The 57119-nt window shown below is 73.7% G+C and carries 50 protein-coding genes and 1 pseudogene (2 of these 51 only partly in view); 30 read left to right on the forward strand and 21 right to left on the reverse strand.

Going from position 1 to position 57119, the window contains the following annotated elements; translation table 11 throughout:
- Positions 1 to 886, forward strand: partial view of an aldo/keto reductase gene (locus OHB09_RS32045; protein WP_328922941.1) — the 3' portion only. It extends 164 nt beyond the left edge of the window; 886 of the gene's 1050 nt are visible here — the last part of the coding sequence; its start codon lies beyond the left edge, outside the window; the stop codon is at positions 884 to 886.
- Between the two features lie 39 nt (positions 887 to 925).
- Here OHB09_RS32045 and OHB09_RS32050 read toward each other — a convergent pair whose 3' ends face one another.
- Complete coding sequence (locus OHB09_RS32050) at positions 926 to 1972, reverse strand: Lrp/AsnC family transcriptional regulator (RefSeq protein WP_234525866.1); 1047 nt, start codon at positions 1970 to 1972, stop codon at positions 926 to 928.
- 100 nt (positions 1973 to 2072) lie between these two features.
- On the opposite strand from OHB09_RS32050, the gene OHB09_RS32055 reads away from it, so the two are divergent.
- Positions 2073 to 2798, forward strand: coding sequence for an SDR family NAD(P)-dependent oxidoreductase (locus OHB09_RS32055; RefSeq protein WP_093594998.1), 726 nt, complete (start codon positions 2073 to 2075; stop codon positions 2796 to 2798).
- 76 nt (positions 2799 to 2874) lie between these two features.
- On the opposite strand, the gene OHB09_RS32060 is transcribed toward OHB09_RS32055, so the two are convergent.
- Both OHB09_RS32060 and OHB09_RS32065 read right to left on the reverse strand, forming a co-directional pair.
- Entirely contained in the window at positions 2875 to 4851 is a 1977-nt protein-coding gene (locus OHB09_RS32060) for an SMI1/KNR4 family protein (RefSeq protein ID WP_328922942.1), read from the reverse strand.
- Between the two features lie 77 nt (positions 4852 to 4928).
- Positions 4929 to 5318, reverse strand: coding sequence for a VOC family protein (locus tag OHB09_RS32065; RefSeq protein WP_234525871.1), 390 nt, complete (start codon positions 5316 to 5318; stop codon positions 4929 to 4931).
- Between the two features lie 160 nt (positions 5319 to 5478).
- Here OHB09_RS32065 and OHB09_RS32070 point away from each other — a divergent pair.
- Both OHB09_RS32070 and OHB09_RS32075 read left to right on the forward strand, forming a co-directional pair.
- Positions 5479 to 6360 (forward strand): annotated as a pseudogene (locus tag OHB09_RS32070) (LysR family transcriptional regulator); the annotation flags it as partial.
- Positions 6361 to 6420: 60 nt separating this feature from the next.
- Positions 6421 to 7083 carry a maltokinase N-terminal cap-like domain-containing protein gene (locus tag OHB09_RS32075; RefSeq protein ID WP_328923079.1) on the forward strand — a complete coding sequence of 221 codons (663 nt, stop codon included), beginning with the start codon at positions 6421 to 6423 and terminating at the stop codon, positions 7081 to 7083.
- A gap of 9 nt (positions 7084 to 7092) precedes the next feature.
- Here the strand turns inward: OHB09_RS32075 and OHB09_RS32080 are convergent, their stop codons facing one another.
- Genes OHB09_RS32080 through OHB09_RS32090 form a run of 3 tightly spaced genes read right to left on the reverse strand, consistent with a single transcriptional unit; the run spans position 7093 to position 10714 of the window.
- Positions 7093 to 7893, reverse strand: a complete 801-nt coding sequence (locus tag OHB09_RS32080) for a copper homeostasis protein CutC (RefSeq protein WP_191853747.1) — start codon at positions 7891 to 7893, stop codon at positions 7093 to 7095.
- Positions 7890 to 9482 carry a M81 family metallopeptidase gene (locus OHB09_RS32085; protein ID WP_328922943.1) on the reverse strand — a complete coding sequence of 531 codons (1593 nt, stop codon included), beginning with the start codon at positions 9480 to 9482 and terminating at the stop codon, positions 7890 to 7892. Before OHB09_RS32085 ends, OHB09_RS32080 begins: the two co-directional genes overlap by 4 nt.
- Before the next feature lie 32 nt (positions 9483 to 9514).
- Positions 9515 to 10714 carry an ROK family protein gene (locus OHB09_RS32090; protein ID WP_006140228.1) on the reverse strand — a complete coding sequence of 400 codons (1200 nt, stop codon included), beginning with the start codon at positions 10712 to 10714 and terminating at the stop codon, positions 9515 to 9517.
- Positions 10715 to 11118: 404 nt separating this feature from the next.
- Here OHB09_RS32090 and OHB09_RS32095 point away from each other — a divergent pair, with 404 nt between their 5' ends.
- The 5 genes from OHB09_RS32095 (at position 11119) to OHB09_RS32115 (ending at position 17594) form a co-directional block, all read left to right on the forward strand.
- Positions 11119 to 12936, forward strand: a complete 1818-nt coding sequence (locus tag OHB09_RS32095; RefSeq protein WP_006140229.1) for a peptide ABC transporter substrate-binding protein — start codon at positions 11119 to 11121, stop codon at positions 12934 to 12936.
- Between the two features lie 71 nt (positions 12937 to 13007).
- Positions 13008 to 13967 (forward strand): ABC transporter permease, encoded by a 960-nt coding sequence (locus OHB09_RS32100; RefSeq protein ID WP_328922944.1) that lies wholly within the window; start codon positions 13008 to 13010, stop codon positions 13965 to 13967.
- A complete protein-coding gene (locus tag OHB09_RS32105) occupies positions 13964 to 14866 on the forward strand; it encodes an ABC transporter permease (RefSeq protein WP_191891295.1) in 903 nt (300 codons plus the stop codon). The genes OHB09_RS32100 and OHB09_RS32105 overlap by 4 nt, the downstream gene beginning before the upstream one ends.
- Positions 14863 to 16632 carry a dipeptide ABC transporter ATP-binding protein gene (locus OHB09_RS32110; RefSeq protein ID WP_191853751.1) on the forward strand — a complete coding sequence of 590 codons (1770 nt, stop codon included), beginning with the start codon at positions 14863 to 14865 and terminating at the stop codon, positions 16630 to 16632. Before OHB09_RS32105 ends, OHB09_RS32110 begins: the two co-directional genes overlap by 4 nt.
- The gene (locus OHB09_RS32115; RefSeq protein WP_309486419.1) at positions 16629 to 17594 is read left to right on the forward strand and encodes an ROK family protein; all 966 of its coding nucleotides are present in this window, start codon (positions 16629 to 16631) and stop codon (positions 17592 to 17594) included. The genes OHB09_RS32110 and OHB09_RS32115 overlap by 4 nt, the downstream gene beginning before the upstream one ends.
- Positions 17595 to 17654: 60 nt before the next feature.
- Here OHB09_RS32115 and OHB09_RS32120 read toward each other — a convergent pair whose 3' ends face one another.
- Genes OHB09_RS32120 through OHB09_RS32140 form a run of 5 tightly spaced genes read right to left on the reverse strand, consistent with a single transcriptional unit; the run spans position 17655 to position 23795 of the window.
- A complete protein-coding gene (locus tag OHB09_RS32120; RefSeq protein ID WP_328922945.1) occupies positions 17655 to 19088 on the reverse strand; it encodes a cellulose binding domain-containing protein in 1434 nt (477 codons plus the stop codon).
- A complete protein-coding gene (locus OHB09_RS32125) occupies positions 19085 to 20650 on the reverse strand; it encodes a beta-N-acetylhexosaminidase (RefSeq protein WP_328922946.1) in 1566 nt (521 codons plus the stop codon). Before OHB09_RS32125 ends, OHB09_RS32120 begins: the two co-directional genes overlap by 4 nt.
- 30 nt (positions 20651 to 20680) lie before the next feature.
- The gene (locus OHB09_RS32130; RefSeq protein ID WP_006140236.1) at positions 20681 to 21529 is read right to left on the reverse strand and encodes a carbohydrate ABC transporter permease; all 849 of its coding nucleotides are present in this window, start codon (positions 21527 to 21529) and stop codon (positions 20681 to 20683) included.
- Positions 21526 to 22494 carry a carbohydrate ABC transporter permease gene (locus OHB09_RS32135; RefSeq protein ID WP_328922947.1) on the reverse strand — a complete coding sequence of 323 codons (969 nt, stop codon included), beginning with the start codon at positions 22492 to 22494 and terminating at the stop codon, positions 21526 to 21528. The genes OHB09_RS32130 and OHB09_RS32135 overlap by 4 nt, the downstream gene beginning before the upstream one ends.
- 35 nt (positions 22495 to 22529) lie before the next feature.
- Positions 22530 to 23795, reverse strand: coding sequence for an extracellular solute-binding protein (locus OHB09_RS32140; RefSeq protein WP_328922948.1), 1266 nt, complete (start codon positions 23793 to 23795; stop codon positions 22530 to 22532).
- Positions 23796 to 23990: 195 nt separating this feature from the next.
- Between OHB09_RS32140 and OHB09_RS32145 the strand changes: the two genes are divergently transcribed.
- Positions 23991 to 24845, forward strand: a complete 855-nt coding sequence (locus tag OHB09_RS32145; protein WP_328922949.1) for a GntR family transcriptional regulator — start codon at positions 23991 to 23993, stop codon at positions 24843 to 24845.
- A gap of 130 nt (positions 24846 to 24975) precedes the next feature.
- Entirely contained in the window at positions 24976 to 26127 is a 1152-nt protein-coding gene (locus tag OHB09_RS32150) for a hypothetical protein (RefSeq protein ID WP_006140240.1), read from the forward strand.
- Positions 26128 to 26168: 41 nt separating this feature from the next.
- Here the strand turns inward: OHB09_RS32150 and OHB09_RS32155 are convergent, their stop codons facing one another.
- The 4 genes from OHB09_RS32155 to OHB09_RS32170 are packed head-to-tail and all read right to left on the reverse strand — an operon-like array spanning position 26169 to position 30025.
- Positions 26169 to 26627 carry a MaoC family dehydratase gene (locus tag OHB09_RS32155; protein WP_191853758.1) on the reverse strand — a complete coding sequence of 153 codons (459 nt, stop codon included), beginning with the start codon at positions 26625 to 26627 and terminating at the stop codon, positions 26169 to 26171.
- Positions 26628 to 26675: 48 nt separating this feature from the next.
- Positions 26676 to 28214 (reverse strand): acyl-CoA synthetase, encoded by a 1539-nt coding sequence (locus tag OHB09_RS32160; RefSeq protein WP_328922950.1) that lies wholly within the window; start codon positions 28212 to 28214, stop codon positions 26676 to 26678.
- A gap of 10 nt (positions 28215 to 28224) precedes the next feature.
- A complete protein-coding gene (locus OHB09_RS32165) occupies positions 28225 to 29097 on the reverse strand; it encodes a 4-hydroxyphenyl-beta-ketoacyl-CoA hydrolase (protein WP_006140243.1) in 873 nt (290 codons plus the stop codon).
- Positions 29098 to 29113: 16 nt separating this feature from the next.
- Positions 29114 to 30025, reverse strand: coding sequence for an SDR family oxidoreductase (locus OHB09_RS32170; protein WP_328922951.1), 912 nt, complete (start codon positions 30023 to 30025; stop codon positions 29114 to 29116).
- Between the two features lie 354 nt (positions 30026 to 30379).
- Between OHB09_RS32170 and OHB09_RS32175 the strand changes: the two genes are divergently transcribed.
- Positions 30380 to 30835 (forward strand): MarR family winged helix-turn-helix transcriptional regulator, encoded by a 456-nt coding sequence (locus OHB09_RS32175; RefSeq protein ID WP_093595037.1) that lies wholly within the window; start codon positions 30380 to 30382, stop codon positions 30833 to 30835.
- A gap of 24 nt (positions 30836 to 30859) precedes the next feature.
- Here OHB09_RS32175 and OHB09_RS32180 read toward each other — a convergent pair whose 3' ends face one another.
- The gene (locus tag OHB09_RS32180; protein ID WP_349411061.1) at positions 30860 to 31852 is read right to left on the reverse strand and encodes a LysR substrate-binding domain-containing protein; all 993 of its coding nucleotides are present in this window, start codon (positions 31850 to 31852) and stop codon (positions 30860 to 30862) included.
- A 71-nt stretch (positions 31853 to 31923) separates the two neighbouring features.
- On the opposite strand from OHB09_RS32180, the gene OHB09_RS32185 reads away from it, so the two are divergent.
- Positions 31924 to 33090 carry a YeiH family protein gene (locus OHB09_RS32185; protein WP_328922952.1) on the forward strand — a complete coding sequence of 389 codons (1167 nt, stop codon included), beginning with the start codon at positions 31924 to 31926 and terminating at the stop codon, positions 33088 to 33090.
- A 22-nt stretch (positions 33091 to 33112) separates the two neighbouring features.
- Here the strand turns inward: OHB09_RS32185 and OHB09_RS32190 are convergent, their stop codons facing one another.
- The gene (locus OHB09_RS32190) at positions 33113 to 34195 is read right to left on the reverse strand and encodes an alcohol dehydrogenase catalytic domain-containing protein (protein WP_176945070.1); all 1083 of its coding nucleotides are present in this window, start codon (positions 34193 to 34195) and stop codon (positions 33113 to 33115) included.
- Positions 34196 to 34287: 92 nt separating this feature from the next.
- Between OHB09_RS32190 and OHB09_RS32195 the strand changes: the two genes are divergently transcribed.
- Complete coding sequence (locus OHB09_RS32195) at positions 34288 to 35178, forward strand: LysR family transcriptional regulator (protein ID WP_191891622.1); 891 nt, start codon at positions 34288 to 34290, stop codon at positions 35176 to 35178.
- A 671-nt stretch (positions 35179 to 35849) separates the two neighbouring features.
- Positions 35850 to 37364, forward strand: a complete 1515-nt coding sequence (locus OHB09_RS32200) for a SulP family inorganic anion transporter (RefSeq protein WP_328922953.1) — start codon at positions 35850 to 35852, stop codon at positions 37362 to 37364.
- 60 nt (positions 37365 to 37424) lie between these two features.
- On the opposite strand, the gene OHB09_RS32205 is transcribed toward OHB09_RS32200, so the two are convergent.
- Positions 37425 to 38045, reverse strand: coding sequence for a TetR/AcrR family transcriptional regulator (locus tag OHB09_RS32205; protein WP_191891620.1), 621 nt, complete (start codon positions 38043 to 38045; stop codon positions 37425 to 37427).
- 99 nt (positions 38046 to 38144) lie between these two features.
- Between OHB09_RS32205 and OHB09_RS32210 the strand changes: the two genes are divergently transcribed.
- From OHB09_RS32210 to OHB09_RS32260, 11 genes are all read left to right on the forward strand, one after another.
- Positions 38145 to 39092, forward strand: a complete 948-nt coding sequence (locus OHB09_RS32210) for a DMT family transporter (RefSeq protein WP_191853765.1) — start codon at positions 38145 to 38147, stop codon at positions 39090 to 39092.
- A 107-nt stretch (positions 39093 to 39199) separates the two neighbouring features.
- Complete coding sequence (locus OHB09_RS32215; RefSeq protein WP_319351424.1) at positions 39200 to 40003, forward strand: alpha/beta fold hydrolase; 804 nt, start codon at positions 39200 to 39202, stop codon at positions 40001 to 40003.
- The gene (locus OHB09_RS32220; protein ID WP_191891618.1) at positions 40003 to 41328 is read left to right on the forward strand and encodes a SpoIIE family protein phosphatase; all 1326 of its coding nucleotides are present in this window, start codon (positions 40003 to 40005) and stop codon (positions 41326 to 41328) included. Before OHB09_RS32215 ends, OHB09_RS32220 begins: the two co-directional genes overlap by 1 nt.
- Complete coding sequence (locus tag OHB09_RS32225) at positions 41325 to 41654, forward strand: STAS domain-containing protein (RefSeq protein ID WP_319351425.1); 330 nt, start codon at positions 41325 to 41327, stop codon at positions 41652 to 41654. The genes OHB09_RS32220 and OHB09_RS32225 overlap by 4 nt, the downstream gene beginning before the upstream one ends.
- Positions 41655 to 41830: 176 nt before the next feature.
- Positions 41831 to 42298 (forward strand): ATP-binding protein, encoded by a 468-nt coding sequence (locus tag OHB09_RS32230; protein WP_191853768.1) that lies wholly within the window; start codon positions 41831 to 41833, stop codon positions 42296 to 42298.
- A gap of 300 nt (positions 42299 to 42598) precedes the next feature.
- On the forward strand, positions 42599 to 44206 hold the full coding sequence (locus tag OHB09_RS32235) for a PP2C family protein-serine/threonine phosphatase (RefSeq protein ID WP_328922954.1): 1608 nt from the start codon (positions 42599 to 42601) through the stop codon (positions 44204 to 44206).
- Entirely contained in the window at positions 44203 to 45273 is a 1071-nt protein-coding gene (locus tag OHB09_RS32240; protein WP_319351427.1) for a cobalamin B12-binding domain-containing protein, read from the forward strand. Before OHB09_RS32235 ends, OHB09_RS32240 begins: the two co-directional genes overlap by 4 nt.
- Before the next feature lie 65 nt (positions 45274 to 45338).
- Positions 45339 to 46553: a sensor histidine kinase gene (locus OHB09_RS32245; RefSeq protein WP_319351428.1), complete on the forward strand. Its 1215-nt coding sequence runs from the start codon at positions 45339 to 45341 to the stop codon at positions 46551 to 46553.
- Positions 46550 to 47209, forward strand: a complete 660-nt coding sequence (locus OHB09_RS32250) for a response regulator (RefSeq protein WP_191891613.1) — start codon at positions 46550 to 46552, stop codon at positions 47207 to 47209. The genes OHB09_RS32245 and OHB09_RS32250 overlap by 4 nt, the downstream gene beginning before the upstream one ends.
- A 143-nt stretch (positions 47210 to 47352) precedes the next feature.
- Complete coding sequence (locus OHB09_RS32255; RefSeq protein ID WP_319351429.1) at positions 47353 to 47988, forward strand: GOLPH3/VPS74 family protein; 636 nt, start codon at positions 47353 to 47355, stop codon at positions 47986 to 47988.
- A gap of 102 nt (positions 47989 to 48090) precedes the next feature.
- On the forward strand, positions 48091 to 48783 hold the full coding sequence (locus OHB09_RS32260) for a hypothetical protein (RefSeq protein ID WP_191853773.1): 693 nt from the start codon (positions 48091 to 48093) through the stop codon (positions 48781 to 48783).
- Between the two features lie 141 nt (positions 48784 to 48924).
- Here OHB09_RS32260 and OHB09_RS32265 read toward each other — a convergent pair whose 3' ends face one another.
- Complete coding sequence (locus OHB09_RS32265; protein WP_006140262.1) at positions 48925 to 49527, reverse strand: TetR/AcrR family transcriptional regulator; 603 nt, start codon at positions 49525 to 49527, stop codon at positions 48925 to 48927.
- Positions 49528 to 49596: 69 nt separating this feature from the next.
- Between OHB09_RS32265 and OHB09_RS32270 the strand changes: the two genes are divergently transcribed.
- On the forward strand, positions 49597 to 50442 hold the full coding sequence (locus OHB09_RS32270; RefSeq protein WP_006140263.1) for a class I SAM-dependent methyltransferase: 846 nt from the start codon (positions 49597 to 49599) through the stop codon (positions 50440 to 50442).
- A 131-nt stretch (positions 50443 to 50573) separates the two neighbouring features.
- The gene (locus OHB09_RS32275; RefSeq protein WP_319351430.1) at positions 50574 to 52481 is read left to right on the forward strand and encodes a glycoside hydrolase family 5 protein; all 1908 of its coding nucleotides are present in this window, start codon (positions 50574 to 50576) and stop codon (positions 52479 to 52481) included.
- Positions 52482 to 52494: 13 nt separating this feature from the next.
- Here the strand turns inward: OHB09_RS32275 and OHB09_RS32280 are convergent, their stop codons facing one another.
- Positions 52495 to 53535 carry an NAD(P)-dependent alcohol dehydrogenase gene (locus OHB09_RS32280; protein ID WP_319351431.1) on the reverse strand — a complete coding sequence of 347 codons (1041 nt, stop codon included), beginning with the start codon at positions 53533 to 53535 and terminating at the stop codon, positions 52495 to 52497.
- Between the two features lie 104 nt (positions 53536 to 53639).
- Here OHB09_RS32280 and OHB09_RS32285 point away from each other — a divergent pair, with 104 nt between their 5' ends.
- Both OHB09_RS32285 and OHB09_RS32290 read left to right on the forward strand, forming a co-directional pair.
- Positions 53640 to 54227 (forward strand): TetR family transcriptional regulator, encoded by a 588-nt coding sequence (locus tag OHB09_RS32285; protein ID WP_093595082.1) that lies wholly within the window; start codon positions 53640 to 53642, stop codon positions 54225 to 54227.
- Positions 54228 to 54452: 225 nt separating this feature from the next.
- Positions 54453 to 56627 carry an SGNH/GDSL hydrolase family protein gene (locus tag OHB09_RS32290; protein WP_328922955.1) on the forward strand — a complete coding sequence of 725 codons (2175 nt, stop codon included), beginning with the start codon at positions 54453 to 54455 and terminating at the stop codon, positions 56625 to 56627.
- A gap of 105 nt (positions 56628 to 56732) precedes the next feature.
- Here the strand turns inward: OHB09_RS32290 and OHB09_RS32295 are convergent, their stop codons facing one another.
- Positions 56733 to 57119 carry the 3' portion of a TetR/AcrR family transcriptional regulator gene (locus tag OHB09_RS32295; protein WP_093595085.1) on the reverse strand. It continues 237 nt past the right edge of the window, so 387 of the gene's 624 nt are visible here — the last part of the coding sequence; its start codon lies beyond the right edge, outside the window; it ends in the stop codon at positions 56733 to 56735.

Below are 57119 nucleotides of genomic sequence, written 5' to 3' on the forward strand. Positions count from 1 at the left end.
CTCGGGCGGCGAGTCGGAGGTCCTCGTCGGCAGGGCGATCGCCGGACGCCGCGACGAGGTCGTCCTCGCCACCAAGGTGTCCAGCCCCATGGGCCCCGGCCGCAACGAGCGCGGAGCCTCCCGGCGCTGGATCGTCCGGGCCTGCGAGGCGAGCCTGCGCCGCCTGGGCACCGACCACATCGACCTCTACCAGGTGCACCGGCCCGACCCCACGACCGACCTCGACGAGACCCTGGGCGCCCTGACCGACCTCGTCCGCGCCGGCAAGATCCGCTACGCCGGCTCCTCGACCTTCACGCCCTCGGCGATCGTCCGGGCGCAGTGGACCGCCGAACGCAGGCAGCGCGAGCGCTTCGTCTGCGAGCAGCCGCCGTACTCCCTCCTGGCCCGTGGCATCGAGGCCGACGTCCTACCCGCCTGCGAGGCCCACCGGATGGGCGTGCTCGCGTGGAGCCCGCTCGCCGGGGGCTGGCTGTCCGGCCGCTGGCACCGCGACGCGGCCGAGCTCTCCAGCCACCGCACCCGCACCATGCCCTTCCGCACCACGCTCTCCCACTACGACCTCGGCATACCGGCCAACCGGGCCAAGCTCGACGCGGCCACCGAACTCGCCGGCATCGCCGCCGAGGCCGGCCTGACACTGATCCAGCTCGCCCTCGGCTTCGTCACCACCCACCCCGCGGTGACCGCCGCGATCATCGGCCCGCGCACCGCCGCTCATCTGCGGGACCAGCTCGCCGCCGCCGACGTCGTCCTCGACGCCGAGGTGCTCGACCGGATCGACCGCGTCGTCGCCCCGGGCACCGACCTCAACCCCGAGGACACCGGGTACGGCGCCGAGATCCTGGCCGACCCGCGACGCCGCCGCCGCGCCGCCACGCGGTGACCGGGGCCGGCCGCACCGCCCGGCCCGCCGCGCCCCAGGTCACCCGCCGGGGCGCGCGGGTCCGGCCAGGCGGTCGCCGGACAGCAGCGTGCCGGCCTGCTTGAGGTGCCGCAGCACGGGAGAGACCTCCATGCTCTGCAGACCGGCGAGGGAGCCGACGCGGTCCGAGGTGAACTCGAAGAGGTCGTCGAGATCCCGGCAGTGCGCCACGGCGTGGACGTTGTACGGACCGGAGACGGCCGCCGCGAAGGCGATCTCCGGTTCCCGGGCCAGGGTGCGCCCGACCTCCTTGACCGCCGAGGGATGCACCCGCAGCCACAGGTTCGCCCGTGCGCGGTACCCGAGGGCGGCCGCCGCGATCTCGACGTCGATGTGGACGGCCCGGCGCTCCAGCAGGGTGCGCAGGCGGCGCGAGACCCGGCCCGGGGAGGAGTCCGCGGCCGCCGCGAGGTCCACCAGACTGGCCCGGCCGTCCATCGCGAGCGTCTCGCAGATCCGCTCGTCCTCGGCGGTCAGCACCACCGGCTCGCGGGAGACGACGGGGACCTCGGCGAACGGGGGCCCTTCACTCCCGAGCGCGGCCTCCTGCTCGGGGGAGAGCACCCCGTGCAGGGCCGCCCAGTAGTGACCGCGACCCCCGAGGAACTGCCGCAGCATCGCGTAGGCGTTGATGTCGAGCACCGCGGCCGTACGCGGCAGCCGCCGCCCGAGCAGTTCCTCGCGCTGCTCCCGGCTCCGTGACTGGATCGCGCAGGTGATCTCGTAACCGGCCGCGCTCAGTGCCACCCAGTTGACGTCCTCGCGCCGGGCCAGGGCCTCCGCGATCGCCCCGACGCCACCGGGGCGGCACCGCAGCCGCACCAGCCACCTGCTCTGCCCCAGCGCCCCCGGGTTGACGACCCCCGCGACCCGCAGGACCCCCTCGGCACACAGCCGACGGTACCGGCGGTTGACCGCGCTCTCGGTCAGCCCGAGCACACCGGCGATCGAGGCGAAGGAAGCACGCGGGGCGATCTGCAAGGCCCGGATGATCCGCACGTCCTCGGGCCGCACGATGAAGGATTCCGATGCAGAGGTACGCGACACGGCGGGAATCCTACAGAGCGGCCCTCCTGACTCGTGCCGTCCGCGTGGCCGCGCACAAACTGGCCGCACACCACCGGCCGCCGAACGAACAGGACACCCGATGCCGTCCACCACCGAGCACCCGCAGAGCCCGCGCACTCGCACCGCACTCGTCGTCGGCGCCTCGCGCGGCCTCGGCCACGCGATCGCCGCCGAACTCCTCGACCGGGGATGGAACGTCGTCGGCACGGTCCGTGACACCACCGCCCGCACCCCCCTGCACGACCTCGCCGACCGGTCCGGCGGGCGCGTCACCGTCGAACACCTCGACATCAACGAACCCGCCCACCTGCCACCCCTGCACGCACGCCTCGCCCCGCGCCGCCTCGACCTGCTCCTCGTCAACGCGGGCACCACCAACAACGTGGACACACCGATCGGCGCGGTACCGACGGCCGACTTCGTCGACATCATGGTCACCAACGCCCTCAGTCCGATGCGCGTGATCGAGGCGCTGGAGGACCTCGTGTCCGACACCGGTCTCATCGGGGCGATGTCCTCCGGGCAGGGCAGCATCACGAACAACACCAAGGGCGGCCGCGAGGTCTACCGGGGCAGCAAGGCCGCCCTCAACATGTTCATGCGCGGCTTCGCCGCCCGGCAGTCCGGGACCGGCCGCGCCCTCGTCCTGATGGCGCCGGGCTGGATCCGCACCGCGCTCGGCGGGCCCGACGCGCCGTACACCGTCCAGGAGAGCACCCCCCTGATCGTCGACGTCCTGCTCTCCCGGCTGGGCACGCCCGGCCTGGCATACCTGGACCGGACGGGCGGGACCGTGCCCTGGTGAACGCCGAGGTGTTCGCCCGCGTCCGGCGCCGTCAGCCGCCCTCGGGGCGGGCGCCCTCGGGTCAGCCGCCCTCGGGTCAGCCGCCCACGGGGCGGGCGTCCTCGGGTCCGGCGCTTCCGGCCACCGTGCTGCCGTCCGCCACGAACGCCGAGCCCCATTTGAGGGTCACCACGGAGTACATCTCTCCGTCCCCCGGCGGACGCGTCCACGAGCGGGTGGTGAAGGTGTGCATCCGGCCGTGGGTGAGGGCGTGACGCGGAAGACGGACGCCGAACTCCGCACCTACGGCCTCCAGCAGCGCCCGCTCCGCGCCGGGGTCCTTCTCCGGATCACCGAAGAACCGGCCCGGCCGCAGGGATTCCGGTATCGCTCCGCTCGCACGGATCTGACCGTCCTCGTAGGTGAACGTGTAGTCCTCGATGCCGTCCTGTGCCACCGACAGGTGGAAGAACGGCTTTTCGCGCCACGTTCTCAGCCCGCCCCACACCACCACCGCACGGGTGCCCCCGCTCGCGGCGCCCGCCGGGGAGACCAAGCGCTGCCCGGGGAACGGGGCGGGCTCCCCGTCGAAGGCGAAGCTCCAGCCGGGGCCCGCCCGGCCGACGGCCATGAAGGCCTTGTCCTCGTAGGAGGAGAACTCCCCCTTGTCGTCCCGCGCCCGGTAGGCGTCCCACAGGGTCATGGGCTCCTTCAGTGCGGCGCCCTCCTCGCCGAGGCGCCCTGGCAGATCCTCCGGCCGGACGCCCTCCACCAGGACGAACCGGTAGGACGTGCGCTGGTTGCCCGGGTCCGGCTCCGCGAGCCACGCCAGGCCGCCAGGGTCCGTCCCGTCCGCCGGCGACGGCACCGCACCCCGCTGTCCACCCCTCGGCGTGGACAGCAGTTCCCGCCCGCGCTCCGGGGTGAGCAGGGGGCCGAGCAGCGGGTCGGCCACCCACGCCAGCGGCGCCAGGTGGTCCGGTCCCAGCGGCTCCCACAGCGGCAGGGCACCGATCAGCGTCCGCCACGCCTCGTCGGTGTCGCCCCAGCGCGCCGACTCCCGCGCCCGCTCGACCGCCTCGCCGAACGGCCCGTCCGGCGCGTACCGGTACGTGCCGTTCCGTACCTGCTCCAGGGTCGCGTAGGCACGTGAGAGCAACTCCTCGTCGCCGCCGCGCAGGTCGTACTCGAGCGTGGAGTCGTCGCGGTACGACTGCGCCGCCAGTTCGCCCACCAGCGGCGGCAGCAGCTCGGGCGCGTACCGCGGGTCCGTCGCCAGGCCGCGGAAGTACACCATGTGCGTGCGCCCCAGCAGGCGGCGGATCTGGTCGCCCAGACCTTCGGCCCGTGGTCTGCCGTACGCCTTCGCCTCGTCGAGGGCCCGCACCGCCTTCTCCCAGTCGCCGCGCAGCGCGTCGAGCCGGGCCTCCTCCACCAGGGCGTCCGTCTCGCGCGTCGTGTCGTTGACGAATTCCGGCTGCCCCTCGTCCGTGGCGGGCACCCGCAACCGGTGGAACTCCCGGTGCATCTCGCGCATGAACTCCCGGAAGTTCGCGTGCCGCGTGGGGGGAGCCGCGTGCCAGCCCGCCCACGTGTACACCGCCCACTCGCCGTCCTCGTCCACGTCCTCGGGGTCCATGAGCACGTAGAGCGCGTCCGACTCGACGTCCAGCTGCAGCCCGCTCCGCCAGATCTCCGCCTCCCGCCGCTCCTCGGGAGTGGCGTCCTTTGGCAGGTACTCCTCGAAGTCCTCGGCGAGTCCGGAGTCGTTGTCGTGCCAGCACGCCTGCTCCGTGCCCGCCAGCAGTGACACGAAGCCGCCCGCATGCCGCCAGCCGTCGCTGACCGCGAGGAACTCCCGGTACGACGGAGGCATCCGGCGGCCGAGACGCCTCTCCATGGCGGCGATCCGCTCCTCGGACGCGGCCGGGAAACCGAGCCACCGCGCCCGTCGGGCGGCGGACTCCTCGTCGGTCTCCCCGGCCTCCCCGGTCTCCCCGTGCGGGGAGTCCGCCCACTCCCCGCTCCACCTGAGCAGGAAGCGCCGCCAGTCGAATGCCGTGTTCTGCGTCATGCCCGGATACTGACACCGGCCACTGACAAGACCCGGGCGCGAGCCGGGAACCGGGCCCACCGCGAGCGGCGCCCCGCTCAGGCGTCCTGCGGATACCAGCGCAGCTCCACCGTGTTGCCGTCCGGGTCCCGGACGTAGAGGGACTGGGCGGTGCCCCGGGCGCCGAAGCGTTCGCCGGGGCCGTCCAGGACGGTGAAGACCCCGGAGTCGACGACCTCCTGCCAGTCCAGGGGCTCGACGACCAGGCAGAGGTGGTCGACATTGGACCCCTCGGGCCGGCCGGCGGGGGCCTCGACGAGATCGATGATCGTGTCCGGGGCGACCCGCACGGAGGGGAACGGCGCCCGGCCGGCCCGCCACTCCTCCACCCGGACGGGGGCGAGCCCCAGCGAACCCGTGTAGAAGGCGAGCGCGCGCTCGATGTCGGCGACGTTCAGGACGAGGTGGTCGAAGGCGATCACACGCATGGAAGGCTCCCAGGTGAGAGGCGGGGTGCCCGAGGGATGACGGCGGGCCCGCGGTGCGGGAACGACGCGGGCGCGCCGCCCTGTTCAGCATGGCCGCGCGGCCGTCCATCGGTCCAATACATGCTTGTCATCCCTTCCATCGTGATCCACGATCGCTCGCATGGACCTCCAGCAGATGCGCTACGTCCTCGCGGTCGCGGAGACCGGGGGCTTCACCCGGGCCGCCGAGCGGTGCCACGTCGTGCAGTCCGCGCTCAGCCACCAAGTGGCCCGGCTGGAGCGGGAACTGGGCGCCCGGCTGTTCGACCGGACCAGCCGCCGGGTGCGGCTGACCGCCGCGGGCGAGGCGTTCCTGCCCGCCGCCCGGCAGGCCCTGGAGGCGGCCGGGCGGGCCCGCGCGGAGGTGGCGGCGGTCACCGGAGAGATACGCGGCACGCTGACCCTCGGCTCGATCCCGACCGTCGCGGCCGTCGACCTCCCGGCGGTGCTGCGGGAGTACCGCCTGCGCCATCCGCACGTGCGGATCCGCCTGCGGACGGGTTCCAGCGAGCGGATGGTCGAGCAGGTGCGCGAGGGCACCCTCGACGCGGCCTTCCTCGGCGTCCCGCCCGGCTTCCCCGCGCACGGTGTCCACAGCCGCGAACTGTGCCGGGGCCGGCACGTCGCCGTGGTCGCCCCGGAGCATCCGCTGGCCGGGGAGGACGAGGTGGACCTGCGGCGCCTGGCCGAGGAGGTCTTCGTCGACTTCGCCGAGGGCAGCGCCGCCCGTGCCCAGTCCGACCGGGCCTTCGCGGCGGCCGGCCTGCGGCGCGAGGTCGCCTTCGAGGTGTCCGGCGTCGAGCTGATGGTCCGCATGGTCCGGTACGGCCTCGGCGTCGCTCTGCTGCCCGAGGCGTTCACCGCCGAACTGCACGGGGTGCGCCGGGTGGCGCTCATCGACGGCCCGGTCCGCGTCGAACGCCTCGTCCACAGCCGCTTCCCGCCCTCACCCGCGGCGGCCGCCTTCCTCGCCCTGCTGGGCACCCCCGACCACCGGGAGACCCCTCCCGCACCGGTCGCGGCCCACCGCGCCCGGCCGTCCGACCGAAAGGCACCCCTGGACATGTCCGTCATCCACCGCACCACCCTCACCCCCGGCAAGCTGGAGCTGCTCACCGCCTGGCTGCCCTCCCGCCCGTGGTACCGGGGCGGCGCGGGCGGGCCCGAACTGGCCAGGGCGGGCGGCTTCCGGCTGGACGACCCCGAGGGCGAGGTGGGGATCGAGTTCATGGCGGTGACCGACACCGCCGGGCCGCACCCGGTCACCTACCTGGTACCGCTCACCTACCGCGGCGCGCCCCTGGACGGGGCGGAGCACGCGCTCCTCACCACGGCGGAACACGGGGTGCTCGGGCGGCGCTGGATCTACGACGGCTGCCAGGACCCGCTGCTCGTGGCCGAGTTGACGGCCCTGTTCGAGGGGAGGACGCGGGCACAGCACCAGTCCGTCAGCGACACCCCGGACCCGGACGTCCACGTCACCCGCACCGGTGACGGGCCCCTTCCCGCGGACTTCACGGTCACCGGCGACGAAGGGGAGGAGACCGTGCTGACCACCTCGCACGGCACGCAGCTGCGGGTGCGCCGGGTACTGCGGCCCGCCCCGGCCGGGCCCGCCGGGCAGGGCCAGGACGAGGCGGGTCGCGTCGCCGGGATCTGGCGGACGCCGGACGGCGGCACCGTGCGCGGGGACTTCGTCGTGCTGCGCGAAGGCCCCCGGGCCTGACCTCGTCCGTCAGCGGGCCCGGCTGGCGAGCGGGCCCGGCGCCGCGTCCACCGCGCGCCGGGCCGCCGCCACGAGGGCCGGGTCGGTGACGAAGTGGGTGTCCTCGTCGGGGGAGGTTCCCGCGGCGCCAAGTGGTGTCCAGGTGCCCGCGCGGCGCGGCTCGGCCCGGGTCTTGGCCGAGAGGTGGACGGCCGCGACACCCGCGCCGAGCAGCGCCGGGATGTCGCCGAGGCGCACACCACCGCCCGCCATGACCTCGAGACCGGGGGCCGCGGCGGCCATCTCGGCCAGCGTCGCCAGGCCCGCCGCCGCGGTGGCCGCGCCGCCGGAACTCAGGACGCGGGTGATGCCGAGGGGGCGGAGCAGCGCGGCGGTGGCGACCGGATCGGCGGACTGGTCGACCGCGCGGTGCAGGGTGACCTCCACGTCCCGTCCCCGGTCGCGCCCCGCCTCGTGGGCGGCCTCCGCGAGCCGGGCCACCGCGTCGCGGTCCAGGACACCCTCGGCGGTGAGGGCCCCCACGACCACCCCGGCCGCACCGGAGGCGAGGACGGAGCGGACCTCGGCGGCCATGAGGGCGATCTCCTCGGCCTCGTACACGAAGTCGCCGGGACGGCACCGCACCAGGGCCTGCACCGGCGGTCCGACGGCGGCCGCCGCCTCCACCGAGGCCGCCGAGGGGGTGAGGCCGCCCAGTTCGAGTGCCCCGCACAGCTCGACCCGGTCGGCACCGTGCGCGAGGGCGGCCCGCGCGCCGGCCGGGGAGGTGACGGCTATCTCCAGCGCGGCACCCGCGTTCCGGCCGGTCACTCGTCCTCCCCGGTCAGCGGCAGATCGGAGGCGGGGAGGACGCGCGCCCTCAGGTCCGGGTCGGCCATGTCGAGGTCGAAGGGGAACAGGGGGCGCCGCACCCGGTGGTGGCCGAGCCGCAGCAGGTCCTGGTCGACGCCGCCCGGGGTGAGCGCCATCTTCCAGCCCACCGCCATGTCGAACAGCTCCGGCTCCAGATAACCGATCTTCACGACGACGATGTCGGCGGAGCGGGGGTCGAGGTCCAGATCGGTGAAGTCGTGCTCGTGGTGGTACGGCTTGCGCAGCCGGGTGAGGATCGCGTACACGCTGCCCACCCGGATCACGACCTCCGTCCCGGCGTCCCGGTCGCCGTGCCGGATCGCGTGCACCACGCCGGTGAGGGTGACGGGCCCGGCGTGCCGGTCGTCCACCTCCGCGCCGGCGGTGACGGTCACCGTGGCGCCCACCCCCGCGGCGACCGCGGTGTCCACGGCGGCGGGGCCCGGCACCGAGGCGTACAGGACGGTCGGACCGTCCTCCTCGCGGAACTCCGGCCGTTCCAGCAGCCGGGTCAGGCCCCAGGTGACGTCGCCCGCGCCGCCCGCGGTGGGGTTGTCGCCGGTGTCGCTGACGAAGTACGGCCGGTCGGGCGAGACGAGGGCCTCGTCGAGGATGTCGTCGAAGGTGCCGGTCGGGGCGACGAAGGCGAAGTCGTGACGGGCCTTCCAGAAGCCGCGCGCGAGGCGTTCGGCGCCCGCCGCCACCGCCTCCCGGTCGGTTCCGGTGACGACCACGGCCGCGCGGTTGCGGGGCTCGTCGGCCCAGGCGTAGCCGACCCATATGGCCGCGTCGATGACGCCGTCCGCCGCCTCGACCTCCTCGACCGCCGCGTACACGCTCCGCGCGGGCTCGATCCGGGTCGAGGTCTGTTCCCCGGCCAGCAGCACCGGCACCGGCACCCAGGCCTTCACCGGGCGGGGGCCGCCGGAGGCGAGCAGGTCGACCAGGTTGCGCACGGCGCGCTCCTTGGTCTCCATGTGGTCCTCGTGCGGGGCCATCCGGTAACACGTGATCAGGTCGCTGCGGTGGGCGAGCTCGCGCGAGACGTTGCCGTGCAGGTCCATCGAGGTGGAGACCAGCACGTCGGGTCCCACGGTGGCGCGGATGCGCTCCAGCAGGACGGCCTCGGCGTCGTCCACGCCCTCGACGGTCATCGCGCCGTGGATGTCGTACCAGAGGCCGTCGAGCGGGGGGAGCGCGGCGAGGCGCTCGACGAGCTCGTCGGTGAGCGCGGTCCAGGCGGCGGCGGTGACCGTGCCGCCGGGCAGCGACTTGCCCACCAGCGCCCCGTGCCAGTCGGCCGCCTCACGCAGTTCCTCGCCGGGGGCGAGGAAGGGGTAGCGGTCGAACACCTCGGCGCCGCGCGCGGGATGGAAGGCGGCGGCCCCGGTGCGGGCCGGGGAGAAGGTGGACGACTCGATGCCGAGTCCGGCGACGGCGAGGACCGGACGGGCGGCGGGGCGGTTGGGGGAGACGGGGTCGGGACGGGTGGGGGAGACGGGGTCGGGACGGGTGGGGGAGACGGGGTCGGCGGGGGACTGCGGCATGGTTCTCCGTACGGGGTGCGGACGCGGAGGCGTCAGGGAGTGCGGGGTGCGTGAGGGTCCGGCCGTCCGGCACCGGACCCGCCGGCGCCGAGGCCGCGCAGGGCGTCGGCCATCGCGCGCTGCAGCGCGAACTGCCCGGCGCCGACGACACCGGCGTCGGCGCCGAGGCGGGCGCGTTCGATGGTGAGGTGCTCGGTGACCAGGGGGTGACAGCTCTCGTAGAGCCGGCTGCGGACGGCGGCGACGAAGGGTTCCAGGGTGGAGAGGATGCCGCCGAGGTAGACGGCGTCCGGGTTGAAGAAGTTCACGTTGGCGGCGAGGACCTGCCCGAGATGCTCCCCGGCTCGGCGCACCGCCCGGCTCGCCTCGGGATCGGCGTCGGCGGCGAGCCGCACCACGTCCTCGGGGCTGGCCACGTCGGCGCCGCGCTCGCGCAGGATGCGCACCAGCGCGGCCCCCGAGGCCACCGTCTCCAGACAGCCGGTCTTGCCGCAGGAGCAGGGGATGTCGGCGGCGCCGTCGATGCGGATGTGGGTGATGTCGCCCGCGGCGCCGTTGGCGCCCCGGTAGAGATGGCCGTCCACGATGACGCCGGCCCCGATCGCCGAGCCGATCTTCACCATGATCGACTGCCGGTGCTCGGCGGGCCGCACGGTGTGCTCACCCATCGCCATGCAGTTGGCGTCGTTGTCCACGGCGGTGGCGACGGCGAAGCGCTCGCGCAGCCAGTCGGCGACGGGGAAGCGGTTCCAGCCCGGCATCCGGGAGGGCAGGACGACGGCCCCGCGGTCCACGTCGACGGGCCCCGGCAGGGAGAGCCCGACGCCGACCAGCCGGTCGCGCCCCTGTTCCTCCGCCAGCGCCTGAAGTGTGTCCGCGAGCCGCGGCAGTGCCTCCTCGGGGCCGTCGTCGATGACGAAGGGAACGGTGGTGACCCGCTCCAGGCGCCCGCCGGGCAGCACCGCGCCGATCCGCGCGTGCCGGCCACCGAGGTCGGCGGCGACGGCGAACTGGTCGGTCCCGCCCAGCCGCAGCACCTTGCGCGGACGCCCGCCGGTGGACGAGTGGGTGCCCTCCTCCGCGATCAGCCCGCGCTCCACCAACTGCCCCACGGTGAGGGAGATCGTCGAGGGGGCCGCGCCGAGCAGGGCGGCGAGTTCCGCGCGTGAGGAGGCCTGGCCCGAGGCCACGAGTTCCAGGACCCGGGCGGCGAGCGGGGAGGTTCCTCTCACGGACGCCCCCCTTCCGGGGTTCTCCCTCCCGGCATTCCCCTTCTCGGACTTCCCCTTCACGGGCCGGCGGTTCCGCGCACTTATTTCAGTCATGTACGAAGTAACTTCCGCAGCGGTGGTGGTGACGAAGACAGTACGCCCGCGCGACGCGGACGGGAACCGTCTCCCGGACGGCAAAACGAGAGCCGAAAGAGGCTTCAAACAGGGCAAATGCGGCGATCTCGCGAGCTGACGAGAGCTCATGCGGCTTGCTGCGAGTCCGCAGTAACTTAATTTTTACCGATCCTTGTTTGTTCGGCAGACGTGTGGGACGTTGACTGTCGTGCAGGCAGCGCCGGTTCCCGCGGCGCCCGCCCCGGCACTCGCCGGGGTCTCTCACGGGTCCTTCCACTTCGAGGAGAGTCATGTTCCCTGCTCGCACGGCTTCCGGCCGCCGCTGGGCCCTGGTCGCGGGTGCCGCCGTCCTCTCCGGTGCACTGCTGACCGGCTGTTCCGGGGGCGGCGACTCGTCCTCCGGCGGACACTCGTCGGACAGCATCAACTACGCGCTCCCGGCCAACTTCACGCCGAACTGGATCCTCCCGATCGGCACGGCCGCGCACCTCAACACGAACAACGCCTCCATATCCCAGGCCCTGTGGGAGCCGCTCATCGCCTACGACGGCTCCACCGGCGAGGTCGGCTGGAACAAGGACAACTCCCTGGCCACTGCCGCGGACTTCGCCAAGGACAACAAGAGCGTCACCCTCACGCTCGGCAACCGTCACTGGAGCGACGGCAAGCCGATCACCTCGCGCGACGTGGAGTTCTGGTTCAACCTGGTCAAGGCCAACAAGGCCGACTGGGCAAGCTACAGCCCGGGCAAGGCGCCGGACAACTGGACCTCCTTCAAGACCGTCGACGACACCCACTTCACCCTCACCTTCGACAAGGCGTACAACCGGCAGTGGATGCTCGCCAACGAGCTGAGCATGATCCGCACGATGCCGCAGCACGTCTGGGACAAGACGAGCGACTCCGGCACCGTCTCCGACCAGGACCGCACCGCCGCCGGCGCCAAGAAGGTGTGGACCTACCTCAACAAGGCCGCCAAGAACATCTCCGGCTACGCGAGCGACCCGCTCTGGAAGACGGTCAGCGGCCCGTACACCCTCAAGTCCTTCTCCACCGCCGGCAAGGTCCAGCTCACCGCCAACGCCAAGTACGACGGCGGCGGCAAGGCCCATATCAAAGACGTGAACCTGCTGCCGTTCACCACCACCGACGCCGAGGCCAACGCGCTGCGCGCCGGCACGGTCGACTACGGCTACATCAACGCCACCGACCTCGGCCAGAAGGCGTCCTTCACCTCGCGCGGCTACCGCGTCGAGCCGTGGGCGGGCTGGGCGATCACCTACATGCCCTACAACTTCAACAACCCCTCCATGGGCGCCGTCTTCAAGCAGCTCTACGCCCGCCAGGCGATCCAGAGGTCGGTCGACCAGAAGAGCCTGTCCAAGGTCATCTTCAACGGCACCGCGGTGCCCACCTACGGCCCCATTCCGCAGGGCCAGACCTCCGACTTCGTCTCCCCGGTGCAGAAGAACAACCCCTACCCCTTCGACACCGCCGAGGCCAGGAAGCTCCTGACCTCCCACGGCTGGACCGAGCAGGGCGGCACCATGGTGTGCACCGACGCGGGCAGCGGGGACGACCAGTGCGGCGAGGGCGTCGCCAAGGGCACGAAGTTCCGCATGCAGGTGCTCTCCCAGTCCGGCTCGGCCGTCACCGACAACATGATGAGCGCCCTGCAGTCCTCCTTCGCGAAGACCGGCATCAAGTTCGACATCAAGACCGCCCCGGTCAACTCCGTGCTCTCGCAGTCCGGTCAGTGCAAGCCCGGGGACTCCAACTGCAAGTGGCAGCTCTCCTTCTTCGGCACCGCGGGAAGCTGGTACTTCCCGGCGTACCCCAGCGGCGACTCCCTCTTCCAGACCGGCGGCGGCTCCAACTTCGGCAGCTACTCCAACCCGGCCGTGGACAAGCTGATCTCCCGCACCACCACCTCCGACTCCACCGAGGCGGTACAGGAGTACAGCGCCGCGCTGGCCAAGGACCTGCCGGTGATCTGGCTCCCGGAACCCGACTACCAGGTCTCCGTGGTCAAGAAGGGACTGGGCGGCTTCGCCCAGGACTCCCTCGCCAACTTCCACCCCGCCATGTGGCAGTGGACCGGCAAGTGAGCCCGGCCGCCCGGCGACCGAGCCCGGCCGGTGAGCCCGCGCACCCCTGAGCCGAAGCGACCGGAAGACACATGAGCACACCCTCGTTCCTGATCAGACGCGTCCTCCAGGCCCTCGCGGTCGTCGTCATCGTGACGATCGTCGTCTTCGGCCTCCTGCACGCCCTGCCCGGAGGCCCCGCCCGCGGGATCCTCGGCCCCCAGGCGACCGCCCAGCAGATCGCCCGCTTCAACCACGAGCAGGGGCTCGACAAGCCCCTGCCCGTGCAGTACCTCTACTACCTCAACCAGTTGCTCCACGGTGACCTCGGCACCTCGTACACCCTCAACGCGCCGGTCTCCCGGCTCATCGAGGAACGGCTGCCCAAGACCCTCGTCCTCACCGTCCTGTCGGCCCTCATCGGGCTGCTCCTCGCGATCCCGCTCGGCATGTGGCAGGCCGTGCGCCGCAACCGCCCGGTGGACTACGTCATCACCACGCTGAGCTTCATCGCCTACTCGACGCCCGTCTACTTCCTCGGACTCATCCTCGTCCTGGTGTTCAGCCAGGTACTTCCCTGGTTCCCCTCCCAGGCACCCCAGGGCGACTCCCTCGCCGACGTGTTCTCCGAGCCGCGCGCACTGGTACTGCCGGTGGTCGCCGGCGCCGCCTCCATGGTCGCGGTGTTCAGCCGCTACATGCGCGCCGCCACCCTGGAGAACCTCTCCGAGGACTACGTCAGGACGGCGCGGGCCGGCGGAGCCCGCTCCCGCGCCATCCTCCGCAAGCACGTCTTCCGCAACTCCCTCACCCCCGTGGTCGCCATGCTCGGCTACTACGTGCCGGTCCTCTTCGGCGGCGCCCTCGTGGTGGAGCAGCTCTTCAACTACCCCGGCATGGGGCTGCTGTTCTGGTCCGCCGCGCAGGCCTCCGACTACCCGGTCCTGCTCGGCTGCGTCCTGGTCATCGCCCTGGCCACCGTGGTCGGCACCCTGCTCGCCGACATCGTGCAGCGCGTCATCGACCCCCGAGTGAAGGCAGGCAGGGCATGAGCGCCCTCATCCAGCCGGCCGAGATGCCCGGCACCGACGACACCCCCCGCGAGGCCGCCTCCGGCGTGCGGCTCGCCGTCCGGCGCTTCCTGCGCAACCGGCTCGCCGTCGCCGGGCTGTGCGTCGTCGCCTTCTTCGTCCTCTTCTGCTTCGCCGGTCCCCTGGTGTACTCCACGGACCAGACCCACACCGCGCTCCAGCAGGTCAACCTCTCCCCGCGCGGGGACCACTGGCTCGGCACCGACGCCGTCGGCCACGACGAACTGGGCCGGCTCATGTACGGCGGCAAGGTCTCGCTCGTGGTCGGCCTCGCCGCGGGCGTCCTCGCCACCGTCATCGGCACCCTGTGGGGCGCCACCGCCGGATACGCGGGCGGATGGATCGACGCGGTGATGATGCGCGTCGTGGACGCCGGCATCGCCATCCCCGCCCTGTTCATCCTGCTCGTGGTCTCCGCCATCACCACACCGGGCCTGGCCGGGATGATCCTCATCCTCGGCCTGGTGTCCTGGCTCGTGCCCTCCCGGCTCATCCGGGCCGAGACCCTCAGCCTGAAGAACCGCGACTACGTCCTCACCCTGCGCGCCATCGGCGGCACCCACGCCCGCGCCATCCTGCGGCACATCCTGCCCAACTCCGTCTCCACCCTCGTCGTCGCCACCACCTTCCAGATCGCCGACGCCATCCTCCTCGTCGCCTACGTCTCCTACCTCGGCCTCGGCGTCCAGCCACCGGCCACCGACTGGGGCGGGATGCTCTCGGCCGGGCTCAACGCCGCCTACTCCGGCTACTGGTGGCTCATCCTGCCGCCGGGCCTGGCCATCATCCTGGTGGTGTGGGCGTTCAACGCGATCGGGGACGGGCTCCGCGACGCATTCGACGTGAGGGGACGAGGATGACCGCCCACCGCAAGGACACCGCGAGGCCGGCCGAGCCGATACTCGCACTCGACGACCTGGGCGTCGTCTTCACCACCGAGTCCGCGCAGGTTCCCGCCGTGCGGGGAGTGTCCCTGGAGGTACGGCCCGGCGAGACCCTCGCCCTGGTCGGCGAGTCCGGCTCGGGCAAGTCCACCGTCGCGCTCGCCGCGATGGGACTGCTGCCGGGCAACGCCCGCGTCACCGGCCGGGCCGCCGTCGCCGGCACCGACATCGTCGGCGCGGACGAGGCGGGGCTCGCCCGGCTGCGCGGCCGCACCGTCTCCATGGTGTTCCAGGAACCGGCCACCGCCCTCGACCCGCTCACCCGCATCGGGAAACAGATCACCGAGGTGATCCGCAACCACCACGACGTCTCCGCCCGGGAGGCCGCCGCGCGCGCCGTCGACCTGCTGCGGCGGGTCGGCATACCCGAGCCCGAACGGCGCGCCGCCGCCTACCCCTTCCAGCTCTCCGGCGGCCAGCGTCAGCGCGTCGTCATCGCCATGGCCATCGCCAACGACCCCGCCCTGCTCATCGCCGACGAACCCACCACCGCGCTCGACGTCACCGTGCAGGCGGAGATCCTCGACCTGCTCCGCCGGCTCGCCGCCGAGACCGGCACCGGCGTCCTCCTCGTCACCCACAACATGGGCGTCGTGGCCGACTTCGCCGACCGGGTCGCCGTCATGTACCAGGGCCGCCTCGTGGAGAGCGGCACCGTCGAGGACGTCCTGCTCCGCCCCACCCACGACTACACCCGAAGGCTCCTGGCCGCCGTACCGCGCCTGGAGGTCGCGCTCCCGGACGACGGAGCCGCCGCGAACGCGCTCACGAAGCCCGTCCCGGGAACGCGGACCACTGAGCCGCCCCGCGAGAAGGGGCGGACCCCGGCGGCACAGGAGGGTACGCCCGTGCTGGCGCTCGACGACGTGTCCGTCGTCTTCGGACGGGGCCGGCGGGCCGTGCGCGCGCTGGACGGGGTGTCCTTCCTCGTCCGGCCCGGCGAGACCCTGGGCCTGGTCGGCGAGTCCGGCTCCGGCAAGTCGACCGCCGCCCGGGTGGCCCTCGGGCTGATCACCCCGAACGCCGGCACCGTCTCCCTGTTCGGCACCGACCTCGCGCACAGCCGGGCCCGCGCCCGGCGCAGGCTGCGGGCCGGGATCGGCGTGGTGCTGCAGGACCCGGTCGCCTCGCTCGACGCGCGGATGACCGTCGGCGAGTGCGTGGCCGAACCCTTGCGCGTGCACCGCCGCGAACTGTCCGCGCGGGACCGGCGGGGCCTCGTCGAGGACGTCCTCGAACGGGTCCGGCTGCCCCGCGCACTCGCCCGCCGCGCCCCGGGCGAACTGTCCGGAGGACAGCGCCAGCGGGTCAGCCTGGCCCGCGCCCTGGTGCTCGAACCCCGGCTGCTGGTCGCCGACGAGCCCACCAGCGCGCTCGACGTGAGCGTGCAGGAGTCCGTCCTCGAGGTCATCACCGAACTCCAGGACGAACTCGGCTTCGCCTGCCTGTTCGTCTCCCACGACCTCGCCGTGGTCCAGCACTTCGCCCGCCGGGTCGCCGTCCTGCGCGGCGGACGGATCGAGGAGCAGGGCCCCACCGGCGAGACCCTGCTCCACCCGGAGACCGACTACACCCGGCGGCTGCTGGCCGCCGCCCCGGTCCCCGACCCGGTGGTCCAGCGGGCCCGCAGAACCGAACGGCTGGCCGCGCTCGCGGCCGGACGTACGGAGGGCGGGGCGTGAGCGAGCGCACCCTGTACGCCGGTGTGGACATCGGCGGCACCACGACCCAGGCCGTCCTCTGCGACGACACCCTCACGGTCCTGGACCGGGCCGAGACCGGCACCCCCGCCACGCTCGGCGGCCGGGCGATGATCGACGCCGCGCTCGGCGCGCTGGCACCCCTGCTGGTGAGCACTCCCGGCCGGCTGGCCGGCGTGGGCGTCGGCGCCGCCGGGCTGGTGGACCCCGTCGAGGGCCGCATCCTGGTGGCCAGCGACTCCTTCCACGGCTGGGCGGGCTTCCCGGTCACCGCCGCGGTGGCGGACGCCCTCGGCGTTCCGGCCCACCTCGACAACGACGTGAACGCCTTCCTGCGCGGCGAGGTGTCCTCCGGCGCGGTCCGGGACGCCCCCGACGTCCTCGGCATCACGCTCGGCACGGGCGTCGGCGGCGCCCTGTGGACCGGTGGACGGCTCTTCGCCGGACCGCACGGCGCCGCCGGCGAGATCGGGCACATCCCCGGCTTCGGCGACCTGCCCTGCACCTGCGGGGGCCGCGGCCACCTGGAGACCCTGGCGTCCGGCCGCTCTCTCGCCGCCCGGTACGCCGACCGCACCGGCCGTACGCGCACGGCGCACGAGGTCGCGGAGGCGGCCGACCGGGGCGACGAGGACGCCCGCGCGGTCTTCCGCGCGGCCGGTGCCGGGCTCGGCCGGGCGATCGTCATGGCCGCCGGTCTCCTGGACCTCACCACGGTGGTGATCGGCGGCGGCGTCAGCCGGGCCTGGCACCTGCTGGAACCGGCGATACGGGAGCACCTCGCCGAGGAGCCCCCCGTCAGCGGTCACCCGATCCACCTGGTGAGAGCCGGGCTCGGCGCCGACGCCGTACCGGTGGGCGCCGCCGCCCGCGCCCGGGCGGAGACGGCCCCGACGACCGGCGAGCACGGGGGAACACGGCCCTACCGGGCCGGCGCCCGGTAGGAAGGGCGACCGGCCCCGGAATCCGCGCACCCGCGCCGGCTCCGGGGCCGGTCCCGCTGCTCACGCCCCAGGCACCGTGTCCTCGAAGGTCGTGCCCGCCGCGCGGTAGGCCGACACCTTGGCCGCGACCTGCACCGGCGTCAGCACCTGGTCCTTCACGTGCAGGACGTAGTCGATCTTCTCGTCGTACACCCGCGGGCTGGTGCTCGACTGCCCGCCGAAGTCGATCAGCCACTGGTTGAAGTTGATCGACATGGGCCGCTCCGGCAGGTACTGCGCGTCGTGCGTGCCGAACAGCTGCCCGTCGACGTAGTACCGGATGGTGCTGTCGTCGAGGGTGAGGACCAGGTCGTGCCAGCCGTCGTAGCTCCGCCGGCCCTCCGTGTGCTGGTTGACCGCCTGCCACGGGTCCGGGTTGTAGGTCTCCCAGGACGTCGTGTACAGGATGTTCGAGGACTCGCCCCACCCGCCGTTGGGCAGGTACTCGAAGTCGTACTCCGAGTAGTCGTCGGCCATGGGCGCCTTGAGGTCGTTGATGGTGAAGAACGTCTGCACGAGGTGGTCCCCGTCCGGTCCGCTCCTCGGGGCGTCGCTGAACCGCACCCGTGCCGCGTAGGTGCCGTTCCTGAATTTCAGGGACTTGGTGAGGATCTCGGTCTGCTCGGTGTTCGCCCCGGACCCGGCCGTGGAGGTCTCCAGATTCATCACCGAGTTGCCGCCGGAGGAGGAGAACGTCACGTTCTGCGGCGCCCAGGTCGCCCCCGGTATGCCGGGGCCGCCCGCGTTGGAGCGCACGCTCCACCCGTGGGCGGAGATCTTCGGGTCGTTGTACGCCGTGTAGGCGAAGTCGTCGAACAGAGCGGTGCCGGAGCCGGGGCCGCCCGGGTCGCCCGGATTCCCGGGGTCGCCCGGGTCCGTGGGGCCTCCCGGGTCGTTGCCCTCGGGGGCCGTGCCCCAGACCGTGGCCCCGCCGAGCTGGGCGGTGACCCTGGACCAGTTCGCGTACGAGGTCTGACCCGCGCCGAAGGAGTAGTCGTCGCTCTGGTTCAGCGGCTGCCAGTCCGAGCGGTGGAACCGCAGTTGCAGGTCACCGGAGTCCGCGCCCGCGGCGAGCGTGCCCGCGCCGGAGGTGAAGCCGATCTCCAGATAGCGGTCGGCGTTCGCGGTGGGGTGCGCGAGCGTGCCGAAGGTGCCGGTGACGTCGGCACAGCCCCTGACCGCCCAGGAGCAGGCGAAGCGGTAACTCGCGCCCGCCGAGTCGGCCTTGAAGTAGTAGCGCACCTTGACCGCGCTCAGGGACACCGCGGTGTCCCCGGTGTTGCGCACCTTCAGCCACGGCTCCGCCTGGTCGGAACCCGTGGAACCGGTGTGGTACTGGACCGCCACCGCGCTCGTGGCCGCGCCGGCGGCCGGAGGGAGCGCGAGGAGGCCCGCCGCGCCGAGCACGGCGGCGAGGGCGTAGGTGACGGACCGGACGGGGGTCGTCCTTCTCATGACTGTTCCTTTCCGGAACTGTGGGGGGTGGGGAGGTGGGGGTGCAGGGGCCCGTGCCGCACGCCGAGCGCGCCGAGCCGCGCGGAGTGCGCCGCGAGGCGGCTGTGGAAGTGGGGCCAGGAGGCGGCGCCGTACCAGGCCCGGTCGGCGAAGGCGCACAGGCGGGGGAAGGCGAGGCGGTCGAGGTGCTCCGGGTCGGACACGAACTCGGTCCACAACGCGGCCTGCACGCCGATGAGTTCGCCCGCCGTGTCCTCGCTCTCCGGCACGGTGTGCGCGTGGACGGCACGCAGGTCGACCACGGCCCCGGGCTGCGCCGGAGGTTCGCCCGGGGAGGCGGTCTGGGCGTAGTCGAGGTAGGCGGCACGGTGGTGGGCGCTGATCACCGAGTGGCCGCGCTTGAGGGCGATACGGGTGTGCTCGGGTTCGCGCCAGGTCATCACCGTGAACTCGGGCGGCAGCCCCTCGCCCGTGTCCGCCCAGGCGACCGGGGTGCGGCCCCGCTCCCGCAGGTGCGCGCCCATCCGGCGCAGGAACCAGCCGTGCAGCGCCCCGGTGTCCGCCAGCCCCTCGGCGGCCGCCCGTGCCCGCGCCACGGGGCTCGCCGCCCACTCGGTCGCCGGGCACTCGTCGCCGCCGAGGTGGATGTGCGGGGAGGGGAAGACGTCGAGGACCTCGTCGAGGACGGTGCGGTAGAAGTCGAACACCGGCTCGTGGACGCCGAGCACGGTGTCGCACACGCCCCACTCGGTCCACACGTCGACCCGCCGCCCCGGCACCGCGCCGAGTTCCGGATGGGCGGCGATCGCGGCCCGGGAATGCCCCGGCATCTCGATCTCCGGCACGACGGTCACCCCGCGCGCGGCCGCGTAGGCGACCAGGCCGGTCAACTCCGCCCGGGTGTAGGCGCCTTCGTGCGGCACTCCGTCGAACTCGGCGGATCCGGCGGGGCCCACCATCGACTGGGCGCGCCGTCCGCCCACCTCGGTGAGCCGGGGGTACGCCGCGACCGGCATCCGCCAGCCCTGGTCGTCGGTGAGGTGCAGCTGGAGCACGTTCAGTTTGTGCAGGGCGAGCAGGTCCACGTAGCGGCGCAGCAGTGACACCGGCTGGAAGTGCCGGGCCACGTCGAGCATGAAGCCCCGCCACGGGTGCCGGGGCACGTCGGTGATCTCCACGCAGGGCAGCCGCCGGACGGCACCGGGCACGGGGAGCCCCGACAGGGCCTCCGCGGGCAGGAGTTGCCGCAGGGTCTGGATGCCGCGCAGCAGTCCGGTGACCTCGCCGGCCCGCAGCAGTACGGCGTCCGGGGCGACGGTGAGCCCGTACCCCTCCGCGCCGAGCCCGGTGAGCCGCGGGTCGAGCGCCAGGACGAAGGACCCGTCCGGCGAGGCCGGGAAGGCCGGCCCGGAGGGCGGACCGAGGAGGGTCCGCAGCAGGGCGGCCGCGGACTCGGCGCCGGGCGAGATCCGCAAGGAGGTGTGCGGGCGCAGGGTGAAGAAGCCCGGCCGGTGGGCGAGTTGGGTGGGCTGGGGGATCAGTGCGCGTCGGTGAGCGGACACTGCTGTCCTCCGGGGGACGAAGGGGGCGGATCAGCCCTTGACCGCGCCGGCCGCGAAGCCGGACGTGACGTGCCGCTGCAGCAGCAGGAACACCACCAGGGCGGGCAGCGAGAACAGGGTGGAGGCGGCCATCGTGGCGCCCCAGTCGGTGCCGAAGATGTTGTGGAAGGAGGACAGCCACACCGGGAGCGTGCGGTGGTCCTGCTGCTTGATGATCAGGAAGTTGGCGTAGGCGAACTCGTTCCACGCCGTGATGTAGCCGAACAGGGAGGTCGCCATCAGCCCGGGCGCGAGCAGCGGGAGGGCCACGTGCCGGAACGCCGAGAGCCGGGTGCAGCCGTCGAGTCGCGCGGACTCCTCCAGCTCCGGGGGGATAGTCGAGAGGAAGCCGCGCAGGACGACGACGGTGAACGGCAGCGTCATCATGAAGTAGACGAGCGTCAGCGTGGGCAGCCGGTCGAGCATGCCGGTGTCCCGCGAGATGATGTACACGGGGATGATGAGCGACTCCCAGGGCGCCATCTGGGCGAGGAACACGGCCAGCATGAACTGCCGCCGGCCCCGCCAGCGCATCCGGGCCACCGCGAAGGAGGCGCCGAGCGCCACGGCCAGCGCCAGCAGCACCGCGCCGAGGGTCACCAGCAGGCTGTTGCGCCAGAACAGGCCGAAGCCGTCCGCGTCGACCGCCCGCCGGAAGTGGTCCAGCGTCCAGGTGCGGGGGACGATCCGGGGGTGTGCGGACTGGATGTCGCGGTTGGGGGTGAACGCGGTGCTGATCATCCAGTAGACGGGGAAGAGGCAGACCAGCACGGTCACGCCCGCGGCCAGGTGCAGCGGAAGACGGCGAAGCGCCCGTCGGGCGCTCACGGTCGTGCTCACAGCTCGGCCTCCTGACGGAACATCTGCCGGAAGTAGAGGACCAGCACGCCCGACATCAGGAGCACGGTGAGCATGGAGGCCGCCGAACCGAGGTCGTAGCGCTGCTGGGCGAGCGCCGTCTGCACGGCGTACACCGGGAGGATGGTGGTGGCGTCGCCGGGGCCGCCGCGGGTCATCACCCAGATCTGCACGAAGGCCCGGAACGTCCAGATGACCTCGAGCGAGAGGACCAGCATGAACAGGGGCCGCACGAGCGGCAGGGTCACGGACCGCACGACGCGGAACGCGGAGGCGCCGTCCAGCCGCGCGGCCTCGTACAACTCGGAGGGCACGGTCGTGAGCGCCGAGTAGAGGGTGATCGCCGCGAAGGGCACCGACTGCCACACCACCAGCGCCACCAGGATCGCGAAGGCCGCGGACCCGTGCGCCAGCCAGGGATAGTCCTCGAACGAGGTGAACCCCAGTCCGGTCAAAGTGTGGTTGACGATCCCGAACCGCGAGTGGAACAGCCACTGGAACACCGTCGTCGCGGCGACCACGGGCATCGCCCAGGCCAGGACCAGCGCGCTGAGCACGGCCGTCCGCCAGCGGCGGCCCAGGCGCTCGATCATCAGCGCCACCAGCGTCGACAACGTCATGATGAGCACCACGTTGACGGCCATGAAGAGGAAGGTGCGGCGCACGACCGTCCAGAAACGCGGATCGCCCAGCAGGGTGCGGTAGTTGGCGAATCCGACGAAGTGCGCGTCACCGAGGATGAGCTGGCGCAGGCCGAAGTCCTGGAGGGAGATCAGCACCGCCCGCGCCAGGGGGTAGACGAGCAGATAGAGCATGCCGAGGACGGCGGGCGCGATCAGCAGGTAGGGCCAGACGCCGGACATCGTGGGGCGGCGGGCGGAGCCGGGCGGACGGCGGGGCGAGGGCACGAGGGGGCGGCGTGCGGGCCGCTCACGGACGACCGACATGGACGCACTCCTTTCGCCGGCGGTCGCGGACGGGCTCAGGTGCCGGACTTCATGGCCCGGGTGAGGGCCGCGGAGGCCTTCGCCGCCTCGTCGGCGGGGTCCTTGCCGGTGAGGACCGCCGTCATGTAGTCCTTGATCGGGTTCTTCGCCTCGACGGCGGCCCAGCCCGGCGTGTTCGGTGTCGCGTGGCCCCTGGCCGCGCCGACGGCCATGGCGGAGGCGCCCGGATCGCCGGCGACCGCCGGGGCGAGCGTCGTCCTGTTGGGCACGTAGCTCATCGCGAGGGCGAGTTTCCTCTGCCAGGCGTCGCCGGTGAGTTCCTTGACGAAGGCGTAGGCGGCGTCGTGGTGCCGCGAGACCAGCGGGATCACCAGGTCGGAACCGCCGGTGAAGACCGCCCCCGGGGTGCCTTCGCTCTTGCCCGGGACGGGGAAGAAGCCGAGCTTCCCCTCGAGGGCGGGATTGTTCTGGACCACGACGTTGGCGCCGCCCGGCGTGCTGATGATCTGGGCCACCTGCTCCTTGGCCATCACCTCGGCCTGCGGCGGGTTCGCCTCGTCGGAGTCCTTGGGGCCGTCGCCGAGTGCCTGGAGCTTCTTGTAGAAGGCCATCGCGCGCAGCGCCCCGGGCGTGTCCAGGGTGCCGTGCCAGGTGCCGCCGGACTCGGCGGCGAGGTCGCCGCCCTCGTCCCAGACGAAGCCGGCGAGGGTGTACCAGTTCTGTCCGGGCAGGTAGATGCCCTGCCGGCCGCCCTTGTCGAGCCTCCTGGTGGCCTCGATCCACCGCTCCCGCGTGGTGATGTCCGAGGCGTCGATCCCGGCCTTAGCGAACAGGTCCTTGCGGTAGACGACGACGCGGTTGGCCGCGTAATACGGGATGCCGTACTGCTTGCCCTGCCAGGCGCCCGGCTCGGCGAGACCCTTGAGCCAGGAGGCACCCCGGAGGTCGGAGACCTTGTCGCTGAGGTCCAGCAGGCCGCCGCTCTGCGCGAACTGCGCCACCTGGGTGTTGCCGGTCTCGATGACATCGGGGGCGTCATTGCTGGCCAGCGCCGCGGTGACCTTCTCCCCGATGCCGTCCCACTCCTGTATCTGCACCCGGACGTCGATGTCGGGACGGTCCTTCTCGAAGCCCTTCTCGAACTCCTTCTGGAACGCGGCCGAGACGCTGTCGCGCATCAGCCACACGTCGAGGACGGTCCGCCCGCCCTCGCCGGAGGCCCCGTCGGAGCCGGACGAACTGCAGGCACTCATTCCTACGGCCGCGAGGAGCGACAGGCCGACGAGCAGACGGTGCTTCACGGGTCACCTCGGGAAGTCGCGCCGGGAGTCGTACCTGACCAGTTGGCGAACTGGTCAGGTGACCTCTGTTGGTGGAGAAAGGTGGCATGGACCAATGCGGCCGTCAACCCTCGACGAACAGCGAGTAGTTGTCGATCTCGGGCGGCACGTGGTCAACTGGTCAGGCGACTGGTCGTACGAACGCGGGGGAGTGACGTGAACACCGAGGCCGAGAGCGGTGTGCCGGGACCGGTGCTCAAGCGCGAGCTGGTGCGCGACCACATCCTCCAGCTCATCGAGTCCCAGCGCCCCGGCGACCCGATCCCCTCCGAGCGCACCCTGTGCGCACGCCTCGGCGTGTCCCGGCCCACCCTGCGCGCCGCCGTCGACGAACTCGTCGCCGCCGGACTTCTCGTCCGCGAACACGGCCGCGGCATGTTCGTCGCACCCGAGAAGATCACCCAGGAGCTGGTCTCCGGGGAACAGGCGATGACGGTGCCGCAGGCCGACGGTGTCTGGTCGAGCCGGCTGCTGGAGTTCACCACCCTCCGGGCCGGCGCCCGCATCGGCCACCGCCTGCGGCTCTCACCCGCGGCGAAGATCGTCTACGTGGCCCGGCTGCGCCTCGTCGACGGAACGCCCATGGCGATCGAGCACCTGCACATCCGCGCCGACCTCGTGCCCGGCCTCACCCCGCAGGAACTGGAGAGCGGCGACCTCTACGACCACCTGCGCCGCCACCACGACGTTCACGTGCGCGAAGCCGTGCAGGGCATCGAGCCGACCGTCGTCACCCGCGCCGAGGCCGAACTGCTCGACGTGCCCGAGCTGTCACCCGCGCTGCTCTTCGAGCGGCTGACCTCCGACGTACGGGGCCGGCCCGTGGAGTACGTGCACTCCCTCTACCGCGGCGACCGCTACCGCATCGTCTCCCGCCTCACCCTCGGCCCCACCGCCGAGGCCCCGCCCGAGCCGTCCTCCGGCCACCACCCGGGCATCCCGCCCGGCGACTTCGCCCACGGCGACCCCGTCGCCTCCTCCACCCGGGGAGACGTCCAGCAGGCCCCCTGAACGACATCCCCCGGGGCGGCGCCGGGGGCGTACGCGCGCACGCCCGGTGTCGCGCGGGTCCCGCGTGGGCATCCGTCCGGCGGGGACCATACTGGTCGGGTCCCTCCGGGTATCTCCACAGAACGGTTCCATGGCCAAGAACAGCAGCTCCGAGACGCTCGTCCCCGCCACCGTGTGGCTGGCGCGGGGCCGCCACACCGGGCACGAGCCCGAGCAGGACGTCCGCCGCAACCTCATCGCCCTCAAGGCGGCCGGGGTGCTCGACGACTTCCTCGACCTCGACCCCGTCGAGGCGGCCCGCTCCACCGTCCTGCACCCGCGGGAGGCGGCCGCCGACCCCGGCCCCTCGGCCCGGCGCCTCTTCGAGGCCCGCTGGCGCGTCGCGGACGACGTCACCGTACGCGCGCAGCTGACCACGTACGACCCCGAGAACCGCCGCAAGGACGGGGAGGGCGTCGTCTGGGTCCTCGCCGCCGAGGCCGAGCGTGCCTGGGACCCGCACTGGCCCTCGCCCGCCACCATGTTCTGGCCCGACAGCGAGCAGGTCCCCTGGGACCACGACACCGTGCCGGGCGTACGGCTGCGCGAGGTCAACCACCTGCCCAAGGAGGGCGACGAAATCCGCCACCGGCTGCGGGACTGCGTGCGCGGGAGCTGGTACGTCCACCTGGTGGTGCACGAGGCGATGACGCCCGACGCGCGGGGGATGCGCCCGCTCTCCGCGTTCCTGCCGCCGAGCCTGCGGCACCGCGTCGTCGAGCACCGGGCCACACCGGAGCAGGCGCAGACCGCCGACTTCGAGATGAAGCGGGAGCTGAACGTCCGCATGCCGCGGGGCGGCGCCGTCGTCCTGCCCGCCGCGGTGCGCGGCACCGAGTACGAGGCCGAGCGGTTCACCGTGCGCACCGTCTTCCTCGACGGCTCCGAGCCCACCGAGGTGCTGCGCACGCTCCTGGAGTTCGCCGCCCTGCCCCGGCCGCTGCCCGAGGACGCCGAGCGGGCCCTGGCCCGGCTGCGCCAGGGCTGGCACCTGCTGACCCCGGAGGAGGAACTGGTCCACGCGCAGGCGATGGTCGTCAGGTACGCCGAGGCCCTGGACGCCATGACGAAGTCCTGCGACCTCTACAAGGAGGCGGCCGAGGCGGCGCGGGCGGCCCTCGCCGATTTCACCGGCGGTGAGGGCGCGCCCCGGCCGCCGGTGACCGGGGAGGCCGGGGCGGACCGCTCACCGATGGACACCCTCGCGAGGACGTTCGGCCGCTTCCGCCTGCCCAAGAAGTAGCGTCCCGGGCCGGCTCCGGCGGGTGCCGGAGCCGGGCGCCCTCAGGCGTAGTGCCGGTACACGGCCTGGGCCACGCACGCCGGCTTGGCACTGCCCTCGACCTCGACGGTGAAGGTCAGCACCATCTGCACCCCGTTGCCCTTGACCTCCTCGACGGAGTCGACGGCGCCGTGCAGGCGGATCCGTGAGCCGACCGGCACCGGGCTGGGGAACCGCACCTTCTCCAGGCCGTAGTTGACGCTCATGGAGGTGCCCTCGATCTCCAGGAGGTCCCCGAACAGCGGGATGATCAGGGAGAGCGTGAGGTAGCCGTGGGCGATGGGCCCGCCGAAGGGGCCCTTCTCGGCGCGCGCGGGGTCGGTGTGGATCCACTGGTGGTCGCCGGTGGCGTCGGCGAAGGTGTTCACCCGGTCCTGCGTGATCTCCAGCCATTCGGTGCGGCCGAGATCGCGGCCGGCGAGGGCGAGGAGGCCGTCGAGACCCTTGGCGGTGGTGGGCATGGCGTTCTGCCTTTCGGTAGGGGGAAGCGGAGGGAAAAGGTGGGGGAGTCAGGGTCGGGAACCGGGGGCGTGGGCCCCGCGGACGGCCGACTTGACGATCTTCCCCGAGGCCGTGCGGGGCAGCGCGTCGACGAACGCGACGGTTCTGGGGATCTTGTACTTGGCGAGCCGGCCGTGCAGCCGGCCGAGGATCTCCGCGCCGTCGGCGCCCGCGTCGGCGCCGGGCTCCAGGACGACGACCGCGTGGCCCACCTCGCCCCACACGGCGTCGGGCACACCGATCACCGCGCACTCGCGGACGGCGGGGTGACCGAGCAGCGCGTCCTCCACCTCGGCCGGGTACACGTTCTCCCCGCCCGAGACGAACATGTCCTTGACCCGGTCGACGATGTAGGCGTAGCCGTCCTCGTCCGTCCGCGCCACGTCACCGGTGCGCAGCCAGCCGTCCTCGGTGAAGGCCGCCGCGGTGTCCGCGGGGCGGCCCCAGTACCCGGACATGACGTTCGGACCCCGGACCAGGATCTCGCCCTTCTCGCCGGGCGCGGCGGGGCCGCCGTCGGGGGCCGTCACCCGGGTGTCGGTGAAGAAGTGCGGCACCCCGGCCGAACCGGCCTTGGCCGTGGCCTCCTCCCGGTCGAGGAAGAGCACGCCGGGGGAGGCCTCGGTCATGCCGTAGCCCTGGCTGAACGCCAGCCCGCGCGCGAGGTAGGTCTCGATGGTGCGCGCGGGGACCGGAGCCCCGCCGCAGCTCACCGAGCGCAGGCTGGAGAGGTCGGCGTCCCGCCAGCGCGGGTGCGCGGCCATGGCGTCGTACATCGTCGGCACGCCGAACATGTACGTCACGCGGTGGGCCGCGACCGCCTCCAGCACATGCCCGGCGTCGAAGGCCCCGTGGAGCACCACCCGGCCGCCCTTGAGGAGGGTGGGCAGGCAGGTCATGTTGAGCCCGGCCGTGTGGAAGAGGGGGGCGACGACCAGGGTCACCTCGTCGCCCGCCAGGTCCGTGTCGACCAGGACGTTGACGCTGTTCCAGGTGATGTTGGCGTGGGAGAGCACCGCCCCCTTGGGGCGGCCGGTCGTCCCCGAGGTGTACATGATCATGCAGGGTTCGTCCGGCCCGACGGGTTCGTCGAGGGGGTCCGCGGGCGCGCCGGCCAGCAGTTCCTCGTAGCCGAGGGCGTCCTCGGCGGCGGGCCCGAGGGTGATGCGGTGGAGGGCGGGAGCCTCCGCGCCGGCCGCCGCGGCCGTCCCGGCGTGCCCGGCGGCGTGCACGAGCACCGTGCTGCCGGAGTCCGACAGGTTGTACGCCAGCTCCGGCGCGGCCAGCCGGGTGTTGAGCGGCACGAAGACGGCGCCGAGCACACCGGTCGCGAACAGGGTCTCCAGGAAGGAGGGATGGTTGGGGCCCAGGTAGGCGACACGGTCCCCGCGGGCCACGCCCAGCGCGCGCAGCGCGTGCGCCAGACGCAGCACCCGCTCGTGCAGATCGCGGTAGGTGAGGTGGGTGTCCTCGTGGACGATCGCCGTGCGCCGCGGAGTCTTGCGGGCCCGGCGCGCGGGCCAGGAACCGATTCCCTGGTTCAACACGGCGTCTCCCTCAGTCCTCGGTCAGGCCGAGCAGGCGGGCGGCGTTGTCCTTGAGGATCCTGGGCCGCACCTCGGGCTTGATGTCGAGCTTCTCGAAGTCGGCGAGCCAGCGGTCGGGTGTGATGACCGGATAGTCGGACCCGAAGAGCACCTTGTCCTTGAGCAGCGAGTTGGCGTACCGCACGAGCTGCGGCGGGAAGTACTTCGGCGACCAGCCCGAGAGGTCGATGTACACGTACGGCTTGTGCGTGGCGACCGCGAGGGCCTCGTCCTGCCAGGGGAAGGACGGGTGCGCCAGGATGATGCGCAGCTCCGGGAAGTCCACGGCCACGTCGTCGACGAGCATGGGGTTGGCGTACTTCAGCCGGATGCCACCGCCCCCGGGCACCCCGGCGCCGATGCCGGTCTGCCCGGTGTGGAACAGGGCGGGCACCCCGAGTTCCTCGATCGCCTCGTACAGCGGGTACGCCATGCGGTCGTCGGGGGAGAAGGCCTGGATGCTCGGATGGAACTTGAAGCCGCGCACCCCGTGCTCCGTCACCAGCCGGCGGGCCTCGCGGACCCCCGCCCGCCCCTTGTGCGGGTCGACGCTGGCGAACGGGATGAGCACGTCGGAGTGGGCGGCGCAGTTCTCGGCGACCTCCTCGTTCGAGATGCGCGGGTGCCCGGTGGCGTGCTCGGCGTCCACGGTGAAGACGACGGCCGCCATCCGGCGCTCGCGGTAGTACGTGGCCATCTCGTCGATGCTCGGCTGCCGGTGGCCGTGCGCCTTGAAGTACTCCTCGGAGGCGCCGAACAGCTCGGGACTCAGGGCTCCGTGGCCGGACCGGGAGATCTCGGCATGGGTGTGGACGTCGATGGCGGTCAGCGCGCCGACGTCCATGACCGGGTCGCTCATCTCATGCCTCCGGGGCCTTGGGGGCCGGGATGCCGTACGTCGCGGGCTCGGCGCCGACGCCCTCGTGCCACCGCTCGGCGATGGTCTCCGCGCTCCAGCCGCCGTCGGCGAAGGCGACCGCCTTCTCGGCGGGGTGGGACCACAGGGCCAGGCGGTCGCCGCCGACGCCGATGGCCTGGCCGGTGATGTCCTTGGACGCGTCGGAGGCGAGGAAGGTGATCAGGCCCGTCACGTCCTCGACGGTACCGAGGCCCTCGTCCTTGCGCAGCCAGTCCGGCAGCGGGGCGCCCGTGCGCTCGGCCTCCTCCAGCACCGGCGCGAAGACCGGGATGGTCTTGGTCATCTCGGTGGCCGCGACCGGGACGACGGCGTTCACGGTGACGCCGGCCCGGGCCAGCTCCATCGCCCAGGTCCGCGCCATCGCCACGATGCCGGCCTTGGCGGCGGCGTAGTTCGTCTGCCCGAAGTTGCCGCGCTGGCCGGCGGGGGAGCCGATCAGGACGATCCGTCCTCCGGTGCCCTGCTCGCGCATCCGCACGGCCGCCGCGCGAGCACAGGTGAAGGTGCCGCGCAGATGGACCCTGACGACGGCGTCGAAGTCCTCGTCCGTCATCTTCCACAGCACCCGGTCGCGGAGGATGCCGGCGTTGGTGACGAGGACGTCCAGGCTCCCGAACTCCCGCACGGCCGTCTCCGTCAGCCGCTCGGCGGCCTCGCTGTCACCCACGGCGGCCACGAGGCCGACGGCCCGGCCGCCCTCCCGCGTGATGCCGGCGACGGCGGTGTCCACCGCCGAGGCGTCCACGTCGTTGACCACGACGGCGGCGCCGGCCGCGGCGAGGGCCCGGGCGTAGGCGAGCCCGAGACCGCGCCCGCTCCCGGTGACGACGGCGACCTTCCCGTGCAGATCCATGGCTGTTCCTCTTCCTGTGTGCGGGGGTGCCGAACAGGGCGGCCGCCCACCGGTTGATCGACAGGATTCCTGTTGGTTCGCTCAGTGTTCTCGTTCAACAGGAATCCTGTCAATGCCTTAGGGTGGGCGTCGCGCGTCGCTGGGGTCCGTCGTTCGGATCGGGCCGGCCGGGAGGCGCGGTGCGCCTTCGACCGACCCGAGCGGAGCCCCGGCGACCGACGGCAACGCCGCCGGGGGCGCCCCCACGCCCGCTCAGGGCAGTGGGGGAGCGCGTGCCGGAGCCCGCGACGCCGGAACGATCCGAACGAGAGGCCCTAGGGGACGAGGCAGGTCGGCTGCCAGGGGAGGCACGGCATGACGGAGACGGGCCCGTCCGCCACGGCGGACGGCGTGGAGACCAGCCCCTCACTGCTCTATCTGCTCAAGCGCACGGAACTCGTCGTCCGCGCCCGGCTGGAGGAGCTCCTCAAACCGGCCGGGGTCACCGCGCTGCAGTACACCGCGCTGACCGTGCTGGAGCGGCGCGACGGGGTGTCCGCCGCGCAGCTCGCCCGGGACTCGTTCGTCACCGCCCAGTCCATGGCCGACATGGTCCGCGCCCTGGAGACCCGGGGCCTGGTCCGGCGCGAGCCGAACCCCCGCAACGGCCGGGAGAAGGTCATCCTGCTCGCCGAGGCGGGACGCCGGCTGCTGGCCCGGTACGCCGAACCGGCCCGCGCACTGGAGGACCGCATGGTCCACGACCTCGCCCCGGCCGATGTCGAACGCTTCCGCGACTACCTCAAGAGCGCCCACCGGTCGCTGTCCTGAGCCGCGGCCGGCCCTCGACCGCGCTCACCCCGCCGACGGCCCCGCCGCGCGCCGGGCGGTCCGCGTCCGGCGGGCCACCGCGACCAGCTCCGCCGCAGGGCCCACCAGACGCCGCCCGGTGGGCCAGACCGCGCGCAGTTCACGCGTGAGGTCGACGCCCGCCACCTCGACGGCGATCAGCAGACCGTCGTCGAGGTCCCGGCGCACCGCCAGTTCGCTGAGGACGGCCGGACCGGTGCCGGCGACCACCGTGCCGCGCACGGCCGTGGTCGACCCCAGCTCCACCAGTGCCCGGGCGCGGGAACAGCCCGCCAGGTGCAGGGCGCGGTCGAGCGTCTGCCGGGTGCCGGACCCGCTCTCCCGCAGCACCAGCGGCGTACGGGACAACTCGCGCGCCGTCAGCGGTTCCCGGCGGCGCGCCCACGGATGACCGGGGTCGGCCACCACGACGAGCCGGTCCTCGGCCACCTGCCGGGTCGACATCACCCGGGCCAGATGCGGCCCCTCGATGAACCCGATGTCCGCCTCGCCCGACTCCACCAGCTCGGGCACGTGCGCGCTGTTCGTCACCCGGAGCCCGATGTACAGCTCCGGGCGGCGGGCCCGCAGCTCGCCGATCCAGGCGGGCAGCAGGTACTCGGCGATCGTGAGGCTCGCCGCGACCCGCAGCTCCGCCTCCCGCCGGTCGCGCAGCCGGCCCGCCCCGGCCAGGAGGTCGTCCAGTTCGTCGAGCACCCGCCGGGCGTGCCCGGCCACGACCCGTCCGGCCAGCGTCAGCCGGGAGCCGCGCCGGGTCCGGTCCACCAGCACCAGACCGAGCCCGCGTTCGAGCGTCGTCAGCCGGCGGCTCGCGGACGGCTGCGAGATCCCCAGCCGCCCGGCCGCCCGGCCGAGGCTCTCCAGCTCCGCGACCAGGACGAGCAGCCGCAGGGACTCCAGATCGGGAGTGCGCGGCGGAAGGGGCGTGTCCCGGGGGACGGGAGCGTCTGTCACAGCGCCAGCGTATGAGCAGGTCATGCAGTTGCGCTATGAGCTCCCCCGTGATCGGGGGCTACAGGACGGGCCGGGGCGCGCGCACAGTGGTGATCATGAAGGACATCAGCGCCTCCCCTCCGGCCGAGGCACCCCGGGGGAACGCCGGGGCCGGACCCGCCCGCCCGCGGCGCCTTCTGGTGCGGGGGAGCCCACGGCGCTCCGCCCCGCGCGCCGCCGCCCAGCTGCCCGGCCTCGCGCTCGCCCTCGCGGTGGCCGCCGCCGCGACCGCCGTGGGGCGGCTCCTCCCCGTCGTCGGCGGGCCGGTCGCCGGGATCGCGCTCGGCGTGCTGGTGGCGGTCGCGGCGCGCCCGGGGGAGCGGACCCGGCCGGGAGTCGACTTCGCCGGCCGCCGGGTGCTCCAGGCGGCGGTGGTGCTTCTCGGCGCGCGGCTCTCCCTCGGCCAGGTGCTGCGGGCCGGGGCGGACTCGCTGCCGGTCACGCTCGTGACCCTCACGGTGTGCCTGGTGGCGGCCCAGTGGATCGGGCGCCGGCTCGGTGTCCTCGGCGACCTGCGCACGCTGATCGGCGTGGGCACCGGGGTGTGCGGGGCCTCCGCGATCGCGGCGGTCACGCCGGTCGTCGGCGCGGCGGGCGCGGAGGTGGCCTACGCCGTCTCCACGATCTTCGTCTTCAACATCGCCGCGGTGCTGGTCTTCCCCCTCCTCGGACATCTGCTGGACATGGACCCGCACGCCTTCGGCACCTTCGCGGGCACCGCCGTCAACGACATGTCCTCGGTGGTGGCCGTCGCGAGGGCGTACGGCGGCGACGCGACCGACCAGGCGGTGGTGGTCAAGCTGGCGCGCACTCTCATGATCGTCCCGATCTGCCTCGGCCTCGCCGCCCTCGCCCGCCGCCGGGCCGGACGGGCGGAGGCCGAGGGGAGCACGGGTGCCGGTCCGGAGGGCGAGGCGGACGCGGGCAGCGGCCTCGGGCGGCCCGCCCCCGTGCGGATCACCCGGCTGGTGCCGTGGTTCCTCCTCGGCTTCCTCGCCCTCGCGGCCGCCCACACCGCCGGCCTCCTGCCCGCCGCCGCCCACGGCCCGCTGGGCGCCCTCGCCGGGTTCCTGATCACACTCGCCCTCTCCGCGATCGGCCTGTCCACCGACCCCGCCCGGCTGCGCCGGACCGGACCCGCGCCCCTGCTGCTGGGCGGCTGTCTGTGGCTGGTGGTCACCGCCACCGGCCTGGCCGTCCAGTTCCTGACCGGACACCTGTGAACGGATCCGGCGCGGCCGGGGTTCAGCCCGGCATCAGCACCGTGCGGTCGAAGGGACCCGGGTGCGCGGCGGCGTACGCGACGGCCTCGTTGACGTCCTCGAGACCGAAGGTCCGCACCCGGTCGCCGGAGAGGTCCAGCGCTCCCGAGGCGGCGAGCCGGATGATGCCGACGTTGGCGGAGCGCGGATACATCCACTGCCCGCGCACCGTCACCGAGTTGCGCATGAGCCAGGGGTAGGGCAGGGCCAACTCCGGCCCGCCGAGCATGCCGACGCCGCCCATGAGGACGACGCGCCCGTACTCCCGGACGGTCATGGCCGCCGTCCGGGCCGCCGTGCTGGGCGCGGAGGGCGGAAGCAGGTCCAGCACCATGTCGACCGGACCTCCGGCGGCCTCGGCCATCGCCGCCCGGTCGGCGCTCTCGTCGCCGGTCAGCTCCACCGGGCGGACCCGGGAGCCGAACCGGTCGGCGAGCAGGGCCAGCGCGGCCCGGTTGCGGCCCGGCGCGACCACACGGCCCGCCCCCATCGCCAGCGCCAGGGCGACCGCGCCGCTGCCCAGGTTGCCGGTCGCCCCGCTCACCAGGAGCGTCTCGCCCGCCTCCAGACCGCCCGCCAGCAGACCCCCGTAGGGGATCACGTAGAGGGCGAGTGCCGACCAGCGCGCCGGGTCCTTCCCCGCCGCGTCCGGCAGCGGGTGCACGTTCTCCGTCGGCACCCGCATCAGCTCGGCGTACGCCCCGTCGTGCAGGTGCTCGGCCAGCCGGGCCCCGCCCTCGCCGCGCGCGCTCCATCCCTGCAGGGTGATGTCCGGGGTCAGCGCGTCGTCCCGGGCCCGCACCGTGCAGTCGCACCACACCAGGTCGCCCACGCGCAGCCGGGTGGCGTCCGGGCCGACGTGGACCACGCGGCCCACCCCGCCGATGCCCGGCACCACCGGGGGCACCAGCGGGTACCTGCGCCGGCCGCTGAACACGTCCTCGGCGTAGGGGGCGACGCCGGCCGCGAGGACCTCGACCACCACCTCGCCGCCGCCCGCCGTCGGGGCGGGTATGTCCCGCACCGCCAGAGGGGCGCCGAACTCGACCAGAACCGCTGCTCGCATCGTCTTTCTCCTTGCTCGATCCCTGCCGAGACTAGGAGCGCGGGGGGCATGCGTGAAGCGACAGTCCCGCATATCTGGTATGCGTAGGACGCATGGACTTCTCCACCACGGCGCTGCGGGTGCTGCGCCAGGTCGCCGAGTCGGGCAGTTTCACCGCGGCCGCCGCCCGGCTCGGCTACACGCAGTCGGCGATCTCCCGGCAGGCGGCGGCCCTCGAACGCGGGGCGGGCACGGCGCTGTTCGAACGGCACTTCGACGGAGTGCGGCTCACCCCCGCCGGACTGACCCTGCTGCGGCACGCCCGCACCATCCTGGCCTGCCTCGACGAGGCCGCACAGGACCTGACGGGTCCCGCGTCCCGGCCGGAACCCGTACGGCTGGGGATCTTCCCCAGCGGCGGCGCCCTGCTCCTGCCCGCGGCGCTCACCTCGCTCGCCGCGAGCGACCCCCGCATCGCCGTGACGACCCGTGAGGGCACCACGCCCAGCCTGATCCGGTCCCTGCGGGCCGGCTCGCTCGACCTCGCCGTGCTGACCTCCCGCCCGCCGCACCGGCCCTCGGACGGCGAAAGCCCCCGGCTGCACGTCGAGACGATCGCGGACACCGAACTGTGCGTGGCGGCACCCACGACCGGCGTGTTCGCCGGCCGCACCGCGGTGCGCACCGGGGAGCTCGTCGACGCCCCCTGGATCGCCTCGCCCTCCTCCGGAGCCGAACCCCTGCTCGGGGTGTGGCCCGGGCTGCCGGGCCGCCCGCGCGTCGTCCACACCGCACGGGACTGGCTGACGAAGCTCCGGCTGGTCGCCGCCGGATGCGGCGTCACGACCGTTCCCCGGCTCATGGGGCCCGTGCTGCCGCCCGGCGTGAGCCTGCTGCACGTCGAGGGGGCGCCCCCCGAGGTCCGCCGGATCCTCGCGGCCCGCCTCCCGGGCCCGCCGCCCCATGCCGTCACCACCGTTCTGCACGCCCTCACGGCGGCCTGACGCGGCCTCACGGCGGTCCGACCCGGCGGGAGCCCGGCCGCTACGGCTCCCGCCCCCGGCCGGCCGCTCCCGCTCCCGCGGCGTCGCCGCGCACTCCTCCGGCCGCACCGGCCGGCGCCGCGGGCCGGCCGGAGCCGCAGACCGGCCACGGGCTCACCGGTGGCTCGCTCGAAGCCCCGCAGCCGCCGCACGCACTCCTTGCGTTCCCCGGGGGAGTGCTTCGCGTCCATGTGCCCGTCCGGTCCGTGCCCGCCCGGCGGTGCCGCGGCCCGGCCCTCCCGCCTCGGTACACCCCGACGTCGGGGTAGAGTTGCGGGCTGGTGAGGGCCGGGCCCCGAGTGTCGTGCGCGGCACGGGCGCCGTCACGGCTCCGCCGCTGCCGAGGCCGGGGCCGATGCCGCTCCCGGCGAACGAGAGCCGAGTCCCGCGGGAGAGACGCGTGCGCGAGCCGATGACGCCCGGCGCCGACGCCTGCCCGCCGTGACGCACCGGTCCTGAACCGCGGGCGGACCGCGCGGACGCTCCCGTGCCGCCGGTTCCCCACGTCGCCAACGGCCCGTGCCCCGACGGGCCGACCGCGGCCCGCCGCCCCCCGGCCCGCCGCGTCCGTCCCCCGCCGCCCCCGGCTGCCGCCGCGCGGGTGCGCCCGAGCACGACAGGTACCGCCCTCCTTGCCCAGTCCCGCGTCCTTCGCCCCGTCCGGCTCCGCACGGCTGCCGCGCCGCCCCGGCCGTCCCGTCTGGCTCTCGCCGGCCGTGTTCCGCACCGAGGCCCTGGCCGGTCTCGTCGTCGGTCTCGCCCTCATCCCGGAGGCGATCTCCTTCTCGGTGATCGCCGGTGTCGACCCCAAGGTCGGCCTGTTCGCCGCCTGCACCATGGCCATGGTGATCGCCTTCGTCGGCGGCCGGCCCGCGATGATCTCCGCGGCCACCGGAGCCGTCGCCCTGGTCGTCGCCCCCGTCGTCCGCCAGCACGGCCTCGGTCACCTGATCGCCACCGTCATCCTCGCCGGCGTCTTCCAGATCGTGCTCGGCGCGCTCGGCGTGGCCAAGCTGATGCGGTTCGTGCCCCGCAGCGTGATGGTCGGCTTCGTCAACGCCCTGGGCATCCTGCTGTTCACCGCCCAGATCCCCAACCTGCGCGACGTGCCCTGGCCGGTCTACCCGCTCGTCGCCGGCGGTCTGGCGCTGATGCTGCTGTTCCCCCGGGTGACCAAGGCGGTGCCCGCGCCGCTGGTGTCGATCGTCATCCTGACCGTGCTCACCGTCGCCGCCGGGATCGCCGTGCCGACCGTGGGGGACGAGGGCAGGCTGCCGTCCTCCCTGCCGGTGCCCGGCCTCCCCGACGTGCCGTTCACCACGCACACCCTCACCGTCATCGCCCCCTACGCCTTCGCGATGGCGCTCGTGGGGATCATGGAGTCGATGATGACCGCCAAGCTGGTGGACGACCTCACCGACACCCCCTCCGACAAGACCCGCGAGGCGGTCGGCCAGGGCATCGCCAACATCGTCACCGGGTTCTTCGGCGGCATGGGCGGCTGCGGCATGATCGGCCAGACCATGATCAACGTGAAGAACGGGGCGCGCACCCGGCTGTCGACGTTCCTCGCCGGGTTCTTCCTGCTCGTGCTGTGCATCGCGCTGGGCCCCGTGGTCTCCCGGATCCCCATGGCCGCCCTGGTCGCCGTGATGGTCCTGGTCTCCGTCGGCACCTTCGACTGGCACTCGCTCAAGCCCGCCACCCTCCGCCGGATGCCGGTCGGCGAGACCGCCGTCATGGTGGTGACCGTCATCGTCGTCGTGGCGACCGGCAACCTGTCCATCGGCGTGGTCGTCGGCTCCCTGGCCGCGATGGTGATCTTCGCCCGGCGTGTCGCCCACCTCACCGAGGTCACCTCCGTCACCGACCCCGAGGGCGGCCAGGTCGTCTACGCGGTCACCGGTCAGCTCTTCTTCGCCTCGTCCAACGACCTCGTCGGGCAGTTCGACTACGCGGGCGATCCCGACAGGGTCGTCATCGACCTCACCGGCACGCACGTCTGGGACGCCTCCTCCGTCGCCGCCCTGGACGCGATCGAGACCAAGTACGCCCAGCGGGGCAAGACCGTGGAGATCATCGGCCTGAACGGCTCCAGCGCCCGGCTGCACGGCCGGCTCAGCGGGGAACTCACCGCGAGCCACTGAACACCGCACATCGCCGCGGGGGCCCCGCGCGCGGGGATCCGCCGAGGCGGCACCCGCGCGTCAGGCCCCGGCCGCCTCGGTGAGGAGTCTCTCGGCCTCGGCGCGCGCCCGGCCGAGCGGGTCGGGGAAGATGCCCAGGCCGTGGGCGACGAACGCCCCCTCGTGCAGCAGCATCAGACTCCGGCCCAGCGACACCGCCCGCTCGGCGGCCTCCGCCCCGCCTCGCACGACGTCCTCCGCGAGGCGGGTGAACAGCGCGAGCATCCACTGCTTCTGTCCGATGATGATCGGATACGCCGGATGCGAGGCGTCGCTGATCTCGGCGTGCGCGTTGACCATGCCGCACCCCTTGGCCTGGGACTCCTGGGAACGGGTCCACGCGAGCGAGGCGTCGAAGACGGCCAGCACCCGCGCCCGGGGCTCCGCGGGCGCGGCGTCGAGCAGTTCGTCGAGGAAGGCCCGCCAGCGCTCGTCGCGGCCCGCGAGGTACTCCACGACGATCTGCTCCTTGGAGCCGAACCGGTCGTAGAGCGTCTTCTTCGTCACCCCGGCCTCGGCCGCGATCAGGTCCACGCCGACGGCATGGATGCCGCGCGCGTAGAACAGCCTCTCGGCGGCCGCCAGGACGCGCAGGGCGGCGGGCGTCTTGGTGATCCGACGCGGTTCGCTCACAGTGCTCACGACAGCGACTATACCGACCTGTATAGTTGCGGGCCAGGGAGTAGACAGATCTGTTTAGTCTCGGTCCGTGAAGGCCGGGACCGACGACGGGAGGCCGACGTGAACGTCCTGCTCCGGGCCGCCTTCGTGCTCTGCTGGAGCTCCGGGTTCATCGGCGCCAAGCTCGGCGCGGGCAGCGCCACCGCGGTCACGATCCTGATGTGGCGATTCCTGCCCCTCGCCCTCGTCCTCGGCGCCGTCTCCCTCGCCCGCGGGGCGTGGCGCGGGCTCACCGCACGGGACGTGGCCCGGCAGTCCGCGATCGGGCTGCTCTCGCAGAGCGGCTACCTGCTCACCGTCTACTACGCCATCCAGCTCGGGGTCTCCAGCGGCACCACCGCGCTGATCGACGGCGTCCAGCCCCTGGTCGCCGGAGCGCTCGCCGGACCCGTTCTGCGGCAGTACGTCTCGCCACGGCAGTGGCTCGGCCTCTGCCTGGGCCTCGGCGGCGTCGTCCTCGTCACCACGGCCGACGCCGCGGCCCGCACCGGCGTGGCCTGGTGGGCCTACCTCATACCGTTCCTCGGCATGCTGTCGCTGGTGGCCGCCACGTTCCTGGAGGGCCGCTCCCGCACCACCGTCGCGCCCGACGCGGCGATGACCACCCACTGCCTCACCAGCGCCCTCGTCTTCACCGCCCTCGCCACCGGCACGGGAGCCGCCCGGCCGCCCGCCGAACCGTCCTTCTGGGCCGCGATCGCATGGCTCGTGGCGCTGTCCACCTTCGGCGGCTACGGGCTCTACTGGATCCTGCTCAGGCGCTCGGGAGTGACCGAGGTGAACACCCTGATGTTCCTCATGGCCCCCGTCACGGCCGTCTGGGGTGCCCTGATGTTCCACGAGCCCTTCGGCGTCCGCACCGCCGTCGGCCTCTGCGTCGCCCTCGCCGCGGTCGCTCTCGTCCACCGGGCGGACAAGCACGCGGACCGCGGCCGGGGCGGCGGGCGGGACGGCGGCGGGGCGGGGGAGCGGGACGGGGAAGGGGCGCGGTCCGCGGCGAGGACGTGAGCCGCGCCATCCGCACGGCGGACGCCCGGTGACAGTGCCGGCCGGACGCCGGGCCCCATGATCCGGCCGCCCCCACGGTCTCCCGGCCGGGGTGCGAGGATGGGCCAATGGACATCCGCCGCAGGAACAACGTGAGGATCACCGGTGCCGCCCAGGGGCCGGTGGTGATGCTGGCCCACGGCTTCGGCTGCGACCAGAACATGTGGCGCCTGGTCGAGCCGGCCCTGGCGGAGCAGCACCGCGTCGTGACCTTCGACTACGTCGGCTCCGGCGGCTCGGACCTCTCCGCCTGGACCGAGGAGCGCTACTCCTCGCTGCACGGCTACGCCCGTGACGTGGTGGAGGTCTGCGAGGAACTCGACCTGCGGGACGCCGTGTTCGTCGGGCACTCCGTCAGCGCCATGGTCGGCGTGCTCGCCGCCGAGGCCGCGCCCGGGCGGATCGGGGCGATGGCGATGGTCGCGCCCTCGCCCTGCTACGTGGACGAGGAGGGCTACCGGGGCGGCTTCACCCGCGAGGACATCGGTGAACTCCTCGACTCCCTGGAGTCGAACTACCTCGGCTGGTCCTCCGCGATGGCCCCGGTGATCATGGGCAACCCCGAGCGGCCGGAACTGGGGCAGGAGCTGACCAACAGCTTCTGCGCCACCGACCCCGACATCGCCCGGGTCTTCGCCCGCACCACCTTCCTGTCCGACAGCCGCGAGGACCTCGCCCGCGTGAAGGTGCCCACGCTGGTGATGGAGTGCTCCGAGGACGTCATCGCCCCGCGCGAGGTCGGCGCCTACGTGCACGGGGCGATCCCCGGCTCCCGCCTGGTCACCCTGGACGCCACCGGGCACTGCCCGCAGCTCAGCGCGCCGGAGGCCACCGCGCGGGCCCTCCTCGACTTCCTGCGGAACCTCCAGTGATGAGCCGCACGGGCGAGGGACCCGACTCCTCCCGCGGCAACGGGGGACGGGCGCACACGCACGCGGCGTTCAGCGCGCTGCTGGAGGACAGCGCCGAGGAACTCTACGAGTCGGCGCCCTGCGGCTATCTGTCGACCCTGATGGACGGCACCATCGCCAAGATCAACACCACGCTGCTGAACTGGCTGGGCCTGGACCGCGAGGACGTCGTCGGCAGGCGGCGCTTCGTCGACCTGCTCACCGTGGGCGGCAAGCTCTACCACGAGACGCACTTCGCGCCCCTGCTGCGCATGCAGGGCGAGCTGCGCGGAATCGCCCTGGAGATGCGGACGGCCCAGGGCGCCCGGCTCGCGGTGCTGGTCTCCTCCGCCGTCAAGTACGGGAGCGAGGGCGATCCGCTGCTCATCCGCACGACCGTCTTCGACGCCTCCGACCGGCGCGCCTACGAGGAGGAACTCCTGCGCCGCAGGCAGGAGGCCGAGCACGCGCGGGCCGAGGCGGAGGCGGCCCGCCGGCAGGCCGAGGCCGACCGGCAGCGGCTCGCCGACGCGCTCGCCGTGCTCCAGCGGTCCCTGCTGCCCGAGACCCTGCCCCGGCTGCCCGGCATCGAGACCGCCGTCTACTACCACACGGCCTCCCCGGACCGGCTCGGCGGCGACTTCTACGACCTGTTCCCCCTCGGGGACGGCCGGTGGGCCTTCTTCCTCGGCGACGTGTGCGGCAAGGGCCCCGAAGCGGCCTCCCTGACCTCCCTCACCCGCCACACCCTGCGCACCGCCGCCCACCACGACCCCACCCCCGTCACCGCCCTCACCACGCTGAACACCGTCCTGCACGAGCGCTACTCGGCCAGTGGCGACCCCCGCTACTGCACCGTCGTCTACGGCATCCTCGAACCCGGGCGGGACGGCGGGCCCGCCACGGTCCAGCTCGCCTCCGGCGGTCACCCCCCGGCCCTCGTCCTGCGGGCCGACGGCGGTGTCGACCTGCTGTCCACCCCCGGCGGACTGCTCGTCGGCGTCCTGCCGAGCGCCCCCGTCGTCACCGCGGGGACCACGCTGGCCCCCGGCGACACGCTGCTGCTGTACACCGACGGCCTCACCGAGGCGCGCACCGGACCCACCCGTGCCAGCCTGTACGGCGAGGACGCCCTGTACGGCTTCGTCGCCGCGCAGGCCCCCACCACGGCCCAGGAGCTGGTCACCGCGCTCACCGCACTGCTCAAGGGCTTCGGAGAGGGACTGGACGACGACACGGCACTGCTCGCCCTGGGCGTCCCCGGCATCCCCGCACACCCCCTCCCGGTATCGGACGACCCGCGATGAGCCCGCTGAGCCTGACCCACCGCGACACCGTCGCCGGCCCCGTCCTGCTCGTGGCCGGCGAACTGGACTTCGTCCACGCCGCCGAGCTGCGCCGCCAGGTCGAGGGGCTCGTGCTGCACGCCGGGCAGTGCCTGGTCCTGGACCTGTCCGGCGTGGAGTTCTGCGACTCCACCGGCATCACCGCGCTCCTCGCCGCCCGCCAGCACGCCCTGGCCGCCGAGGCCGAGGTCGTCCTCGCCGCCGTGCCGGCCCACCTGGAGCGCATCCTGACCATCGTCGGTCTCGTCCAGGTCTTCACCCTCCGTGCCACCGCCGAGGACACCTGAGTTCCCGAACCGGGGGACGCCGGGAGGCACGCCCGGAGCACTTCGGGGTACTCCCCGGGGGAAACGCCTGTGCAGCCTGCACGAACGTCTGCTCTACCCTGAGGAGACGGCTGAGTCGGTGCGAGGGCACATCTGTGCGGCCGAGGCAGGTGCGGGTCGAGTACGAATGAGGGCGTATGGAGTCGGTTACCGGCGGCGACGGCCGTCTTGCTCCGGTCAGCGGGACACCGATACGGGTCGCGGTGACGCTGGAGAAGGAAGGCCTGAGCATCGCCCGGGCCCGGGACCTCGCCACCGCGTTCCTCGGCCGGATCCGCGAGGAACTGGGAGTGCCCGTGAGCGCGCGGACCGTGGGCGACACACAGCTCGTGGTGAGCGAACTGGTCACCAACGCGCGCAAGTACGCCCCAGGGCCGGTCACCCTGGAACTGCGCTTCACGGAGGGTCTGCTGGAGGTCGTGGTGCGGGACGAGGACCCGGAGCTCCCGGTGCCCAGGCCCGCCGACGCCGACCGGATCGGCCAGCACGGGCTGGAGATCGTCAAAGCCATCGCTCAGCACTTCGAAGCCGGCCGGGAACGCACCGGCAAGCGCGTCACGGCCCGGATCGCGCTCGTCGGCGACTCGCCCGCCCCCGGCACCTGACCCGCCCGTCCGAGCCCCGTGCCGCGATCCGCGAGTGACCGATTGCATGTTTCGACAAGGCGATTCGGGGCGGCTTGCGACGCAGGGTCGATTGCGGAACTCTGAACGTTCCACGTTCTCGCCCCGGAGAGCCTTTCCCCAGAGGCCCTCGCCCACAGTCCCTCGCCCACAGGACCACACCCGAACGGAAAGGTGGTGGGGTGCGCACGGCGCGTGCCTGCCGATTTGAATGCTTCTCCCGGTCCGACCACAGGCCCCGGCCTCCGCTCCGCCCCCGGCGCCGGTGACGCCGGTGCCCCGGTGGGCGAGACATGGCGCCACGCCCCCTACCCCGTGCTGGTCGCCGACCGGCGCGGCGTTCTGACGGGGCTCAACGAGGCCGCCCGGCGGTACCTGCCGCGCGCGGCCCCGGGGGACCGGCTGCGCGACCTCGCGCCCTCCTGGCTGGCCGAGGCCCACCACCGCCTGGCGGAAGCACGGAGCCCCGGCGGCGGCGACGTCCCGGCCGGACACCTCGGCGACCGGTTCTTCGAGGCGCACCCGACCCCCGCCGGCGACGGGAGAGTGGTCTGGTGGCTGATCGACCGCACCGACGCCCTGCAGGCGGAGACGGCGCTGCACAGCGCCCGGACACGGTCCGAGATGCTCTCGGGGATCGCCTCCACCCTCCTGTCGACGCTGAACGTGCCGCGCTGCATGGAGGTGACCGCCTCCCTGGCCGCCCAGCACCTCGCCGAGGGCGCCGTCCTGATCGCCCCGCCCCAGGGACGCCGCCACCAACTCACGTACGCCGCACGGGGCACGGGGGCCGTCCAGGTCACCCGGCAGGTCGACACCCGCGCCGTGCCGGGACTCGCCGAGGCCCTGCAGGGCTTCCCGCCGGTCCCGGCCCGCTGGCTCAACCCCGACGACATCCCCGACTGGCTCATCCCCGAGGGCTTCACCGGCCCGGTCGGCTCCGTCATCGTCACCCCGCTGCCCGGCCACGGAGTGCCCGCCGGAGCCCTCGTGCTGCTGCGCTCCGGCACCGAGAAGGCGTTCACCGAGGGCGAGGAGGCTTTCGCCCGCCTGTTCGCCGCCCGGGCCGGCGCCGCGCTCTCCGCGGCCCGCCTCTACGCCGAGCAGTCCGCCATCACCGCCACCCTCATGCGGGAACTGCTCCCGCCGAAACTCGGCAGCGTCCACGGCGTGGAGTACGCCGGGAACTACCGCGCCGCCACGGACCAGGAACGCATCGGCGGCGACTTCTACGACGTCCACCCCGGATCCGACCCCTCCCGGGAGACCCTCGTCGTCCTCGGTGACGTCGCGGGCAAGGGACTGGACGCGGCGGTGCTGACCGGCAAGATCCGCAACACCCTGCAGGCCCTGCTGCCGCTCGCCGACGACCACCAGCGGGTCCTCAGCCTCCTCAACGGGGCCCTCCTGTCCTCCCACCAGACCCGCTTCGCGACCCTCGTCCTGGCCTCCGTGCGCCGCGGCGACGAGGGAGTGCACCTGCGGCTGACCAGCGGCGGCCACCTGCCGCCCCTGATCATCCGCGCCGACGGCACGGTGGAGGAGGCACCCACCCACGGCACCCTCGTCGGAGCCCTGCCCCAGGTGCGGGCCCGCACGATCGAGACGGTGCTCGCCCCCGGAGAGATCTGCCTGCTGTACACCGACGGCATCACCGAGGCCCGCGGCGGCCCGCTCGGCGAGGAACTCTTCGGCGAGGAACGGCTCCGTCGGGCGCTGGCCGGCTGCGCCGGCATGCCGGCGGAGGCCGTCGTGGAACACGTGCAGATGCTCGCCTTCCAGTGGCTGCGCTCCGGCGGCCACGACGACATGGCCGTCGTCGCGATCGGCGCGGCACGGAGCGGCGGCCCGCCGACGGTCGCGGGCGCGAAGGACGGGATGAACCTGTGAGCGACCCGACCACGGCGGCGGGCCTGCGCGAGGCACTGTGGCACGCCGTCGCCGAGGGCGACGAGTACACCGCGGTCGCCCTCGTCCAGGACGCCGCGGCCCGGCACGTCGACGGGGAGACACTCCTCCTGGACGTGATCGCGCGGGTGCAGGAGCGCATCGGCACCGAGTGGGCCGCGGGCCGGCTCACCGTCGCCCAGGAACACGCCGCCACCGCGATCAACGAACGCGTCGTCGCCATCCTCGCCCACCACCCCTCGTTCGCCCGCCGGGGCGCCCCGCGCGGACGCGTCACGGTCGGCTGCGTCGACGGCGAGTGGCACGCCTTCCCCGCCCGGCTCGTGGCCGAGGTGCTGCGGCTGCGCGGCTGGCACGTCGACTACCTCGGCGCGCAGACCCCCACCCCGCACCTGGTCGCCCACCTGCACCACACCAACACGGACGCCGTGCTGCTGTCCGGGTCGATCCCCACCCACCTCCCGGCCGCGCACGCGGCCATCACGGCCTGCCGGTCCGTCGGCGTCCCCGTCCTCGCGGGCGGACGCGCCTTCGGCATCGACGGCAGGCACGCGCGGACGCTCGGCGTCGACGGATGGGCGCCCGACGCCCGGGGCGCCGCGGCCGCCCTGGCCGAGGGACTCACCCGCCCCGACCCCTCCCGGGGCCGGCAGGCCGTGGACGACCTGCCGCACCTGGCCGACCAGGAATACACGATGATCGTCCGGTCCCGGGCCCAGCTGGTCAAACAGACCCTGGCCGACCTCGAGGACGCCTTCCCCGCCGCACGCGAGTACAGCGAGGCACAGCGCGAGCGCACCGCCGAGGACCTCGCCCACATCGTCGACTTCCTCGCCACCGCCCTCTACATGGACGACGCCGGGATCTTCACCGACTTCCTCACCTGGACCGCGAGCATCCTCGAGGCCCGCGACGTGCCCGCCCGTTCCCTGACCATCGGCCTCGATCTCCTCGCCGGCCGGCTCCGGGACTTCCCCCGCACCCTGCGCCTGATCGGCGAGGGCACCACCGCCCTGCGGGACCGCGCCGCCCCCGGCGCCCACGCCTGAGCCCGATCCGTCCGCAGCGCACCGGCGTCACTCTCCCGGCCCCCCGCCGGCGGTATGGTCGGGGCGTGGGGCGCAGCGGCGGCACGGAGTGGGACAGCGGAACGGGGACGCACCCGGACGAGGCACGCACCGGGGCGGCCCACGAGACTCCGGAACCGTGGCAGGCGCCCTCCACCCGGGAGAGCCGGATGCTGTGGTGGGGTTCGGCCGCGCTGGTGCTCGCCGTCCTCGGGACCTCGGTCCTCGTCGCCGGCGAGGGGCGCGGCGGGCGGCTGCCCCTCGCCGAGGCCCTCGTCCTCGCCCAGGTCTGCGCCCTGAGGTGGCAGACCCGCGCCCCCGCCACCGTCCTCGCCGCCCACGCGGCCACGGGGCTCACCCTCTGGGCGCTGCTGCCCGCCGTGACCCTCACCGGGGCGCTGCTCGCCGCGCAGATCACCCTGTGCGTGCTCTCGGCCCTCCGGCCGCCGCGCACCTCGGCCCGCGCCCTCGCGGCGATGTGCGCGCCCGCCCCGCTCGCCCTGGTGACGGGCGGCACCGCGGACCTCGTGCTCTGCCTGCTGGCGCCCGCCCTGGCCTGGACCCTCGGGCAGTGGCGCAGGACCCAGCGGGAGCGGGCACGCGCCGAACTGCGCCGGGCCCTCGCCGAGGAACGGGAACGCCTCGCGCGCGAGGTGCACGACGTGGTGGCGCACACCCTGTCGGTGATGGTCGTCCAGGCGGGCGCCGCCGAGGACGTGTTCGCCGAACAGCCCGCCCAGGCCCGTCAGGCGCTGCGGGCCATCGAGACCGGCGCCCGCTCCGCACTCGGCGAACTGCGCACGATGCTGCGGGCGTTCCGCCCCGAGACGGCGGAGGAGGGGCCGGCCGCGCCGCGCCACCCCGGGGCCCGGCTGGCCCGCCTGGCGGAGCTGGCCGACCCGGTGCGCGCGACCGGGATGACCGTGCACGTGCACCACGAGGGCACCCTGGACGGGCTGCCCGCCGCCGTGGACCTGGCCGCCTACCGCATCGTCCAGGAGGCGCTCACCAACGCGCTGCGCCACGCGGCCGACGCGGACGAGGTGAGCGTGCGGGTGAGAGCGGAGAGGGACTGCGTGAACATCACGGTGACCGACAACGGGCGTCCCGGGCACGGCCGTTCGGCCCTCACCGGCGGGGGGCGCGGACTGGTCGGGATGCGGGAGCGCGCCCGGCTGCTCGGGGGCAGCCTGCGTGCCGGACCCCGCTCAGGCGGCGGCTTCGAGGTGGCGGCACGGCTGCCGGTGGAGCGGGTGTCATGACCCTGCGCGTGGTGGTGGCCGACGACCAGGCCCTGGTCCGCACCGGATTCCGCATGATCATCGACGCCCGGGAGGACCTGGAGGTCGTCGGCGAGGCCGCCGACGGTGCCGAGGCGGTGCGGCTGACCCGGGAACTCACACCCGACGTGGTGCTGATGGACGTCCGCATGCCCGTCCTCGACGGCATCGGGGCGACCCGGCGGATCGCGGAGACCGGCAGCCGGGCCCGGATCCTCGTGCTGACCACCTGGGACGTGGACGCGCACGTGGTCGACGCACTGCGCGCCGGGGCGAGCGGCTTCCTCCTCAAGGACATCCGTCCCGGCGAACTCGTCGAGGCCATCCGCCTCACCGCGCGCGGCGAGGCCCTGCTCGCGCCGACCGTGCTGACCCGCGTCCTCGACCGGTTCCTGCGCACCCTGCCCGACCCGGAGCCCCCGTCCTCCCTGCGGGATCTCTCCGGGCGCGAGCGGGAGGTGCTCACCCTCATCGGACAGGCGCTGTCCAACGCGGAGATCGCCGCACGGCTGTGCCTGTCGGAGGCCACCGTCAAGAACCACGTCACGGCGGTGCTGCGCAAGCTCGGTCTGCGCGACCGGGTCCAGGCCGTCGTCACCGCCTACGACCACGGCCTGGTCCGGCCGCGCCGCCCCTGACCTGCCCCCTTCCCGGGCCCCACCCCTGAGGCGCCCTCTCCTCCTCAGGGAGGAGAAGCGCCCCCCGGCCCTCCCGTGCTCCCAGTGCCGGTCCCTCCGCGCGGCCGATCCGCGGCCGGGGCGCCCGGCCGTAGCGTCGAAACGTGATCGACGACCTGGCCTGCCTCACCTACCTGCTCGCCCACGACGAGACCGCCGAGGGCCCCTACGACCGCTCCCGCACCGCACTGCTGCTGCGCGCCGCCGCCCTCACGGACCTCGCGCTGCGCGGCCGGCTGGGGGAGGAGCACGGCACCGTCACCGTGCACGGCACCGGGTCCACCGGTGACCCCGTCCTGGACGGGGTGCTGCGCGAGGCCGCCGGGCACGGCTGGAAGCACCTCGTGCGCCGCCACCGCCGGCGGACCCTGACCGAGGTGGAGGACAGGCTCGCCGCGGCCGGGCTCCTCACCGTGCGGGCGTCCCGCGGCCTCCTCGGCAGCCGGCGCTCGACCACCGTGGACGCCTCGGCGGCCGCCGCCGTCCGGGACCGCGTCCTCGCGGCGCTGCACGGCACGGGGCCGGTGGAGCGGCTGCCCGCCGCCGACGCGGCGCTGCTGGCGCTGGCCGCGGCGGGCGGCATCCCCTCGGTCGTACCCCGCCGGCACCGCACGCTCCACCCATCCCGCGTCGACGCCTGCACGAGGCGGCTCGGCGCCCTCGCGCCCGGCCTGGAGAGGACCGTCCGCACCCTGCCCACGACCATGATCGCCGCACGGGGCGGCATGGGCGGCGGCTGAGCCGGCACCGGGGAGGGCGGACATGCCCGCCCGGCCCCGGTGAACCGCTCGGCACACACCCACGACCGACGCACCATCCGACACACCCACGGGGGAACACCCATGAACGAGACCACCGCCCGGCGCCTGGCGGGACGCGCCTGCCTCGCCACCGCCCTCGCCTTCATCGTCGAAGTACCCCTGTACTTCGTCTACGACGGTCCGCCGCCGGACTCCAACGTCCTCGCGAGACTTCTGATCGGCATCCTCGGCCTGACGTTCCTGCTCGTCTTCGTGGCCGCCTTCCGTGAACTGGTCAGGGCCGTCCGCCCCGCCTACGAGTGGGCCGGCAACCTCGCCTTCACCGCCGGGGTCGTCTACGTGACGGTCACCCTGGTCTCCAGCGGGCTCGAGGCCGGCGCGGTCATCGCCGCCGACCACCCGATCGACCCGACCATCGAGGTGAGCGGGACCTACATCCTGTACGGGACCATCGGACGCGTCCTGCTCACCCTGTTCCTGACCACCGTCGGCTACACGCTCTCCCGCACCGAGCTGCTGCCGCGCTGGACCCACCGGAGCGCCTACGTGCTGGCCTGCGTCAACGCGGCTTTCGTGCCCTCCTTGTTCTTCGGCAACGACCCCGCCCACTTCTACGCGGCGAACGGCTGGGGCACCACGGCCTCGATGGGCGCGATCCTCAGCTACTGGCTGCTCGCCCTCGGCATCTCCACCTGCCGCAGCATCGGCAGGAGCCGGTCCGGGCAGCTCACGGACCACCCCTCGGCACCGGGAACGGTCCGGCGCCCCGCCTGAATCCGACCACCCGCCGGGCCGCCCCGTGCCCGGGCCTGCGAGGCCCGGACACGGGGCTCCGCGTGCTCCGGGACCGGAGACCCGGGGCCCCGGGAGACAGCCCCGCTGATCGGGCAGGACCCCCGGCCCGTCGGCCGAGGGTCAGTCCGGTCGCCGCCGCACGACATCGGCGAGCACCGTGGCGACCAGTTGACGCACGGCCTCCCTGGCCGGCGGGCCGGAGTCGCGGTCGGCGAACAGCAGGTGGCCGCCGCCCACCAGGGACAGGGCGAGCGAGTCGATGTCGGCGTCGGCCGCGACACGGCCCAGGTCGCGCTCTTCGCTCAGGAGGGCGGCGACCGCCTCGGTGATCTGGGCGAGGATCGCCGGGCCGCCTCCGGGTGCGGCCCGCCGAAGCCGCGCGCGCAACTCCTCGCGGAAGGTGACGAGCGGGATGATCGCGACCGGAACGGGTCCGAAGAAGGTGGTCAGCGCCTCGGTGAGGTGGTCGGTCACGGTGCCGGTGCCGACGGCCTCCCGCAGCTCGCGCGCCTGCGCCCGCAGCCGCGCGGACCGGTCGAGCACGAGCGCGGTGAGAAAGGCGTCGAAGTCGGCGAAGTGCCGGTGCAGGACTCCCTTGGCGCAGCACGCCTCCTCGGTGACGGCCCGGCTGGTCAACGCGTGGGGCCCGTCCCGCAGCAGTACGCGCTCGGCGGCGTCGAACAACTGCTGTCGCGCGTCGCGCAGATGCACCCCGGTAGGCACGCGCCTCTCCCCTCGGGCCCAGGACCCGGTCCCGCTGACAAGTGGGCATGCGCCCACTAAGGTGGGCGCATGCCCACTCTATCGCCGCACGAGCAGCCCGAACCACCGCGGGAGCGGTCCGGTCCGGCCCGTCCGCACGGGCTCCGGCGGACGGCCGAGTCCTTCGGCACCGACGCGCGACGCTACGACCGGGCCCGGCCGGCCTATCCCGAGGCCCTGGTGGGCCGGGTCGTCGAGGGGAGCCCCGGGCCCGAAGTGCTCGACGTCGGCTGCGGCACGGGCATCGCGGGACGCCAGTTCCTGGCCGCCGGTTGCGCGGTGCTCGGCGTCGAACCCGATCCCCGGATGGCCGATGTCGCCAGGGAGCGCGGCCTGCGGGTCGAGGTGGCGACCTTCGAGGACTGGGAGGCGGGCGGCCGGCTGTTCGACACCCTGATCGCCGCCCAGTCCTGGCACTGGGTGGACCCGGCCGCCGGTGCCGCGAAGGCGGCCCGGGTGCTGCGGCCGCGCGGGCGCCTGGCGGTCTTCGGGCACGTGCTCGAACCACCCGCCGAGGTCGCCGAGCCGTTCGCCGCCGCGTACCGCCGGGTGGCGCCGGACTCGCCCTTCGGCACCCGGTCGGCGCGGCAGCCGCTGGAGACGTACCTGGCGGGATACGCGAGGATCGCCGAGGACATCCGTGCGACGGGGCGCTTCGAGGAGCCGGAGCGGTGGCGCTTCGACTGGGAGTGGTCCTGCACGCGCGAGCGGTGGCTGGACCTCCTCCCCACCACCGGTGGGCTCACCGTGCTTCCTCCCGACAGGCGGCAGGACATCCTCGACGCGGTCGGCCGCGCCATCGACGCTCTGGGCGGCCGCTTCACGGCGTGCTTCACCACGCTGGCCACCACGGCCGTACGCCGGGGCACCCCCTGAGGTGTCCTGCCGTGTGCCGTGGTCCGCCCGGTCGACGCCCTGCCGCGAGAGGACTACCATCCGCTCAACCACCCGCTTCGCAGGGGCAGTTGACGCAGCGGTCGCCGTCTTCCATCCACCGGTAGGGGACCATGTCGATTCCACGTATTGTCAAGTACCTGACATGTGCGCTCTCGGCCGTGCTCCTGACGGCCACCGCTCCCGGTGCCCTCGCCGCCACGCCGGACCCGTCCCCGGCGCCCGCCGCGCCGAAGGCGGCCACCGGCACCTGGCAGCCGCCCCTGTCCACCCGCGGCCGCTACATCGTCGACGCGGCCGGCAACCGCTTCCGGCTGAAGTCGGCCAACTGGGACGGGGCACAGGGCTCCTGGACCGGCAGCGGCGACAGGGCCGACCCCGCCCGGCACCACGCCGGACAGGACTCCCACGGCATCCCCCTCGGCCTCGACCGCGTACCTCTGCCCACCCTGCTCGCCGACTTCCACGCGCTCGGCATCAACAGCGTCCGGCTGCCGTTCTCCAACGAGATGATCCACACCACCGACCCCGTACCGGACTCCGCCGTCGCGGCCAACCCCGCACTGCGCGGCAGGACCCCCCTTCAGGTCTTCGACGCGGTCGTCGCCGCCCTCACCTCCGAGGACTTCGCGGTCGTGCTCAACAACCACACCAACACCTCCCGCTGGTGCTGCGGCCTGGACGGCAACGAACGCTGGAACAGCGGCCAGGACACCCGGCGCTGGACCGACGACTGGGTCTTCATGGCCCGCCGCTACGCCGACGACCCCCGGGTGGTGGGCGCCGACCTGTACAACGAGGTGCGCCGGGACGTGCTGCACGACCCCGACTGGGGCGGCGGCGACGACTACGACTGGTACGCCGCCGCACAGTGGGCCGCCGACCGGATCCTCACCGAGGGCGACCCCGACCTCCTCGTCGTCATCGAGGGCATCAACTGGACCGGACTGCCCGTCGACGGGTTCCCGCACGGCCGCCCGACGCTCACCCCCGCCCGCACCCTCTCGCACACCCTCGTCGAGAGCGACAAACTGGTCTACTCCGCGCACTTCTACGGCTACACCGGCCCCCACCACAGCGGAGCCACCGGCCTCGGCGAGACCAGCGACCCCCGCTACCAGGACCTCACCGAGCAGGAACTGCGGCAGGCCCTGTACGACGAGGCGTTCTTCGTCTCGCAGGACACCGGCCGGCACTACACGGCCCCCGTGTGGATCAGCGAGTTCGGCATCGGCTCGGGCGAGACGAACGGCGCCGCCCGCACCTGGTTCGGCCGGATCACCGACTACTTCGCCGACCAGGACGCCGACTTCGCCTACTGGCCGCTGGTCGGCTGGGAGGGACACGACGACTGGGCGCTGCTGCGCTACGACACCGACGGCCACCGGCACGGAGTGCTGGACGGGGGCGACTGGCGCCGCACCGGCTGGGACCGTCTGATGACCTCACCGGGCCGCACCGGCCCCGTCGCCCCGGTGCCCGCGTGGCGCATGCTCAGCACCGACCACGGCGACCAGGTGCAGTCGCTGCGGGTACGGGCCACCGGCGACTGGGACCCGGGCGCCTACAAGGCCGCCTGCCCCGACGGACTGCGGCTGATCGGCCTGAGTCACTCCGGGGGCCGGGGCCTGTGCACCGACACGGGCGCCGGCGACCTGCGCGCCGCCGGGGACGCCCGGACGGTGGTGACCGACGAGCGGTACGTGCCGCAGGGCGGTGACTGGGCGGGCGGCTACACGAAGTTCCAGTGCCCCTCCGACTCCTACCTCATCGGCTACAGCCGCCGCGGCGACCGCACCTCGGCCGCCCTGTGCGTCCCCGCCCGCACCTCGCTCGGCACCGGAGGGCGCACGGTCTGGTTCGACCGGTCCGACAACCGGCCCGACTCCGGCGGCGACTTCGCCTCGGGCCACTACAAGGGCCAGTGCGCCGACGGCGAGTACGCCGCCGGTATCGCGTTCACCACCCGTGTGGGCAGCGCGGGCCGCCCCGACGCGCTGCTCTGCCGTCGGCTTCCCTGAGGAAGGCGGGCGCTCAGTCCAGGTCGGACATGTCCAGGACGAAGCGGTGGCGGACGTCGTCGCGGGCGAGGCGGTCGAGCGCCGTGTGGATCCGCGCCGAGGGAAGCACCTCGACGTCGGCGGTGATGCCGTGCTCGGCGCAGAAGCGCAGCATCTCGGCCGTCGCGCGGCGGCCGCCGCTGCCCGCGGAGCCGAGCCTCTTGCGGCCGACGAGCAGATCCATGACCTCGACGGTGATCCGGCCCAGGTGGCCGAGGAGGCAGAGCGTGCCGTCCATCGCCACCAGCCGCAGGTGGGGGGCGGGGTCGTGGGGCGCGGAGATCGTGTCGAGGACGACGTCGAATCCGTCCCGGGCCGCGGCCATGCGTGCGGTGTCCGTGGCGGCGATCAGCTCCCGCGCACCGAGCCGGAGGGCGTCCTCCCGTTTGGCCTCGGTGCGGCTGAGGACGGTCGTCTCCGCGCCCAGCGCCACCGCGAGCTTGACCGCGAGGTGCCCAAGACCGCCGAGTCCGGCCACCGCGACACGGCTGCCCGGCCCCACTCCCAGGGACCGCAGGGGCTCCCAGACGGTGACGCCCGCGCACAGCAGCGGGGCGGCCGCGGCGGGATCCAGGCCCGCGGGGAGCGCGTAGGCGAACGCCTCGCGCACGACGTACTCGCGGGAGAAACCACCCAGGGTGGTCGATCCGTCCCGGCGGTCCGTACCGCCGTAGGTGAGGGTGGGGAAGGAATGGCAGAAGTTCTCCTGTCCCGCCTCGCACATGGGGCAGGTGCCGCAGGAGTCGACGATGTTGCCGACGGCGACGGGGTCGCCGACCGAGAAGGCCGTCACCCCGCTCCCGGTCTCGGTCACCACGCCGGTGAACTCGTGCCCCGGCACGAGGGGTTGCGACGCGTCGGGGGAGTGGCCGCGCACGGCGTGCAGATCGGTGTGGCACAGCCCGCAGTAATCCACGCGCACCGCGAGGTCGTCCGCACGCAGGTCGCGGCGGTGCAGGGGAGTGCGCCGCAGTGTGCCGGGGCCGGTGGCCCGCCATCCGGGGGTCGTTCGCACAGTCTCAGGCCTTCCTCGACAAACAAACTGTTCGGTCTATCAGGAGCCTAGGTGTGGAGAGGGCTCAAAGCAAACCAACTGTTCTGTTTGATAGGCTGCGGCCCATGCCGGAACAACCCCAGACCGCACGTGGTGCCGCGACCTACCGGCGCATCCTCGACGCCGCCACGGAGGAGTTCGCCCGCCACGGCATCGCGGGGGCGCGCATCGAGCGCATCGTCGCGGCGGCGCGCACCAACAAGGCGCAGCTCTACGCCTACTTCGGCGACAAAGAGCGTCTCTTCGACGCGATCTTCCTCGGCTCGCTGGAGCGCATCACCGACGTCGTGCCGATCGACGCGGACGACCTCCCGGGCTGGGCCGTGCGCCTCTACGACGAGTATCTGCGCCGCCCGGACCTCATCCGGCTCGCGACCTGGACCCGGCTGGAACGCCGGCCCGCCGGGCACCTGGTCGAGACCCACGAGCAGTACGACGACCGCAAGCTCGCGGCCATCGCCGAGGCGCAGGCCGCCGGGCGGGTCCGGCCGGGCGACCCGTTCGACCTCATGGCCCTGGTCATCGCCATGTCCATGGCCTGGTCGCCCGTGAGCAACGTGTACGCGGCCGACGATCAGGAGCCCGAGGACGCGCACGAGCGGCGGCGGGCGCTCCTGCGCGACTGCGTCCGCAGAGCCGTCACCCCCGACTGAGACGGCCGCCCGCGGGAGGGGCGGGAAGGCCGACGGGTGGGCCGGGAAGGTCGGCGGGTGGGGCGCGGCATGGGCGGTCCCGGCCCGTCCTTGTCGCCAACAGCCTTTGCGTGCACGGGGATTGACCGGGCGTGAGGGGCGCGGATAACTTGCCTGAGGCTTGACAACGTTGTCTTTCCGTCTGTGGAGGGAACGTCCATGCGAAGATGCGCCACCCTTCTCGCGTTGCTCCTGACGACCGCGGCCCTCCCCACGAGCGCCGTGGCCCTCCCCACGCCCGCCGCCGCTGTCGCCGCCCCCTCGGCGGCGAGGGCGGAACACGGAACCTGGACCGGCACCTGGGCGGCCGCGGCCGCAGGCACGGCGAGCGACACCGGATACGCCGGGTACACGATCCGCAACCTCGTCCGCACGAGCGTCGGCGGCGACCGTGTCCGCGTCAAACTCTCCAACGCCCTCGGCACCCGGCCGGTGCTGTTCGCGCACACCACCGTGGGGCTGCAGAAGATGCCCGGCAGCGCCGCGCTCGCCCCCGGCACCCTGCGCCACCTCACCTTCGGGGGGAACCGGGCGGTCACCGTCCCCGCGGGCGCCGAGGTCTACAGCGATCCGGTCTCCCTCCCCCTCGCCGCGGCCACCGACCTGTTCGTCACCACCTACACCCCCGAACCCTCCGGGCCGGTCACCCGGCACACCGACGCCCTGACCACCTCCTACTACGCCACCGACGGCACCGACCACGCGGGCGACACGGGGGGCGACGCACTGCCCTCGACGACCCGGTCCTGGCACTACGTCAGCGAGGTCGACGTCCAGCCGGGCCGCCCCGAGTACGCGACGGGCAGCGGCGCCGTCGTCGCCCTCGGCGACTCCATCACCGACGGGATCGCCTCGACGCCCGACACCGACCGGCGCTGGCCGGACCGCCTTGCGGAGCGGCTGCGCGCGAGCCACGGCCCGGCCCGCGGATTCGGTGTGCTCAACGCGGGCATCAGCGGCAACCGCGTCCTGCACGAGGGCACCGGGCCCAGCGCCAAGGACCGGCTGGACCGCGACGTGCTGCGCCGCGCGGGCGTCCGGACGGTGATCGTGCTCGAAGGCATCAACGACATCCAGCGGATCCCGGACGAGGGCAGCGCGGACGAGATCGTCGCGGGCCTGCGCGAGATCGCCGACCGCGCGCACGCCGCCGGGCTGCGCGTCCTGGGCGGCACCCTCATCCCCTTCGAGGGGTGGCGCACGTACAGCCCGGAGCAGGAGGCCGCCCGGAACACCGTGAACACGTGGATCCGCGAGAACGGCGGGACCGGGGCCGGCGGGGTCCTCGACGGGATGGTCGACTTCGACGCCGCCGTCCGCGACCAGGCCGACCCGCACCGCATGCTGCCCATGTACGACAGCGGCGACCACCTGCACCCGAACGACGCCGGACTGCGCGCCATGGGCGACGCCGTGGACCTGGACCTGCTCGGCCGCCCGGGCCCGGTGCGGCCCACGCCGCCCCACCGCCCCGCGCGCTCCCTCTCGCTCACCACCACCCCCGGTCGGGCCGTCACCCTCGCCGGCCGCGCCACCACCGTCTCCTTCCGCACCCGGGCGACCGTCCAGGGCCCGGGTACGGTCCGCGGCACCCTCACCACGACCCTCGGCGGCACGCGCCACACACAACCCTTCGCCGTGCGCAGTGACGGCCGCTTCGCGCAGGTGGACGTGACACAGGACGTCCCCGTAGCGGCCGGGCTGAGGGCCGGCGAGCACCAGGTCCGGATCACGGTCGCCGCCCGCGACGGGCGGCGACGGTCACGGACGGCCGTCCTGGACGTCCGCCGGCTGGGCTGCGGAGAGTCCGGGGACTCCTGCCCGGTGAACCTGAGCGGCGCCTTGGACCGCGACGCGATCGCGAGCGCGGAGCACCCGGACGACGGCGACTTCGACGGCCTGGGCTGGAGCTACGCCGCCGAGACCGTGCCCGCCGCCGGGCCGGCCGTACTCGGTGGGGCGCCGTTCGTGTTCCCCTCCTCGGCCGAGGGTGACCGCAACGCCCTCACCGCACGGGGGCAGTCACTGGAGCTGCCCGGGCTGCGGGCCCGGGAACTGCATCTGCTGGGAGCCGCCTCCAGCGGCGCCGTCGAGGCGACCGCCACCGTCGCCTACACCGACGGCACCACCGCCGAGCTGCCGCTGCGGTTCAGCGACTGGGCGGCGCAGCCGCAGCCCGGGGAGGCGCTCGCGGTGGCGGCGCCGTACCGGTACCGGGCGGGGACGGGCCGCGAGGGCCCGGCCGTCAGCATCTTCGCGCGCACGCTCGCGCTGGACCCGGACCGTACGGTCGCCTCGATCACGCTTCCGGACGAGCCCCGGCTGAAACTGTTCGCCCTCACCCTCGACCGGAACCGCTGAGGAGCGGTCCGGTGAGGACCGGCCCCGCCGAGGACCGGCCCTGCGGGGGACCGGCCCTGCGGGAACCTGGCCCCCCCACGGCTCGGTCCGGTGCCCGGGCCGGCGTCACCCCCGCAGCCGTGGGGCCGGCGGCAGGGGCGCCTCGGCCGCGCCCTCCGGGACGGCCCGGAACGCCTCGATGACGTAGGCGGCGTAGCGGCGTGAGGCCGCCAGGCGCACGGCGTGCGGGGCGTCGTGGAGGCCGCGGTGGGCCATGAGCATCAGGACCAGGTCGTCCACGACGAAGCCGGGCCGCAGCCGGCCCGCCCGCTGGGCACGGCGGCTCAGTTCGGCGACCGCGCGCACCGCCTGCTCCCGGTCGGCGGCGAAGTCCATCGCCTCGGGGAAGGCCGCCATGAAGGCGTCCGCGAAGCCCCGGCTCTCGGCGTGGAGCGCGCAGATGCGGTGCACCACGTCCTGGAAGCCGTGCCAGGGGTCGGCGTGGGCGAGGGC

This window comes from Streptomyces griseoaurantiacus, from assembly GCF_036189845.1.
Lineage (GTDB): Bacteria > Actinomycetota > Actinomycetes > Streptomycetales > Streptomycetaceae > Streptomyces > Streptomyces griseoaurantiacus.

Coding starts and splice junctions, on each gene's coding strand:
- OHB09_RS32285 (WP_093595082.1), top strand. CDS start 53,640: ATGCCGGAACAACCCCAGACCGCACGTGGTGCCGCGACCTACCGGCGC.
- OHB09_RS32120 (WP_328922945.1), bottom strand. CDS start 19,088: ATGAGAAGGACGACCCCCGTCCGGTCCGTCACCTACGCCCTCGCCGCC.
- OHB09_RS32095 (WP_006140229.1), top strand. CDS start 11,119: ATGTTCCCTGCTCGCACGGCTTCCGGCCGCCGCTGGGCCCTGGTCGCG.
- OHB09_RS32135 (WP_328922947.1), bottom strand. CDS start 22,494: ATGTCGGTCGTCCGTGAGCGGCCCGCACGCCGCCCCCTCGTGCCCTCG.
- OHB09_RS32155 (WP_191853758.1), bottom strand. CDS start 26,627: ATGCCCACCACCGCCAAGGGTCTCGACGGCCTCCTCGCCCTCGCCGGC.
- OHB09_RS32175 (WP_093595037.1), top strand. CDS start 30,380: ATGACGGAGACGGGCCCGTCCGCCACGGCGGACGGCGTGGAGACCAGC.
- OHB09_RS32060 (WP_328922942.1), bottom strand. CDS start 4,851: ATGACGCAGAACACGGCATTCGACTGGCGGCGCTTCCTGCTCAGGTGG.
- OHB09_RS32065 (WP_234525871.1), bottom strand. CDS start 5,318: ATGCGTGTGATCGCCTTCGACCACCTCGTCCTGAACGTCGCCGACATC.
- OHB09_RS32230 (WP_191853768.1), top strand. CDS start 41,831: ATGGAGTCGGTTACCGGCGGCGACGGCCGTCTTGCTCCGGTCAGCGGG.
- OHB09_RS32185 (WP_328922952.1), top strand. CDS start 31,924: ATGAAGGACATCAGCGCCTCCCCTCCGGCCGAGGCACCCCGGGGGAAC.
- OHB09_RS32260 (WP_191853773.1), top strand. CDS start 48,091: ATGAACGAGACCACCGCCCGGCGCCTGGCGGGACGCGCCTGCCTCGCC.
- OHB09_RS32220 (WP_191891618.1), top strand. CDS start 40,003: ATGAGCCGCACGGGCGAGGGACCCGACTCCTCCCGCGGCAACGGGGGA.
- OHB09_RS32150 (WP_006140240.1), top strand. CDS start 24,976: ATGGCCAAGAACAGCAGCTCCGAGACGCTCGTCCCCGCCACCGTGTGG.
- OHB09_RS32215 (WP_319351424.1), top strand. CDS start 39,200: ATGGACATCCGCCGCAGGAACAACGTGAGGATCACCGGTGCCGCCCAG.
- OHB09_RS32075 (WP_328923079.1), top strand. CDS start 6,421: ATGTCCGTCATCCACCGCACCACCCTCACCCCCGGCAAGCTGGAGCTG.
- OHB09_RS32110 (WP_191853751.1), top strand. CDS start 14,863: ATGACCGCCCACCGCAAGGACACCGCGAGGCCGGCCGAGCCGATACTC.
- OHB09_RS32170 (WP_328922951.1), bottom strand. CDS start 30,025: ATGGATCTGCACGGGAAGGTCGCCGTCGTCACCGGGAGCGGGCGCGGT.
- OHB09_RS32055 (WP_093594998.1), top strand. CDS start 2,073: ATGCCGTCCACCACCGAGCACCCGCAGAGCCCGCGCACTCGCACCGCA.
- OHB09_RS32250 (WP_191891613.1), top strand. CDS start 46,550: ATGACCCTGCGCGTGGTGGTGGCCGACGACCAGGCCCTGGTCCGCACC.
- OHB09_RS32195 (WP_191891622.1), top strand. CDS start 34,288: ATGGACTTCTCCACCACGGCGCTGCGGGTGCTGCGCCAGGTCGCCGAG.
- OHB09_RS32105 (WP_191891295.1), top strand. CDS start 13,964: ATGAGCGCCCTCATCCAGCCGGCCGAGATGCCCGGCACCGACGACACC.
- OHB09_RS32165 (WP_006140243.1), bottom strand. CDS start 29,097: ATGGACGTCGGCGCGCTGACCGCCATCGACGTCCACACCCATGCCGAG.
- OHB09_RS32180 (WP_349411061.1), bottom strand. CDS start 31,852: ATGACCTGCTCATACGCTGGCGCTGTGACAGACGCTCCCGTCCCCCGG.
- OHB09_RS32190 (WP_176945070.1), bottom strand. CDS start 34,195: ATGCGAGCAGCGGTTCTGGTCGAGTTCGGCGCCCCTCTGGCGGTGCGG.
- OHB09_RS32085 (WP_328922943.1), bottom strand. CDS start 9,482: ATGCCGCAGTCCCCCGCCGACCCCGTCTCCCCCACCCGTCCCGACCCC.
- OHB09_RS32100 (WP_328922944.1), top strand. CDS start 13,008: ATGAGCACACCCTCGTTCCTGATCAGACGCGTCCTCCAGGCCCTCGCG.
- OHB09_RS32225 (WP_319351425.1), top strand. CDS start 41,325: ATGAGCCCGCTGAGCCTGACCCACCGCGACACCGTCGCCGGCCCCGTC.
- OHB09_RS32275 (WP_319351430.1), top strand. CDS start 50,574: ATGTCGATTCCACGTATTGTCAAGTACCTGACATGTGCGCTCTCGGCC.
- OHB09_RS32270 (WP_006140263.1), top strand. CDS start 49,597: ATGCCCACTCTATCGCCGCACGAGCAGCCCGAACCACCGCGGGAGCGG.